We start from the raw sequence: 57,671 nt of genomic DNA on the forward strand, positions 1-57,671 counted from the left end.
CATGTATTAGGCACGCCGCCAGCGTTCGTCCTGAGCCAGGATCAAACTCTCCGAAGAAATGTTTGACTTGCTCATTTTGCTTTTTTGATAGTGTGTGCTCACTTAAAATTTAACGTTGGCGCTTTGTTTTGTTCAGTTTTCAAAGAGCAATTTGTTGTCGTTTCTCTCAGAAGCGACTTCTATAATGTAACACATTGTGTCACGTTTCGTCAACAACTTTTTTTGAATTTTTTTCATCAAGTTGTTGGCTGTTTGTGTTGCTGTCTTAGCGACAAGAAATAATATACCATGTACCAAAAATGTTTGCAATACGTTTTTTAAAACTTTTTCAAAAAAAACGTTTTTTTCTTTTTTCCTCTATATATTCTTTTCATCATCCCCACCACCCTGTCCCCTTCTTCCGGAACAAGCGCATGTTTCATGAATAAACGAAGCATATTTCCATAGAAACACAAATAGACATATATAGATATCTTTTTCCCTTGAGGTGAAGCGATGAATCTATCATTAATCGGATTACTCATTTCTTACAGTATGGCCCTTTATTTATTCAGTTCTGCTTATTATGAAGCCATTAGGTTCAGCAAAGAAAAAGGCAGGGTGAATGGCACAACATTTTTATTCAGCTTTACTTTCGCTTTGATTTTCACACGGATCACCTATTTGTTTCACCCCTATTAAATAAAGCAGTAAGTCGGGAGACTTACTGCTTTTATACGGAGACCTTCGCTTCTTTATATACCTTACTTTTCTTTTCATCCTTTAGGAACATCATCAAACCACCCAATATGATTGTACCTCCAAGGACCTGCGTCCAGAGTATCGGTTCATCCAATATGAAGTAAGCCAGAACCGTTGCTCCAACCGGTTCAAGTAAGATTCCCATCGAAAGCGTCGAAGTGCTTAACCACTTTAAAGACCAATTGAATAAAGAGTGTCCTAATAAAGTCGGGAAAATGGCAAGCAAAACAAAATAGATCCAATCGGCAGCCGGATACGGGGCCAATCCCTCTTCCTTGAAGATCACATAGAAAAACAAAGTAACAGCACTGATTGCATACACGACAAATGTATATGTTATAGAAGAGACGCGTTTTCGAACATTTTGGCCAAATAGTAAATAACCGGTTACCAACGCACATGCGATAAGCGAAAGAATATCTCCCCAAAGCGCCATACCGCTGATTCTCAAATCTCCCCAGCTAATGACAAGGCTGCCTGCTATTGCAATGATGCCGCTCAATATTGCCTTCATTGAAAATCTTTCTTTGAAAAACAAATAGGCTCCAGCAAAAGCGAATAATGGCTGAAGGGTGACAAGCACAGTTGAACTGGCGACAGACGTGTAATTAAGCGATTCAAACCATAAAATAAAATGAAAAGCCAAGAAAACTCCTGCCGCAATCGAATATAGCCAATCCTTTTTCCCAATGAATATAAGTTCATGGCGGTATTTCACCAAAAACACCGGCAGCATAAGCAGGACGGTAAATAATAAACGGTAAAAAGCTATAACACCCGATGGAGCAGTCGCCAATTTAACAAGGATGGCCGAAAATGAAACGGATGCAACACCGATCGCCAACGCAACATAGGGATTCACTTTTGGCATTTGCATTTAAATTCCTCCTTTCAATCGGAATGACGTTACGTATCATTGAACTCTATTCTACTATGTTAAAATTATAAGGGTAAGCTTTTTTGAAAAACGGGTATATGGCAACACACGATCTTATTCATCGATAATATTTGGAAGTGGTGAAACAAATGGAATGGACATTCGACCCGCAATCGGAACTGCAAATCCTTATAAAATTGGGCATTTCAGCTCTCCTCGGCCTAGTCATCGGACTAGAGCGAGAAATGAAACGAAAACCCGTCGGATTAAAAACAAGCCTGGTCATTTCAATCGTCAGCTGCTTATTAACGATCGTTTCCATGGAATCCGCTTATAAGTTCCCAGGGAGTGAACACGTAAACATCACAATGGACCCCTTGCGTCTAGCCGCTCAGATTGTTTCTGGCGTCGGCTTTATCGGGGCTGGCGTCATTCTCCGGAGGGACAATAACAGCATATCCGGTTTAACGACAGCTGCCATCATCTGGGGAGCTGCCGGTATCGGGATTGCCGTTGGAGCAGGATTTTTTCTTGAGGCCATAGCCGGCGTCATCCTATTGATTATAAGTGTCGAATTGGTGCCCTTAATCGTTACCTGGCTCGGACCGATGAAGTTGCGGCAAAAAGAAATCTTTCTGCAGCTGGTGGTGAAAAATAAAGATGACATTGCCGTCGTGCTGAAAAAAATCAAAGACGAAAAAATATTCATCAAAAACCTAAGAATCAAAGATGTGGAAGAAGACCACCACCTTTTGACGCTTAAAGTATTGGTCGATCATAAAGTTAGAACATCGGAAGTGTATTATACCGTTTCCAACCTTAAGGAAATTGCACGGGTAGAGATTGAAAATGCCTAATAGGAAAACCGTTTGACTTACCCTCAAACGGTTCACTAATAAAAGGGATTCGGAATTAAACATTCCGAACCCCTTTTGAAATTCCCTTTGAATTTTCCTCAATATTAAGAGATTGATTTTCTACGAGTCCACTACGTTTAGACCATTTTTGACCCCAGGCAAGTCCAATTGCCTGCATAAACTCAATCCTCAGGTTTTATCTTTAACACCAGAATCCAACACCTAATATGCATACATGGACATTCACTATCATCCATAGGTCAGTGAGAAAGTCTAGTGTTACGTCACTGGGGCCTATTCCTTTATTTAAGGGTCCACTCTATACATTTATTTTAAATTTACAAAATAATCAAACCGATATCCTTCTCCATACGTTTATATATAGTGAAAGGACGAACTCTGACTTGATTAAACATTTCAAAGAAAGGTGGTTAGGACAACCAGCAAGATATTGACAGGGATTTAAACAATGATCAAGAAAATAACTTATCGAGGTGAGTAATGTTTAAAAAGATGAAGTTAAAGAGTATATGGATTATTCCCTTACTATTTGTGGTTTTTATACCAAATGTAATTGGTGCTTCTTCTACTAAAGGTAAAAGCCCAGTGTTAGGGACAGGCTTTGACACCCACATCACCAACAATTCCCTTGCTGTTAGTCCGGATGAGCGAATAGCGATTGTCTCAGATAGCCGAGAACAATCCATCCTGGTCTATGATCTCGCCAAAGGCAAGTTGCGCAAAAAGATTGACGGCTTCGGTTCACCGAGAAACATCGTGTTTATTGATGACGGTTCAGAGTTTGTCGTCTCAGACAGCACGCTCGGTACACTCCGGTTTTACAGTATTAAAAATTTCACCTTGAAAGATGAAGTTGTCATCGGTCCAGGTGCATTCGGGACTGCTGTCAGTCCGGATGGAAAGACATTGTATGTGAACAATCAAGCACACAATTCCGTCACGGTCGTCGATCTGGAAAAACGAAAACCGATTGACGTCATTACCGGTTTCGCCCAACCAAGGCAAGGCATTAAAGTCTCTTCAGACGGAAAATATATCTTTGTCACGAACTTTCAAGGAGATAAAGTGTCCATCGTTGATGCCACCACTAAAAAAATCATTCGTGAAATATCAGGGTTCTCCAGTATTCGCGGAATCTCGATTACCGCTGATGGAGGAACATTATATGCCGCCAACAGCGGACGCAACAGCATTTCCGCAGTTGATACGCTAGACGGTAATATTAAGGGTGAAATCAAAGTGGGACGTGAGCCATATGGAGCGGCTCTATCGCCTGATGATAAACTTCTTTTTGCAAGCAACAAAGCTGATAATACGATTGACGTGATCAATGTCGCTGATAACCGCGCAGTTAAAACAATCGGGGGTTTCAATGAACCAAGGCAAGCAATTGTCTTTAGCCATGACGGGGATCAGGCTTATGTATTAAATCGGGATCTCTCTATTGCGCGTGTTGATGTTAAAACATACACCATCACGGATATAATTCAGGATAAGCCAAAAAAATATAAGCTTAAAATACTAGAATCTGACGAAGTGGGGAAATATGTAGCAGATCAAGACGGAATGACACTTTATTATTTCACTAAAGATGATTCTAATGTCAGTAATTGCAAAGGCCAATGTCTTGATATTTGGCCTTCATTCCATGCAGATAACATCAGCTCGAATAATGGATTCGACAAAAAAGACTTTAAAACAATCATAAGAGATGACGGACAAAAACAAACAACATATAAAGGGCACCCACTTTATTACTATGCGAAGGATAAACATGCAGGTGATATAAATGGACAAGGCGTCAATAATGTCTGGTATGTAATCAAAAAAAAGATTTTTGAGGAATAAGCGCAAGAACAAGGAATCAGGAACGCTGAAAAGTGGCACAAAAAATTGTTTAAGATAAAAACCGTTAATATTTTTGAACAGATGAAAAAAACAAACCGAGAGATGGATTAACATGATCAAATCAATTATTATTTAGTGGTAATGATTTTTTGCCTTTAATGACAGCTGGCTGCAGCTCTAATGTTGAAAAAGCGATTTCGTTGGTGTAATGGTTACATTATTATGCTTCAGGTCTTTTACCTCTAAATCGTATAAACAAAAAAACTGTAGGTTAACTCGATTCATCGCTTCTATAGTCTGATCCGTTTGACTACCCTCAAACGGTTTTTTATCATTTTTGCAAAAATCTCATATTTAATATTGACTTTTCACCAAAATCCGATAAAATAATTATTGTACCTCAATTCGGGGCATTAGCTCAGCTGGGAGAGCGCTACGCTGGCAGCGTAGAGGTCAGCGGTTCGATCCCGCTATGCTCCATACTTAGAAACCCTTGTGCAGCAAGGGTTTTTTTCTTTGGCTAAAAAAAATAATAATCGCGCGGATCATACTTTGGTCATAAAACGCTAATATGTATTAAGTGTAACTTTTAGTTGAATTAAAAACATTTACACTATCATAATCATTCTTGTTCTTTACCCAGATACTACTTCTTTACGTGCATATATCAGATAAGCTTAGGAAAAAAATAAAAAATTGGTCAGTTCCTTTCAAGAATTAACCTTCATTGTGATCATTTTAATCATCACAATCTACATATACACATTTTTTATGTGCTTTAGTAGTGGGCCTTATCTACGGTGTTTATCATTTCCCAAAGTTTGATAGAATTTGCGATAAAATCAGCGCAAAGGAGTTTAAGAATCCTTTTATTACAAAATACACCTACCTCCTTTTAGGAAGTAGGCGCATTCAATTTATTTCAAATTTATTATCAATAAAAGCTTCGAAATAGCTTAGTTAATAAACCATTGCAATGATTTACTAACTAACAATCCTTCAGGACAATCTATGAAAAAAAGATGCGATAAGCTTCCCTAGTCTTCGAATTCCCTCGATTATTTCTTTCTCATTGGCATAACTGAACGAGAGCCGGAGAAACTCGGTTCCATCGTTTTGATCCAAGAAAAAGTATTTCCCTGGAACATATGAAACACCCTCAGCTAGAGCCTGTGATAATAAATGCGACGTATCAACACCAGGAATTCTCACCCATACAAAGTAACCACCATCTGGTACATACCAGGAAACGGATTCTGGAAGAAATTGTTCCATCGAACGGATTAACGCAGTACATTTAGAGCGATACACATCTTTTAGAAGGTCTAGTCTTTGCTCAAAATCGGTGTTTTCTAAGTATGCAGCCATTGTGCTTTGAGCAAATGGATGGTCTAAATCTTTTTTTAACCACTCTAAAGCCTTAATGAATTCACTTTCTCCTGCTATCCATCCAATCCGCATTCCTGGCGCAACCACCTTGGATAATGACCCAACGTGGAGGACCCGCCCGCTTTCATCAATAGATTTTATTGGCAGCAGATTTTTGCCGAAGGATAATTCCCCGTATGCATCATCCTCTAGAATGAGGAAATCAAACTCGATGGAAAGCTCCAATAAATGCTTCCGCCGCTCAGTAGTCATAGTCGTCCCAGTTGGATTTTGAAAGGTTGGGATTGTATATAGAAAACGCGGCAGGGTTAGACCTGTACGTTTCCTTTCATCCAGCATTTCTTTTAATCGGTATGTTTCGAGTCCCTGTTCATCTATTGGTATACTAATAATTTGATTCGTATAGTTTTGAAAAATCTCTAAAGCCTCCATATAGGTGGGAGATTCTACAGCTACGACAGCAGTATCATCAAGGAGAATGCGGGCAATAAGATCTATCCCCTGACAAGCACCTGATGTAACCAAAAGCTTTTCTTCCAAAACGGAAATTCCACGCTCTGCCAACCTTTTCTGAATTTGCTGCTTTAGTCTTGCAATTCGTGGACTTCCGATATAATGGAGCGGCAAGTCCTGCTCCTCATCAAGAAGTCTGGTTACAGCTACCTTGAGCTCATCGGCAGGAACGAGAGCTGGATCCGGATAGCCTGAACTCAAGCGAATACAACCATCTGGCAGATCTGGCATCCATGCACCAGGCGGATCATTCTTAAGTGCCGCTTTAATGTTTTCAGAAAAAAAAGATTCTACATTCACTTCAACCATACACCTTTCCGTCAATCGAACCATGATTGATTTTCTCAATTTTTTTATAGATAGCTGCTTATGCAGATAATCATCAATCTTTTGCAGAAACACCCTTACATGTACTTTAGACTTTCTTCTCTGACGGAGACAACCTATTAATGATGCAAATTCAGTGCCTTTTGCACTGAACTCTCTTGGCCGCTCCAATACATTAGGAGCTTTTTTCTTTAAGCTATGTGTGTATAGATTAAGTCGTTATTTTTATCTTTCAGTATCTGTAATGCAGATAAAAGAAAGTAAAAAAGTGAAGAAGGCAGATCATCCGCCTTTCTTCACTTTTTATGAAACTCTTCGTATTTCTTAACCAAACGCTTCGGTGCCGCACGTAAATAGGCTTCTTGAATTAGAATGGTCAATTCACCCCAGCCTTCCCTATCCGGATTTTGAATGGAGACCCAGCCGTGACGTCCTATATACGGTGTTTTGAAAAAATTCTCTTTCTGCAGCAAAAATTCTTGGGTTTCCCGATCTGACTTGAACGACAATCTGAATCCATTCTCACTTTTGCCTGAAATCACGAAGGACTTTCCATTGATTTTAAAAGTATTGTGACCAAAACCATCAATATGTTCGACAGCTTCGGGCAGCGCAAGACAGATATTACGTACATTTTCAAGCATGCCTGCCGTGTCATGTAATTTCATGTTCCATTCACCTATTATAAAATCTATTTTGCATTCACATCGGGTTGATGAATTCCGAATATATTTCCTTCTGTATCAATATAGTATCCTTGCCACGCCATTCCAGGCAGGGCATATTTGGGCTTGGCGACCTTACCGCCAATCTCAATAATTTTAGCTTCCGTTACATCGTAATTTTCCACTCCCATTGTACAAGCAAATGCATTTAAAGCTTGGTTTGTTTCCGGCGGAGCACTTTGACGCTGCATCAAAGCTCCATTGACCCCAGGTTCATTCTCCTCGCCAGTTACTGCTCCAAAGTAAGGCATTCCTGCATAATCACTCCAATCTTGAAATGACCATCCGAATACCTCTCCATAAAACTTCTTTGCCCGTTCCATATCATCTACATGAATTTCGAAATGAACTAATCTTCCCATGAGATCCCCTCCTGATTTTTACAAGAATTAACCAATTCATTAAATTATCCAGTGTTTTCGCTTACAATATCCCACTTATTATTATAATAGATATGGAAATAAATACAATTATTCCAATTGAGATTAAATCAATTTTTAGAGCCTCATCATACATCCTGATATAAACTTTTTAGAATGATAACAAGAACCGTTCTTCAAAATATAGATAGTTCCGACCAACAGAATCGGCTTCATGCTCCTACTACATATCTTTTCAATTATTTTTTTAATAATTAGTTCTTCTAATTTCTTATTCTATAGTGAATAGTCACTGCGTTATCCGCAGAAACCTTCGACCCCACAATACATCCAATTGCTCACTTTGTCCGTGATACCAAATATTTGCGAAACTATGTGTATATTTTTGTGAAAGTTGGACGAGACTGCTAGTAAATTAAATCTAGGAGGTTATCAAAATGTTTAGATTCGGGAAAGGTAAGGCGCGAAGTAAGGTCGGTAAATTCATCGATAAGCACGGATATTCACAAGAGGAGTTTGTAAGTGCGTCTGGAATCTCACGCAATACGATAAGCAGAGTTTGCAGCGATCCAAAGTATGTGCCATCAGCTGGAGTATTAAAGAAAATCATGAAGGCGGTTCGAAGTATAGATGCTGGAGCAAAGGCAGATGACTACTTTGATTTGTAAACAAAAAGGCCCTAGCGTAATGGCCGGGGCTAAATGTATTTGTTCAATACTGTTCATACTCTCCTTATCCAGGCTCCCATGATCCATGCTTTCCTTTCACTGGAATAAAGTCATCCAGCAGCTGCATGTCCTTAACTTCCCAAGCGCACCCTCCCAGTTTATAGTCTCCTAAGAAATAATCATTGCCTGATAACGATTGTAGTATTGCCTGTATCCCGTTATTTTCATTTACCTTTAAACAATTTTCATGCTTACATATACCAATGATCATACCAGTTGGGAGATTGCCCTTTGAGTATCCATGCTTACCAAGCAACAACTGGATTGGCTTCTCGCTTCAGAAAGCCTTATCCATTTTTTCACTAGTATGAATCGTTAGCGGACCACGAATCGTTCTCAACGACCTTGTTTCATATTTGACCTCTCCCAGGACAAATAGACTCGCCCAAGGCTGGATCATTGATAATACCTTCATTCCAACGGCCCCCAACTGAATTTAAAAATTAAAATCCCCCACTTCCATTAAGAGCGGGGGATTTTCTTCATTTTCGGATGATATGTTAATATCTTGCAGTTCATTTGTCCTTTTTAGACAAACCCTGCAGGATTTCTTTAAACAAGGGCTTGTTATCGGTTAGGGACAAAGGGGGATGTATGTATTCCGCTACATCTATTTTCGACTGACCAGTTTCTTAATGAAGCGAACAAAAGGTGAAACAACGGCTCCACGGACATTCGTGAGGGCATAACCGATCAGCCCCATTATAACCAGAGCCAATATTAAGCCTATTATCAATCCTGATGTTTCTTTAAGTTCTTCAAATACAGCATCAAATACAGCACCCATTTCTTACCCTCCCCGGCTTGCCGATGCAACTTATTTTTACGGTTTTCACCCATTTAAATTCTGAACAGCTTCATAAATCGTGTTTCTTTGAACCCTTGCACCCATTCTGGTAAATAAGGTTCATTATAACGCATTGGATGATTATGGTCGAGTTAGCACCTCTAAACGTACTATCTAATTTCATTTCCGTTATCTCTTTCTACTTATTGTCTTACCTTCTAGCTTTTCTCTTTAAGTAAATATATAAACCTCCCCTTCTTTCCACTAAAAATGATTAAATGAAAACCTTTTCATTTGTCCATAACCGACAAAAGCGAGGCGTTATTATTGTTTTTTTAGAACATTGTGAAAATTGTCGAAAAATCGTAAGCTTAATTTATTGAAATACATCTTCTTAGGGGGTGCGCTTATATGGAAGCCATTACAAGAGACTTTTTCTTATTCTTATCTAAAAATAATCTGCTTAATAATATTGCTAAGAAAAGCGGCGGAAGTTTTGCTGCTGGAAAGATCATTGGGGGAACTGATTTCCAAAGTTCCATTAAATTCATCAAACAACTTAATAATAGTGGCTTGTCGGTTACTGTCGACCATCTTGGGGAATTCGTTGATTCCAAGGAAGTGACTCAGGAACGGACGGCAGAATGCATCGAAACCATCGAAATGATCAGCAGGGAACAACTTGATTCACAAGTTTCCCTAAAAATGACTTCATTGGGACTAGATATCGATCATAATCTCGTCATTGAGAATATGACGAAAATCCTTGATACAGCAGAAAAACATAAAGTCATGGTCACAATCGATATGGAAGATGAAGTTCGCTGTCAGGCTACAATCGATATCTTTAGACATTTCAAAGAAAAATACAGCTGCATAAGTACTGTTCTACAAGCATATTTATTCCGCACAGAGAAAGATTTGGAGGACCTTGCCCAATATAAGCCATTCCTGCGTCTCGTAAAAGGTGCCTACAAGGAATCTCCCGAGGTGGCTTTTCCCGAAAAGGATGATGTAGATGAAAACTATAAAAAGTTGATTAAGCAAAGTCTTCTTAACGGAAATTATACGGCCATTGCCTCACATGATGACAAAATCATCGAATATACAAAAGAGCTGGCCAAGAAATATGACATCCCAAATACACAATTCGAATTCCAAATGCTTTATGGCATGAGGAACAAGACTCAATACGAATTGGTCAAGCAAGGTTACAAAATGCGCGTCTATGTACCATATGGTCTGGATTGGTATGGATACTTCATGAGAAGGCTTGCGGAAAGGCCATCCAATATTGCTTTTGCCTTCAAAGGGATGGTCAGAAGCTAAATATATTCAATATTCAACATTCTTGATTGCTACAAAAAATCTATTAAAAGGTGTGATTATCAATGATTTCATATAAACATGAACCATTTGTCGATTTTACAAACGAGGAAAACAAGAAAGCTTATCAGGAGGCTCTTCAAACTGTTGAAGGCTATTTAGGGCAAGACTACCCTCTTTATATCGGTGCAGAGCAAGTGACGACTGATGAGAAAATCGTTTCATATAACCCTGCAGATAAGCAAGAGGTCATCGGCCGCGTATCGAAAGCGAACAGGGACCTTGCTGAAAAGGCCATGCAGGAAGCTTCTTCCGCTTTTGAAAGCTGGAAAAAAGTGAAGCCGGAAATCCGTGCTGACGTTTTATTCAAAGCTGCTGCCATCATTCGCAGACGCAAGCATGAGTTCTCTGCATTATTGACAAAAGAAGCAGGAAAACCTTGGAATGAGGCTGATGCCGATACAGCGGAAGCGATCGATTTCCTTGAATTCTATGCCCGTCAAATGTTGACGCTTAAAGATGGTGTGCCAGTTCAAAGCCGTCCAGGAGAATTTAACCGCTATGATTACATTCCATTAGGAGTCGGCATCATCATTTCTCCTTGGAACTTCCCATTTGCCATCATGGCAGGTACAGCTGTTGCGGCTATCGTAACTGGTAACACAATCCTATTGAAACCAGCTTCGACTACTCCTATTGTTGCTGCGAAATTCGTTGAAGTGATGCTTGAAGCCGGCCTTCCAACAGGTGTCTTGAATTTCGTTCCAGGAAACGGAGCCGAAGTGGGCGACTACCTGGTAGATCATCCAAAAACACGTTTCATTTCCTTCACTGGTTCACGTGATGTAGGTCTGCGCATTTACAAACGGGCTTCAGAAGTGAACGAAGGCCAAATTTGGCTGAAGCGTGTCATCGCTGAAATGGGCGGAAAAGATACGATCGTCGTCGACAAAGAGGCAGATCTTGAATTGGCTGCTCAATCGATCGTGAAATCTGCATTTGGCTTCTCGGGACAAAAATGTTCTGCTTGCTCCCGTGCTGTCATCGTAGAAGATGTGTATGATCAGGTTTTAGCTCGCGCTGTTGAATTAACAAAACAGCTTACAGTTGGTAATCCTGTAGAAAATCATTTCATGGGGCCTGTCATCGATCAAGCAGCTTTTGATAAAATCATGAGCTACGTTGAAATCGGAAACCAAGAAGGACGCATTCTGACTGGAGGAGAAGGAGATAGCTCTAAAGGCTACTTCGTTCAGCCGACAATCGTTGCTGATGTCGATCCGCAAGGCCGCTTGATGCAAGAAGAAATCTTCGGGCCAGTCGTTGCCTTCACAAAAGCGAAGGACTTTAACGAGGCTCTTGAGATTGCCAATAACACTGAATATGGTTTGACTGGGGCTGTCATTACGACAAATCGCCTTAACATGGAAAAGGCACGCGAAGAATTCCATGTCGGTAACTTGTATTTCAACCGCGGCTGTACTGGTGCAATCGTAGGTTATCAGCCATTCGGCGGGTTCAACATGTCAGGAACCGATTCCAAGGCAGGCGGACCGGACTACTTGCAGCTTCATATGCAAGCCAAAACAACATCCGAAACATACTGATAATGTTCCATTATGCAATTTAAAGAAGATTTGAATTCCCTCGTTTTTTGTATCTTCCATTCTGCGATACGAAAAACGAGGGGAAATGGAGGAAGTGACAAATAAGTTGCTTCCTCTTTTAAAACAAAAAAATTCCTGAAAGGAGTCTTTATATGATTGATTACTCATTAATAATTTCCATCAGCATTTATATGGCGGGCATGCTTTTCATTGGTTACTTCGCTTACAAAAGGACTTCCAATTTAAATGATTACATGCTGGGCGACCGGGGTCTTGGTCCGGCTGTCACTGCATTGAGCGCCGGTGCCGCTGATATGAGCGGTTGGCTTTTGATGGGGATGCCTGGTGCCATGTTCGCAACAGGACTAAGTTCCATCTGGATCGTAATCGGGCTGACATTAGGAGCCTACGCGAACTGGCTGTATGTTGCACCAAGATTGAGAACCTATACGGAAGTCGCCAATAACTCCATTACGATCCCCGCTTTCCTGGAAAATCGTTTTGGCGAGGGCTCACGGATCTTAAGACTCATTTCCGCTTTGGTTATCCTGATATTCTTTACCTTTTACGTTTCTTCCGGAATGGTATCAGGCGGAGTGTTATTCCAAAGTACATTTGGCCTTGATTACCATACAGGTTTATGGATCTTGACAGGCGTTGTTGTCGCCTATACTTTATTCGGCGGATTCCTGGCAGTAAGCTGGACAGACTTTGTTCAAGGAATCATCATGGTCGTTGCCCTGGTTCTTGTACCGATAGTCACCCTTATCCATGTGGGCGGTTTCGGTCCTTCGATCGACACGCCACGTTCCATTGATCCAGCTCTATTGAACATTTTCACAGGGACAAGCTTTTTAGGCATCATCTCATTGTTTGCCTGGGGACTTGGCTACTTCGGACAGCCTCATATCATTGTCCGCTTTATGGCGATCAGTTCTGTTAAGGAAATAAAGAAAGCCCGTAATATCGGGATGAGCTGGATGATTTTCTCCAGTGTCGGTGCGATGTTGACTGGATTCATCGGAATCACGTATTATTCCCAGAACAACCTGAAGTTAGCTGATCCTGAAACGATTTTCATAGAGTTAGGGGAAATACTATTTCACCCATTCATTACTGGTTTCTTGATTTCAGCAATACTGGCAGCCGTCATGAGCACGATTTCTTCGCAGCTTTTGGTTACAGCCAGCTCTTTAACCGAGGATATATACAAAACCTTCTTCCGTCGTTCCGCTTCAGATAAAGAACTTGTTTTCCTCGGCAGACTTTCCGTACTGATCATTTCAATCATCGCGCTTATTCTCTCTTGGGAGAAAAATGACACGATCCTTGGACTTGTCGGGTACGCGTGGGCTGGATTCGGTTCTTCATTCGGTCCATTGGTCTTACTAAGCCTCTGCTGGAAACGGATGACAAGATGGGGGGCATTAGCAGGGATGGTCGTTGGTGCCGCTACTGTAATCTTCTGGTCCATGGCCGGATTATCCAATACGCTTTATGAAATGATTCCTGGTTTTGGCGCAAGCTTGATTGCCATCGTCCTGGTCAGTCTTCTAACAGCAAAACCATCAAAAGAAGTAGAAGCGAAATTCGAAGAATTCGAAAAAACTTTAAAACAAAAATAAAACCCCTAAAAGGAACGGTATTTTTTCATATACCGTTCCTTCTTTGTTCTTGCCCCTATACACATCTTCCGTTTAAAAGTATTATTAAACTAAGTTATCTTCCAATTCAAAAAACAGGGGGCCATATATGTCATTAGAAAAAATCCTGACTCTCACAAACATCAACGATATAACGGATATGGTCAGCACTTATTTAAAAAAACCAGTCGTCATCGAAAATGACCAATTTTTATTGCTGGCATATAGTTCATATTATATCGAACACTTCGACCAAGCCAATCGGCAAACCATCTTCACAAAGCATTGGCCGATTCCAATTCTGGAGAAATTCATGGATGAGGGCATTGTCGAACAGCTTAAAACGGTGGAGCATCCATTTAGGGTGAAACAAATCGAGGAAATCGGCTTAAATCAAAGAGTCGTTGTAAGCGCTGTCCACAAAGGGCAGGTATTCGGATTCATTTGGGTCCAAGAAACGGAAATGATGACTGATTCCGAATTGGAATTTTTACATGAGGTTTCCCATCATATTGGCAAGCTCCTCTATCAGAAAAAACAGATAAACATGAAAAAAGATGAAGAGAAAAATGAGTTTTATCAAAAGGTCATTGACGAAGTCTATCAAACTGAAAACCAAATAAAATGGGAAGCAGCCAATATGAATCTTCTCATTCCGGAAACATTCCTTATTAATGTCTTTACCATCGCTCAATCCGATGCGGAACATTTCGATGAATTAGCGGATACAGTCAGTCTATTCGCCAATGCATTGAATCATTTTTCCCATGTATTCACAAACCAATTGAAAATCATCGTCTTAATTGGCAGCAATGGTAAAGGGAAAGACCTGCTTTCTGATAGCGCCAATGATTTAACGAACACGGTTCTTGCCCAATTCAATGATCAAAGGGTGTTCCCGGGAATCGGAAATGAGTATTCTTCGATTCTTCAATTAAGAAAATCCTATCTCGAAGCCCTTGAAGTGATCAATGCAGCCAAGTTCATCGGTAAGCCTGAACAGTTTCCTTTCCAATATAGCAAGCTGGGGATTTTCCGTTACCTCGAAATGATCTCCAATCATCATACTAAAACGAATTATATCAATACCGATTTACAGATTCTTCAAAAAAAGGACCAAGAAAGCCAAACCAAGCTCATTCAAACAATGGAAATATATCTGTTGAACAATTGCCGGATCAAACCGACAGCTGAACAGCTATACATTCATACCAACACATTGAAATATAGATTGAACCAAATAGCCGATCTCACTACAATCGATTTTGATGACTTTCATTCGAGAATACAACTATACATCGATTTACAGCTTATAAAGCAGAAATCTTAAGGCATTCCTATTTTGAGGCCGAGAGCTTCAAACATCTAAGGAGAGAGGAAAAGCAGCTATTCTGCCGTGTTCCTCTCTCCTTATACATTGTTTGTACGCTTTTATCATATCAAGTCCAATCGGCTGTTTTATTTACCTATACACTTGCACAGTCAGTGGGATGCATATGATTTTGGCACCGATTAATTTTTATAAATATTACCTTCCAAAAGATCTTCCAAAGTTGTATGATCCAGCAATTCTGCCACTTGATCTCTAATCAGTGCCCAAAGGGGTTTTAATAAACAGTTATTATCTTCAAGGGGACAATATTCATATGCTGTAATACTTACACAGCTCATAGGGGCAAGCGGTCCTTCTAAGTCCCGAATTACGTTTCCAATGATAATCTGATTGGGCAATTCCTTTAAGCTATACCCTCCGTAGACCCCCCTTTTACTTTTAACATAACCGTGACTTTTTAAATGTAAGAGAATTTGCTCCAGATATTGAGGCGACACTAGCGTCTCATTCGCAACATCTTTTATCTGCATGAGTCCTTTTTCGTTCTTTGCTAAAGCTATTAAAGCTCTTAATGCATATTCCCCCTTACTTGAAATCTTCATATGATCATCACTCCCAGCCAATACACTTTATATCATGCTATTTTATGAATGAAGATTATATACGTGGAACTTTGTGTCTATTTCATTCCTGGAAATGCACATCTATATACTTTATTCATACTATATTTCAGAAAGTTGACAAATTTAATCATGTTTCTATGGAATCAATTTAATATAGAAAGAAAATATTAAAACCCTTTAATAACGGGACAAGTTCAACTTCCTCATTGTAAAAAATGAACACTATCTTATTTGTAAGGAGACGCGAAGAATGGATTTTTTAGAGTCTGTCAAATGCACTTTCGATAATTTACCCTCGTATGATGAAGGTAATTTAGTACAAGCCGTTCAATCTTTAAATCTAACTTTTCATGAGGTTTCTAAGTATGTTACTGAACCGATGGATTTAGAATACGGAAGGAATGTTATTTACAAATCCGAAAATGTCGAAGTAATTGTCATTCATTTACCTAGTATGGCCAGGACTTTTATCCATGATCATGGATTGTCTATTGGATGCATTTTTGTGGTAGCTGGTGATTTTTTAAACGTATTATATAAGTCGGAAGACAAAGAATCTAATCCAATTTATGATCAAATAGAGGAGTTTTCCCAAAATGATATCCTCCTTGTTAAAGAAGATACCATTCACATGATGTATAATCCCACCACTTCTCCTATTATTACCTTTCATATTTACACTCCACCATTAAAAGGCGGAACAATCTATACTTCCCCATAAGATAATCATCATCCAAATATATGAGTATATCAAATAATCTAAAAGAGAAAGAGGTGTTATATTTCACAATCAAAAAAACCATGGTTCATTAGGAGGATGTTATGAATTCGCAAGGCGATCAATTTATCCAAAGCTTACAAGACGGAAGAAGTGTTTGGTTAAACGGAACAAAAATTGATGTCACAACAGATGAGAACTTTAAAGGTACATTAACTACGATCTCTGAGTTATTTAATATGATGGATGATCCACAAAAGAGAAACTCGGTAGGCTACCTTAGTCCCAAAACGAAAGGGTTTGTCCATTCAGCCTTTTTAGTTCCACACTCTTATGATGATTTACTGAAGAGGAGGATAGCTTTTGAAACTTGGAGTCAAACAACAGATGGCGTGATGAGCCGTTTGTCAGACTATGCTAGATCAAGGTTAACAGGATGGTATGCATCGCGGGAGGACTATAAAAAGTTTGATGCACACTTTCCCCATAAAATTAAAGCTTATTATGAAGAAGCAAGAGATAAGAATCTTTTTTTAAGTGTAGTGCAACGAGATCCTCAGATTAACCGTGCCAATCAATCCTTCAAAGATATAAAGGATCTAGGATTATTAAGAATTACAAAAAAGACGAGTGATGGTGTTTTCTTAAGTGGAGCCAAAATGATTGGTACCGCAGCCCCCTATTCGAATGATTTAATTGTATATCCCCTCGTAAATCTGAAAGAAGAACATGAATCCATAGCTCATATGCTTATTGTTGCGGCCAACTCTCCTGGATTGCATATGGTTTGCCGGGAATCCTTTGCTGCAAATCAGACAAAAATAGTGGATTCTCCTCTAAGTTCAAGGTACGACGAGATGGATGCTTTATTAATTTTTGACAATGTATTCGTCCCCTGGGAACGTGTTTTACTTTACGACAACGCTGATGCTTTGCTGCAAATTAAATTGAATCCCGCATCAAATGGCTTAGCGTATCATCAGGCTATCGTTCGGTTATTAACTAAGCTGGAATTCGTTACAGCAATAGCTTGTGAGATTGCTGAAGCAATAGGGGCCGATGCCCATCTGCATGTTCAAGAAAAAATAGGGGAACTATTAATCCAGGTTGAAACGATTAGAGCATTATTGATAGCTTCGGAAAGGGAAGGAAATCTAGATCAATATCAAACGTTCATCCCAAATTTCACGTACATTGAAACAGCCAGAAACCTCGGGACCAAATATTATCCCCGTGCCATAGAAATTTTACAGCTCATAGGAGCCGGAGGATTCATTCAATTACCCTCAAGTGTACAGGACTTCCAAAGTCCCTTATCGGATTTGCTGAAAAAATATTTTAAAGGAGCGAATCTGGAGGCAGAAAAGAGAACAAAACTATTTAAATTAGCCTGGGATCTTGTGGGGAGTCCTTTAGGATCTAGGCATGAATTATATGAACGTTTTTATGCAGGAGATCCAATACGCAATATAGCTAATCAGTATAATAATTATGATAAAAAAAGATTTAAACAAATGTTAGAAAAATATTTAGATTATTAATAGTTAGGGTCACACAGCAAAATATTCCAAGCAGGAAGTCCATCAGCTTTGATTTAAGCGGAAGACCATGATGAAACAGGTACTGTAATTTGAAAACCTTCTTTACTATGCACTTTATTGATCCAAGAGCCACATGAAAAATCTATTTAAAATCACGATAACTCCATAGATCCAAGCTAATTTAACGCTTTTAAGGGACAAAAGTAATCCTACTGGAACCAAGAAAATAAATGCCTCCAGCACGAAATGAAGTTTCGCTGATAGTTGTATACTGGCCTAGGGGAACCAAATACCCCCCAGAGGACCGCTATTCCAAGTGGGATGACAATGCAAAAATTTCTAATTTGCAAGACTGCCAGAAAACCCATTTTAACCTTCCACCAGATCATATTTATCTTTATTCATTACAATTGAATGGATTCCCTCTATATATGTATTTAGCAGAATAGAAAAACTTTTATCGATATCAATTGGCATTCCAAACCCACCCATTTTTTCAATTGAAGTAAATCCATGTAAAATACTCCTTAATCCTCTCACCAAGTGAATCGCCATTTCTTCCTTTAAATCATAGGCTTGTAGTACTTGGACAACAAGCTCCACAACTGCTTGCTGTGCTTGCTGTAATTCCATGTCTTCAGAATTTTGAAAACGGGTGGTGGCATCATAAAGGCCTGGATGAACTCTAGTAAATTCAACATACGCCTCACTAAGTGCCCTGATTGCATCATCACCGGAACGTCCCACTGCTGCTTGAATCATGTATTCATAAAGTTTTTTAACTCCATTTACTGCTAGTTTCTGTTTTAATCCATTTAGGCCGTCTAAATGGTTATATAACGAGGGGGGCCGTATTTGTAATTCTTCAGCCAACTGGCCTAAAGTAAGATGATCAAGGCCGTTTTCATCAACTAGTTCAGTCGCTTTCTGTAAAATGATAGACAAATCCAACCTTATACGTTTAGACATCCATTTTAACCTCCTTTTTCATTGTTGAAGTTTTAATTCGGCTTCAACTATTGCTCTGTCCATAGAATTCCCAGGGTGTTCCAGCATCTTTCCATGACCTACAGCAAGTAAAGCTGGTTTATGACTTCTTAATTTCTTTGCACTTTCAAGTGCGATGAGTTTATCCCATGTGTAAAAGGCTGGGAATGGAAATAAAGGTTTGATCATTCCAGAAACCGCAGTTCCACCTCTTGTTTGCAGGGCATCCCCGACAATTAAACTATGATTACGGGTATCAAGAAGCGATATCGAACCAGGGGTATGTCCAGGTGAATAAATAACTTCCAATGAACCGATACGGTCACCATCTTTAAGCAGTAAGTCTGGTCGAGTTTGAATATTCTTAGGGACTCCGCCACGGATTGGATTTTCATTTTGCAGGAGCGTGACATCGCCAGCAAGTAATGATGCTTCCCTAATAGAAATACTCACTTGTACATCAGGCATTGATACTTTTAGACCGTCAAGTGCACCAACATGATCATCATGAGCATGAGTAACTATTATTCTTGTTATCGGTTTTCCAATAATTTGCGCCGCTTTCATTATGCTTTTTCCGCTATAGGGTAATGCTGCATCTACTAGTGTAAGGCTATTCTCTTCCTCTACTAAATAACAGTTTACGGGAAATACACGTGGCATGAAAGATAGTTGAAATACTGTACCAACCTTTGTCATCTTCATCTTTAATCAAACTCCTCCCTCAAACTAATATAATTAATAATAAAACTAATATGATTAGTTTTACAATATTATTCCACAATTAACTAAAACTTTCAGTCTCACAATAATGCTAACAAAATATCCTAGTTATCGAAAAAACCATAAAAAACCAGCTCTCAATTACCTTGAGCTGGTTTTTCATGTATCACATCATATCAATTTATTTTCAGGAAACATTTTCCTTGTCGCCGACATATTCATTCTCCCAAAAATCGGCGTTCTTAATGCCTAACGGTTTGGGGTCGAAAACGGGATCCAAACCTTTCTTCTTTTGCCTCTCATAATCCTTTAAGGTAATAAGTGCTGGTTTAGCGAGAATTAAAATGGCAATGACATTGAGCCATACCATAATCCCTAATCCAGCATCACCTAATGCCCAAGCCAGCTCTGCCGTACGAATGGTTCCATAGAAACTGGCCGCAAGAATGATGAGTTTCAATGCAAACATGGCCCACTTACTATTCCGCTTGCGCATTAAATAAGCAATATTCGTTTCTGCAATATAATAGTATGCCATGATCGTCGTAAAAGCGAAGAAGAAAAGCGCAACAGCAACAAACCCAGCACCAAATCCCGGTACTGCGCTATCGATGGCTGCTTGTGTATACCCCGGACCCGGTGTTACTTTTCCTAAATTATTGACAATATATGAACCATTTTCTGCTTGTGTATTATACATGCCTGTGAATAAAATCATAAATGCTGTAGCAGAACAAACGAACAATGTATCGATATAGACAGAAAATGCTTGTACAAGACCTTGTTTGGCAGGGTGCGAAACTTCTGCCGCAGCAGCCGGGTGAGCACCTGTGCCTTGCCCCGCCTCATTCGAATAAACTCCCCGTTTCACTCCCCAGGCTATCGCCATTCCGATGAGCCCGCCAAATGCAGAATCCATCCCGAAGGCACTTCTGAATATTAATGAAATGACATCTGGTAATTCTGTAATATTCATTATGACGATGACAACAGAAAGTAATATATAGCCCAGGGCCATGAACGGTACGATTATTTGCGCAGCATTAGCTATCCGTTTTACACCACCGAATATAATGAAACCAAGTAAAAGGATGATAGCTATACCTGTGATTGCAGGTTTAATGCCAAATGCATTCTCCATTCCGGCAGCAATTGAATTGGACTGGACACCAGGCATCAGCACGGCCATGGCTATTAGTGCAGCGAGTGCAAAAAGAACAGCGAACCACTTCACTCCCATTCCTTTTTCAATATAATAGGCAGGGCCCCCTCGATATTGACCGTCTTGTTTGACTTTATATATTTGAGCTAAGGTCGATTCCACAAACGCACTTGATGCTCCTATGAAGGCTATGGCCCACATCCAAAAAACGGCACCAGGACCACCAAAAGCGATAGCCGTCGCCACGCCAGCAATGTTACCTGTACCGACCCGACCCGAAAGAGCTATGGATAAAGCCTGGAAAGAGGAAACGCCCGCTTCTGAACTTTTCCCTTGGAACATCAAAACGACCATTTCCTTAATATGCCTTACTTGCAGAAAACGGGTCAAAATCGAGAATACTAAACCTACTCCCAATAAAATGTAAATGACTGGCGTGCTCCATAAAACTCCATTTAAAGCCGTAATAAAATCAGACAATCAAGCTCCTCCTTTGATTATATTTTGAAAATTCAAACTTATCTATTTTTGATTATATTTCATCTTAATGCATTAAACAATAGTTTTTGCGTCAAAAGACCTAACATGCCACTTTTTTATTTTTCCAACTGAGATATCCATACTTTCCTCCCGAATTGAAAAAAACGCCAGCAATTCCGCCGACGTCATGTTTTTGCATATAGGTCAAGATACTTTAATCGCACTGAGTATTTCCTGCTCCAATTGATTGGTTCTCTCCATTTTTGTCGATTCTGACCATCCAAAATATCCAGCCATATAATCGATCACTGCATTTTTATGCGTTTGGACTAAATCAATATCGAATAACAAGGTCCCGGTCCTGCGAAAGAAAAAGTCCACTGGAGTTGCAGCCATTTCATGATCAAGTGCGTATTTCAGCTGTACGAACAATTTCTGCGGAATGCCAGTGCTTATTCCTCCGTTTCCTTCGCTTTTGGCGATATTGAATAACACAGGTGCGTTAGACCCGTACATGGCCAATATATCCTCGGAGTCTTTTACAGCAAGTCCTGAGTCTACCCCCATTTGAATATGTTGCTTGATATAATAGGAGAAGTTGCTTGATCCCCCGACATCCCCGCCCGAAATCGGCATTCCTTTAGTGCTGCTGGCTCGGTAAGTATTATTGGACTGCTGGGAAAGCTTCCCTGCAACAAGGTCAACCGTCGTTTTAGCCATTTTGCGATAGCCGGTCAATTTCCCTCCAGCAATCGTGATAAGGCCCGAATCGGACTCCCAAATTTCATCTTTCCTTGATATTTCAGAAGGATCTTTTCCTTCTTCAAGAATCAACGGTCTCACTCCAGCCCAGCTTGATTCGATATCTCCATCCGAAATTTTCACTTCCGGAAACATATAATCTATCGCTTTTAATAAATAGGCACGGTCTTCGGATGTAACGGTTGGCACTGTAGGATCACCATCATAAAAAGTGTCCGTAGTCCCTACATAAGCCTTACCGGCTCTCGGGATGGCAAAAATCATCCGTCCATCTGGTGTATCAAAATAAAGCGCCTGCTTCAATGGGAATTTCGATTGGTCGATGACCACATGAACACCTTTTGATAACTTCAGCGTTTTCCCTTTTTTCGATTGGTCTTTCTCACGGATGGAATCAACCCAGGGACCTGCTGCATTAATAACTTTGTCTGCGTATATTTCATAAACATCACCCGAAAGTAAATCAGCAACTTGGACGCCGTTCACCTTTCCATTTTCATATAACAATTTATCTACTTTTGTATAATTTATCGGTGTTGCACCTTTATCGACTGCTGCCTTCATGACTTCGATCGTTAGACGTGCATCATCTGTTCGGTATTCAACATAATGGCCTCCGCCTTTAAGCCCTTCTTTCTTTACAAGGGGTTCCATTTTCAGTGTTTCACTAACCGATAGCATTTTCCTTCGTTCGCTTTTTTTAACGCCTGCCAGGAAATCATAGACTCGGAGTCCAATGGATGTACTGAATTTTCCAAAGGTGCCGCCTTTATGCATCGGGAGCAGCATTCTTTCTGGTGTAGTCACATGTGGCCCATTTTCATAAACAATCTCTCTCTCTTTTCCAACCTCAGCAACCATTTTTATTTCAAATTGCTTAAGATATCGCAGACCACCATGGACAAGCTTTGTTGAACGGCTTGATGTGCCTGCCGCAAAGTCCTGCATTTCAACCAATGCCACTTTCATTCCACGAGTCGTTGCATCCAGGGCAATCCCTGCACCGGTAATTCCCCCACCAATGACTACCACATCATATTTTTCTTTTTTCAGAAGTTCGATCGTTTCTTTCCGATATAAATTTGAAAACCTCATGCCTGACTCCTCCTTTAAGTAATGCCTTCCAATGTCAATTAGCCTGTATTACTCATGAATTCGCACTGTTTACTCGTGAATTCGTGCTGTTTACTCGTGATCTGCACGTTTACTCGTGAGTTCGCACTGTTTACTCGTGAATTCGTGCTGTTTACTCGTGAATTCGTGCTGTTTACTCGTGATCTGCACGTTTACTCGTGAGTTCGCGCTGTTTACTCGTGAGTTCGCACTGTTTACTCGTGATCTGCACGTTTACTCGTGAATTCGCGCTGTTTACTCGTGAATTCGCACGTTTACTCGTGAATTCGCACTGTTTACTCGTGAGTTCGCACTGTTTACTCGTGAATTCGTGCTGTTTACTCGTGAGTTCGTGCTGTTTACTCGTGAGTTCGTGCTGTTTACTCGTGAGTTCGTGCTGTTTACCCTTATATTCAATTGGTTCATTTGTTCTCATAGTGTCCATATAGATATTAATATCCCTAATCTGCCTTTAAAAACAAAAAAGAGAGACCATAAATGCACATTATCGAATTCACGATAACGCATTCATGGTCTCTCCTGTTCTCCGGCCGAGTTATTAACTTGATTTTAGTATATCATACTCTAGCTTATATTAGAAAGAATTCGCTTTGTTTTTTATTTAAAAGCCATTGCTGCATGTACAGCTTTTTTCCAGCCTTCATATAATTTATCTCTATCTTGCACTTCCATGGATGGTTTAAAGGTTTTGTCCACCGCCCATTGCTGAGATATTTCTTCTTGATCCTTCCAATACCCGACAGCAAGGCCCGCCAAATACGCCGCCCCGAGTGCCGTAGTTTCGTTTATTGTCGGCCTTTCGACTGGCACCTGTAATAAATCGCTTTGGAACTGCATTAAAAAGTCATTTTTGACTGCCCCGCCATCCACTCTCAATGTCTGCAGCTCGATTCCCGAATCCGCCTCCATTGCATCAAGGACATCCTTCGTTTGATACGCCAGTGATTCAAGTGTGGCACGAATGAAATGTTCTTTTGATGTCCCGCGCGTCAAACCAAAAATGGCTCCCCGTACTTCACTGTCCCAATATGGAGTCCCAAGGCCTACAAAAGCCGGTACTACATATACTCCATCTGTACTTTCCACCCGCTTTGCATAAGCTTCGCTGTCCTTGGCATCATTAAGCATCCGCAGACCATCACGCAGCCATTGGATTGCGGAGCCAGCTACGAATATACTGCCTTCCAATGCATATTCAACCTTCCCATTCAATCCCCAAGCAAGTGTCGTCAATAGTCCGTGTTCGGAACTGACAGCCTTGGCTCCCGTATTCATAAGCATGAAACAACCTGTTCCATACGTATTTTTTGCCATTCCTTCATTAAAACAAGCTTGGCCAAATAATGCCGCCTGTTGGTCACCGGCTGCTCCTGCGATTGGAATCGACTGGCCGAAGAAATGATATTCAATCGTATGGGCATACACTTCGGAAGAAGGTCTAACCTCTGGCAGCATCGACTTCGGCACAGTCAATATCTCCAGCAGTTCTTCGTCCCATTTCAGTTCATGGATATTATACATCAATGTCCGGGATGCATTGGAATAGTCCGTTACGTGAGCTTTGCCTCCTGAAAGCTTCCAGATCAGCCAAGTATCGATGGTACCGAATAACAGCTTGCCTTCATCTGCCCTTTGTCGTGCCCCTTCCACATTATCGAGGATCCATTTCACTTTCGTTCCGGAAAAATAAGCATCTATCAACAATCCCGTTTTATCCCGGAATAGATCATTAAGTCCCTTCTCCTTCAAATCATCACAGATTTCACTTGTTTGCCTTGACTGCCATACAATCGCATTATAAACAGGGGTACCTGTTTCCTTATCCCAAACGACTGCCGTTTCACGCTGATTGGTTATTCCGATACCGGCAATTTGCTCTGGCTTTACACCTGATTCCGATAGTACACCAGCAATTACCGCTAAAATTGATCCCCAAATCTCATTGGCGTTATGCTCGACCCAGCCTGGTTTAGGGAAATGCTGCGTGAATTCCTTTTGAGAGGAATGGACGATTTCCCCCTTTTCGTTAAATAAAATCGCCCGCGAACTCGTTGTTCCTTGATCCAATGATAAGATATATTTTTCCATACTGTGTTTCCCCCCTTTTTTAATTTAACTAGCCATGTTGCTAATTTCTAACTCACTTGATTGCTTTTTGCCAAAAGTATATGCTAACACCAATATTATCAGACTTGCTCCTAAAACAGCCCAAAAGGCTGTCGTCAATTCACCTAAAAAGACCGCTTTATAGAAGACAGCTCCAAGTGCTCCACCGACAATCGGACCAACAACCGGAATCCAAGCATATCCCCAATTTGATTTTCCCTTACCCGGTATTGGCAGCAGGAAGTGAGCAATACGAGGTCCAAGGTCACGGGCAGGGTTTATGGCATAGCCTGTCGTTCCTCCTAGCGACATCCCGATGACAACAATCAATAAACCGACAGCAAATGGGTTCAGACCTTCTGTAAACTCGCCGGCTCCAATAAACAATAAGCCAAGAACAAGGATGAACGTACCAATCATTTCACTTAATAGATTTGAAAAAGTATGTGGGATAGCCGGTGAGGTTGAAAACACACCAAGCTTTGTACCTGGATCCTCCGTAGCTTTCCAGTGTGGTAAATAATGCAGGAATACAAGAGTCGCACCTATAATTGCCCCTATCATTTGGGCCATGATGTACCCTGGCACATCAGCCCAAGGAAAATCTCCATTGATAGCTAATGCTACTGTAACAGCCGGGTTTAAATGTGCCCCGCTTATGGACCCCACTGCAAAAACACCCATTGTAACAGCCAATCCCCACGCAATCGTGATAACGATCCAGCCGGCATCTTTTGCATAAGAACCCTTTAAGGATGAACCAGCCCCAATACCTGCTCCGAATAAAACTAAAATCATCGTGCCTACCACTTCTCCCCAAAATGGAGTCATGAATAAAACCCCTCCCCTGATAAATTTTTAAACCATGCCAACAAATAAAAGGAGATCCACAGCAGAACTATCTTCATAAAATAAATTATGAATAGATCTGTTGTGAATCTCCTAGTCTCCGTCACATATATTAACTTATAATTTACAATATACTAGTTTGTGAAAACGCTGTCAATTATTTCACGAGGAATTATTCTATTTTTCTGTATTTTTTTTCAACTTCCTCGTTCGACCCCATTAAACGATATCCCATAATTCAGTTTTGGAAGTGGTGATTGACGACGCTCCAGCATCAAGGGCGTTCAGGACTTCATCCGAAGTACGTATGAGGCCGCCTGCAAAAATCGGTGTCTGCAATCGTTCCTTCACCTCTTTTATCATCCATGGCATGGCGCCTGGCAATACTTCGATATAGTCCGGCTTGGTTTTCTGCACCAGCTTATAACTTTTCTCCAGAGCATGTGAATCTATTAAAAAGATTCGCTGGATGGCAATGACCCCCTTTTGCTTCGCCTTCAATATAACGTTTGATTTTGTTGAAATCAGCCCATATGGATGATATTCCTGACAAATGAATTCTGTCGCGTACTCATCACTTCTTATGCCATGGATCAAATCGACATGATAAATCATTTTCTTATTATGCTGCTTTGCCATCATACTTACGTTTTTCAATTGTGATATATGCAAATCAAGAAACACACCTATTTCATAGGAACTTTCTAAAAATCTTTCGAAATCCTTCATGCTTGCTGAAGCAGGCAAAATCTTCTGGTCCATTATTCCCCCCCTTATCTCCTGGAAAACTATAAGTAATTTAGTATATTTTATAGAGCTTGATTTATCAAACACATTGTGAGGTATGGCATTTCAACCTACCCTTACACTATCATACCTGGCATCCCCTTTAAATATTGTGGCTAAAAACGATCCATCATATTGAAAGTTTCATTTTCAATGCACCTTCGACCAGCTCATACGATTTAATTGTGCCAACGGGGATTTTTCTCACGATGTTCCAAGCATTAACATTCATTTTGATCGTTCTATTTTCGAATTCAAAAAATGGCGGTTTGTTAAATATCCTTTGGTTAATGAAATTCCTGTCAATAGGCTCCATTTCCACTAATTCAAATGAAATCGTTCTTTTTTCCACGTGAACCGGTTTTAATGTAATCCGGAAAGCCACATTTTTCTTAAACATCATTTTTTTCACTTCCGTCGTTCCGGAAAGCACTATATGCTTTGGTGTAATCTCGACTTTAATAACCTGATCATATGATTTCATTCTTAAGATTTTCTCTATCATGGCTTCAGTTACCGTTATCGGTATGCCATTTTTGAATGGACTGAATGTACTCATCCTTGCATTCCCCTCCTGCCGCTCATATGAAACGTCGGTTATAGCATATGCCGGGTTCCCTGATGTAGTTAACATTTCAACCCATATTAATAATCGGTATATTCGAAATCTTCCACCTTCATTACTTGACCTTTATAAAAACTACCTGTATAGTCTTAATTAATTTAATAGACAACTCTTATCCAGAGAGGTGGAGGGACTGGCCCTTTGATGCCTCAGCAACAGACTGATCATGTACTGTGCTAATTCCAGAAGTGTAGAAACTTGAAGATAAGAAGAGTATATAGCTTTGCTGCCAACACCTCTTCTTATTTTTAAGAAGAGGTGTTTTATTTTTAGGCTCTTTTCGTAAAGATTGTTGTTTTTAAAACGAAACTATTTAAGGTTGATTGGAGCGGAAGTGCGAGACTCCTGCGGGAGCAGCGGGACAGGTGAGACCCCACAGGCGTTTACGCCGAGGAGGCTCACCGCCCGCCCCGCGGAAAGCGAGCATCTGGAGGGGAAATCAACCACAACTCACTACCTGATAAATAGCAACAGAGTATGTGAAAACAGCCTATTTTTAAAAGGAAAGAAGGAATGCAACATGTCAATCACATTAACGAAGGCACCATTCAGGGCCGATCACGTCGGAAGTTTATTAAGACCAGAACGTTTACATATTGCCAGGAAGCAATTTAAGGAAGGTACCATTTCAGCAGAGCGGCTTCGTGAAGTTGAAACCGAAGAAATCAATCGGATTGTCGAAAAACAAATTGAAGTTGGATTGGAGGCCGTGACGGATGGTGAGTTCAGACGAACATGGTGGCACTTTGACTTCCTCGAACATTTAAATGGCATCGAGGGATATGTGACTGAAAAAGGTCTCACATTCGATGGTGTCGAAACAGAGAGATATAACGTCCGCAATACCGGGAAGGTTTCATTCAATCCCGAACATCCCTTCATTCGTGATTTCATTGAATTGAACAAAATCGTGAACGGACGCGCCGTTGCCAAGCAAACCATTCCCAGTCCGAATCAATTATTTGCTGTAGGCATTCATAATGAAGACATCTACCCTGATATTGAAGACTATGCTAATGATATCATCAAAGCGTATCAGCATGCTTTGAAGGCTTTTTATGAAGCAGGTGTACGTTATCTTCAATTGGATGATGTATATATAGCCAGACTTTCAGCTCCAGATTTCCAGTTCAAAGATGGAAAATATACGAGGGAACAGTTAATCGATCTTGCACTTCGCGTAATTAATGGCGCATTGGAAGGCAAACCAGAAGACCTTGTCGTCACTACACACCTATGTCGTGGGAACTACCAGTCGACTTGGGCGTTTGAAGGAAGCTATGCCCGTATCGCCCCAACTTTATTGGCAAAAGAAACAGTGGATGGATTTTTCTTGGAATATGATGATCAACGCTCAGGAGATTTCAAGCCATTGGAATACATTCCAAATGGCGGTGCACGGGTCGTACTGGGTGTCGTCACTTCAAAAAATGGAGAAATCGAAGACAAGGAAGCTGTTAAGGCACGCATTGAAGAAGCCTCGCACTTCGTTCCTCTCGAACAATTATGCTTAAGTCCGCAATGCGGATTCGCCTCCACCCATCACGGCAACAAGCTGACCGAAGAACAGCAATGGGAAAAGCTGAAATTCGTCGTTGATGTAGCAAAAGAAGTATGGAAATGATTTTTTAGCGGAGACTTTAATTCTGATTTACAGGATTTGAACAACCTAATCGGCCCGCACTGATAAGGGAGCCGATTAGGTTCTTGCAATAATACATTTCCATTCCTTTAATGACTCTTTAGATAACGGTATCAAGTTTTGCTATTTATGAAACTAACGATGAATGATAAAACCATTTGACATATCGATAATTCTCGATATAATGAAATGTATGAAAACAATCGAGATATTTAAAGCATTATCCAATGAATCCAGGTTGCAAATCTTACAATGGCTCAAGGCGCCTGAACTCCACTTCACCCCTCATGAGGGAATAGACATGAAGGAAACCGGCGTTTGCGTAAGTCAGATTACGGAAAAATTAAACATGACCCAGTCCACGGCCTCTCAATACCTCTCGATGCTTCTTAGAGCAGGATTGATTAAAACGGAGCGGATAGGAAAGTTTACGTATTACAAACGAGATGAAGAGGCAATCTCAAAAATTACTGATTTCTTGAAAGAAGAAGTATGAAAATGAACCTGATCCGTACATTAGAGGGTTGGGTTCATTTTTCTCTCTAACATTTCGATATTTCGCGATATGTTTATTTTTTATTCATACATATTAACATATAACGATATGTCTTTATATAAAATTAATAATCATTAATGAGGAGTGAATCTATTTTGCTTAATACATGGAAAATTTACATGTTAGCGATTATCAGTTTTTTAGTAGGAACATCCGAATTCATCATATCCGGAATTTTGGATAAGATTGCGGATTCTCTTGGAGTGACCCTTGCTGCCGCAGGACAGCTCATTACAATTTTCTCCCTTGTCTACGCAATCGGTACACCCATTCTCATGGCTTTGACAGCAAGTTTAGACAGACGAAGATTAATGTTGTATTCCCTTGGACTATTCGTAGTGGCCAATCTGCTTGCCTTTCTATTACCAGGCTTTGGACCTTTTCTATTTGCACGCATAATCATGGCACTTGGTGCAGGATTGGTTGTAGTCACCGCTCTGAATATTGCCGCTCAGCTTGCTCCGCCAAATAAACAAGCAAGTTCTATTGCGACAGTTGTCATGGGGTTTACAGCTTCCCTTATCATTGGCGTACCTCTCGGAAGAATCATGACAGATGCATTCGGGTGGAAATCCGTCTTTGGCGGAATCGCCCTATTCGGCCTGATTGCCATGATCGTTTTATTCTTTACCATTCCTCCTACCAAAGGGGATAAACCAGTACCACTTCTCCAGCAGCTGGCCCTTCTTAAAAAAAGGAAAGTTGCCCTTGGATTATCGATAACCTTCTTCTGGCTTGGCGGATACTCGATAGCTTATACCTATCTATCCCCTTACTTGCTATCCGTATCAGGGATAAGTGACTCTCTACTTAGCACGGCCTTGCTTATATTCGGTATCGCAAGCTTGATCGGATCAAAGTTTGGCGGTTATAGTACGGATCGATGGGGTGTATCATTTACACTAATTGGCGGTATGGCGCTGCATATTATGATGATCATCATGTTATCCATCGTTACGAATTCATTGATGGGCGTTTTGATAATCCTTACATTATGGTCGTTCGCAGCATGGTCATCAGGGCCGACACAGCAATATCATTTAGCGACCCTTGAACCTGAATCATCAGGAGTCATGCTCGGTCTGAATCAGTCGATGATGCAATTGGCCATGGCGGCAGGTGCTGGAATTGGCGGTGTTGCTGTAGAACAAGTATCCCTTGCTTCCATAACCTGGATCGGTGCAACAGGGGTTGCCATTGCCATGGTCATAGTTCTGGTCCTTTCAAGTTCATCGTCAAGCAGTAAAATAGCACAATCCATAAAATCCTAGACCGTTATATAAACATTCATCATAAGGCTAGATTTTAGCCTTATGATAAATCCTAAAGCTGAAAGCAAACAAAAAAGGAACGGTCAACTAGCACGTCCCCTTTTTACTTGCAGCTATCATCATCATCCATTTTCTTCACAAATATATCATCCGTCACCCTATCTTCCAGCTTGTTCCTCAAGGCCAATTCCGCAGCCTTTCCATCACTAGGCGACCCGTCCGCGAAATACATCGGAAACAAGGAGAAAAACATAATATAGAAGGAAAAATAGATGAATTGATACCAGATCACCGAGCTGTCCAGGATATTCTGATACACTAAGCTATATATGATCAGCATGCTGACTAAATTAAAGATAGCCCCCCCTAAATATATCAGCGTATTCGTCAATCGATTATCATGTTTTAATCCCTTGAACTCGCAGGTCCCATTCCAAAAATAATATTTCCTCACCTCTATGTTCCGAAAGGCGAAAAGTTTATTACCACAACCGATCAAGATCTTCTTTTCTGATCCCCCAAAGATCGTAACAAAGAAAATATGCCCGCTCAAATGTATCAGCGTAACGATTGGCATGATCAAAAAAAAGGAAAATAGAAATTTAATGATATCAGAGAGACCAAACATGTTTAAGCAACCCTCCTTACCAGGATGCTACTCTGATACCCTGCCCACATTAGTTATAACTAGTAAATTTTCACAGCAGGTATGTGTGGATTTCCATAATGATAAGAGAACAATTTCTTCATCCACCAACTTAAATTTGACTGTTTCCAATCCGACCGGACTCCTACTTAATTCGTCCTATCTCCGTTTAATTCGTCCTATCTCCTATTTTTCGGCCTTTAATATGAGCCTATTGATAAACAAATAAAAGCCGGACAATTTAATTGTCCGGCTGATTTTACTTTACGCTTGTTCATTCATATTTTTTGTCAAAGTCAAATTCAACTTCATCAAGTTTAACGAATTTAGTTTTTCTTACCAGTTTATAGCCAAGCCAAAGGCCAAGGAAAAGCGGGATTCCCAGGTATGCAGCTATCACACTGCCCCAATCGATCTGGTCTGAGAAAAAGGCTTGGATATTTTGGGACAGGATGACGATCATGCCAATTAAAATGGCGAAGATCGGTCCAATCGGGAACCATAATGCCTTATATGGAAGCTTCTCCAAAGAATTGCCTTGAGCGATGAATGCTTTGCGGAAACGGTAATGGCTGATGGAAATGCCGAGCCAAAAGATAAATCCTGTTATTCCAATCGCATTCATTAACCAAATATACACTTTACCATCACCGAATACGGAAGCTAAAAAGGCTAGCATTCCGATGGAGCACGTCAAAATCATTCCTGCAACCGGTACGCCGCGTTTATTAAGTTTTGCAAAAATGCGCGGTGCTTGTCCATCTTTTGCCATTGAATATAACATACGCGTAGATGCATATAGACTAGAGTTACCTGCTGATAATACAGCTGTTAAAATGACGGCATTCATAAGCGAAGCTGCAAAGGCCACACCAGCCTTTTCAAATATGAGCGTGAACGGGCTTACCATGACGTTATCCCCTTGTAAACTTGAATTCGTATAAGGGATAAGCAGTCCTATCACAAAGATTGCCAATACGTAAAAGAGCAGGATTCTCCAGAAGACACTTTTAATGGCCTTTGGTATATTCCGTGCAGGATCTTCACTTTCACCGGCAGCCACGCCGACAATTTCGGTACCCTGAAAAGAAAAGCCAGCCGCTATGAATACGATGAAGACACCCATGAATCCACCCGGGAAAGGAGCGTCGTCGACTGTGAAGTTTTTAAAACCTACTGCTTCTCCACCCATGATGCCGACAATCATTAGTATTCCAACGATTATAAAAATAACGATGGCCGTTACTTTTATGAAGGAAAACCAGTATTCCCCTTCACCGTATCCTTTAACGGATAAGTAGTTTAATAGGAAAATGAGCACCAAGAATGATGAACTCCACAACAACGATGGACTATTCGGAAACCAAAATTTCATGATCATTGTTGAGGCTGACAACTCAGCCGCTATGGTCATCGACCAATTGAACCAGTACGTCCATCCCAAGGCAAACCCAAATGCCGGATCGACGAATTTCGTTCCATAGGTACTGAATGAACCGCTTGTCGGCATAAAGGCGGCCAGTTCCCCTAAGCTGGTCATCACGAAGTACACCATTGCCCCAACTAAGGCATAAGCAAGTAATGCGCCGCCTGGTCCAGCTGTATGGATAGCTGCCCCGCTGCTAAGAAACAGTCCGGTGCCAATAGCCCCTCCAATGGAAATCATCGTTAAATGACGAGATTTTAAACCGCGCTTTAATTCCTGTTCTTCCTGCTTTGGAGGATGCTGTAAGATGTCGTTTTCTTGTTTTGGTATCATAAATTTTCATCCCTTTCTATATAAGCGCTTTCATTTATGGGGAAATCCATTTAATAAATTTTCCTATTTCATCGACCTTCAAATAGAGCTAATTTACAATCGAATATTCCTTTTCTGATATATATGCAAGTTCTATGCCAGAATTAAAAAACCGCAATATTCAACAAATTATCAAAAAAAACGACTTAAATAGACAAAATATTTTGCACTTTACGCCACGGTTTTTTGCACTTTATGCCACGGTTTTTTGCACTTATAAAAAAGCAGGATTTTTAACGGGGAAAATATTAAGATCCTTTTACATAATTGAAATATTACTGTAAGAATATTCAGAAATAACAAATCTACCAAAAACCATTTTTCTCCATTTTATACCTTTAAATGTCATATTTTTCGCGAGTTTTCTCCATTTGATAATAATATGAAATGATGCAAAAATGAGGTATTCTCATGAGGGAGTTGAGTGTTTATGAAAGGTAAGGTATTTTTAGGAACTGCACTATCCATCGGTCTATTATTTTCTGCTATTCCCCATCAAGAAGCTTTAGCGGCAAAAAATGTGTTAAGTGTTGAAAAGTACAATAAGCATAGGGATTCGCTAGAATACAAGTCTGGGAAGCTTACGGAACCCTCAAAGCAAACGGCAGAAGATATCATTCTTACCTTTTTTGATGAGAACAAAAAGTCTTACAAGCTAGAAAAGCAAAAGGCGAAGGACTCCTTCACGATCGAGAAAGAAAGCAAGGACGAACTGGGCAATACCGTCCTTAAATTGCAACAAACCTATAAAGGCGTACCAGTATGGAATTCCACACAAGCCGTATTGATTGACGCTAAAGGTGTATTGACCGTCGTGTCCGGTACGGTTGAAGCCAATCTAAACACGAAATTAGGGAAAAAGGCTAAAAAAGGCATCAGTAAATCAGAAGCTATCAAAATAGCGGAAGCAGATCTTGGGTTCACTCCTGCCTACGAACAATCACCTGAATCTGAGCTATATGTATACGCAAATGAAGGCAAGGCCGATTATGTATATAAAGTCAATTTGAAATTCTTAAGTCCGGAACCAGGAAATCATAATTATTTCATTTCAGTCAAAACGGGTAAAATCCTGAATAAATATAATACATTGGATGAAGTGACGGGGACCAACTCCGTCGGAACGGGCACTGGCGTCTTAAACAACACCGTATCGTTGAACACTACCTTATCCAACGGTCAATACTATTTACAAGACAATACACGCGGCAAAGGCATCTACACGTATAACGCCAATAACCGTTCAAGATTGCCTGGTACACTCTTTTCGAACACGACAAATGCTTTTACTACTTCTACCGATAAAGCTGCGGTGGATGCCCATTTTTATGCAGGTAACACCTATGATTATTACAAATCCACATTTGGACGGAATTCTTATGATGGAAATGGAACCATCCTGAAATCAACCGTCCATTATGGCTCAAGATACAATAATGCTTTTTGGGATGGCACCCAAATGGTTTACGGTGATGGAGATGGCACGACGTTCATCCCATTGTCCGGCGGGCTCGATGTCGTTGCGCATGAATTGACGCATGCCGTCACTTCCTCGGAATCGAACCTTACCTATCAATATGAATCCGGTGCTTTGAATGAAGCGATATCTGATATTTTTGGCACTGTCGTAGAATTTAAGAATCAAAGTGCCAAAGCGGATTATTTGATCGGAGAAGATATTTACACACCTAACATTTCCGGTGATGCACTTCGCTCGATGGCTAATCCAACATTGAATGGGGATCCTGACCATTATTCGAACCGTTATACAGGAACGGGTGATAATGGCGGAGTCCACACGAACAGCGGAATCATTAATAAGGCAGCTTATTTAATCTCTGCAGGCGGAACTCACCATGGCGTGAGTGTATCCGGAATCGGCATCGATAAACTAGGAACCATCTTTTATCGGGCAAACACAACATATTTAACTTCGTCGTCTACTTTTTCACAAGCCAGAGCGGCCGTCATACAAGCGGCCTCTGATTTATACGGTTCTAGCAGTGCAGAAGTCACAGCTGTCAAAAATGCCTTTACAGCTGTCGGTGTGATTTAAGGGATTTACCTATATGACCGACACCTCCCTAGCTTCACTTCTAGCGGAGGTGTTTTTTGTATGTATATATATTTTCCGGCCGAATGATCACTTTTTTCGGCCTTCATGTGAATTATTCCGTCACACGGAACCTATGATAAAAGGTAGGGCCTCAATAGATTCCCAAAATGAGTGTGAAAATGATTATTTCCGTAAAATAGTTGCTTTTCTCCTTATTAACTGTCAAGCTTAGATGATCTGGACTATATTGAATAGAACAAGTAGGTGACGAACATGATTGAAGTTAAAACTTCCACACTCAGTGATGGTGAGTTCAATAGAGGCGTATTCGCAACACAAGACATTAAAAAAGGTGAGCTTTTGCATGAAGCACCTGTCATTGCTTACCCAAACGAGGAGCATGTTTTCATAGAGAAAACATTGCTTGCTGATTATGCATTTGAATATGGAATTAACCATACTGCCATGCTTTTAGGTTATGGCATGCTGTTTAATCACTCTTATACACCAAATGCTACGTACGACATCAACTTTAAGAATCATACGTTTGATTTCTTTGCTTACACTGACATAAAGGCAGGAGAAGAAATCCTGATTAATTATAATGGTGAAGTCGATAATGAGGATCCGCTTTGGTTCAATAAAGAAGATAATGGTGAAGATGAAGCTGAATGATCATTGATCATTCATGAAAGCACTTGTACTTTTGACAGGCCTGTCCAAGGTCTTCGGAAGAAACGAGTGCTTTTCATTTTCCTTTCACCGGGTTCTAATTAATGGAGGTCTTCTTTGAAGTCAGGTAACACGCCATTAACCCGTTATTTTTTTTAACCAGTCGGATCGGGGGAAGAATGGAAAAGTGAAGATGTTTGATCAAAAAGGGAGCAATGAAAAAAAGCCCCATCAAATTGTATGATTGAGCAACCTGATGGGGTTTTTCATCTTAATGAGCGGATGGGTCACTTGATTTTGATTTAGTTAATGATTGGAGTTGGCTCTTAACCTTATCAATGGTTTCTGGTGTGGCTAGCGATTTTATTTGATTCATGGTTTTTTCACGAGTTTTCTTATTGCGCATTAAAAATGCTGCAGCTCCTATCAGGACGGTTCCAATCATTTTGTTTGATGGCATGTGAATTTCCTCCTTCAAGTTAGTTATAGTTAGTATTCCCTCTATCAACTGATTTAAACTAAAGCATCCTGTTGTGTGCGGTTTCCCTTTTACTTATCCAAATTCAGACTTTCAATATACTTTATGCTTTCAGGGCTTTTCACCACTTTTTCAGCTTGATCCGGGTCTGCCTTCGTTTGCTTCATAGTGTAGAATTTATATGTCAACACTCTTTTCACTGACTCGTTAATTCTATCTATTGGAACTTCTCCTGCTTTTACAGCTTCGAGTAATCCGTTATATACCTCAAGTTCATGGGAGTATTCATGACAGACAAGTAATAAATCAGCTCCTGCAAGGATTGCTTGCTTCCCCATCTCTTCATAAGAGAAATACTTGTTCACAGCTCCCATTTCCAAATCGTCCGTGACCACAAGCCCTTCATACTTAAGTTTCCCCCGAAGCAGGTCTTCTATGATGACTTTAGAAAGGCTTGCAGGTTTTTCTTTATCATAGGCTGGATATTTAATATGGGTCACCATCACGAAAAACTTTTGGTTATCCATTTCACTTATGATTTGCTTGAAAGGATAAATATCCGAGTTTTCTAGATCAAGTTGGTTTGTTTCCACTGACGATGTTTCGACATGCGGATCGATTTCGCTGCGTCCGTTTCCTGGAAAGTGCTTCAATGCACCAGTTATGGATACATCATTCAAGCCTTGAATGGCTTTCTTTCCGTATTGATAGACCTTTTCCGGATCTTTTCCAAATGAACGCTCATCCGTTTTCGATAGATCAAGAACAGGGGCGAAATTTATGTTAATCCCCATTGAACCAAGTTCTTTCCCATTCAATTTTGCCACCTTGTACATGTCTTCGACAGATGCATTTTTCCCAAGGTCCTTTTGCGCCGGGAGTGGCGATACCCGTTCCCTCATCCGGATTGTGTCCCCGCCTTCCTGATCGACGGCCACCATGAGAGGAAGCGGATGTAAGCTTTGATCGGCTGTTTGCTGTAGCGAATTGGATAACTTAGCCACTTGTTCAGGCGATTTCATATTGCGGTCAAAATAAATGACGCCCCCTATATGTTTTTGTTCGATAAGCTCCGTAATTTCACTGTTTTTTTCAGTTCCGTTGAAACCGACCATCATAAGCTGTCCGATTTTCTCTTCAAGCGTCATTTTTTCAAGCATTTTTTCTATTTTCTCATGGTTATCCGTGTTGGCATCGAAGTCTTTCCCTTTACCCTCTTTAGAATTCGCATCCATATTCAACTGAATGAACAACACTGTAAAAAAAGAGAGGATTGCGATAAAGGCCAGACCCAAATATATATTTTTTTTCTTCATGCTTTGCCTTTCTTTTGGGGACCTGGCATTTCAAAAGCGTTTCTTTTCTTCATTGATTCTTCCTCTTCAAATAGTACTTCATCATTCATACTGCCCGTCCTTCCTTAACTGCGTATTTATTTATCCCACACCTGACAACATGATTTCGTAGAACACTCTCTTAATCATGTTCATAAACGGACAATTCTATAGCATCATTGAGTATTTTTTGCATAAAGCATTTGCCACGTACCATACTACATACATACCCTATTTCAAAGGAGATGCCCCCATGGATGGAATCTTGAAGAATCTTGCCGAAACCTTCAGTCATGCAGTCGATTATGCAAAAGCAAAAATAACAACAATTACAGGAACAACTTCTGTTACAATAGTGGAATTGAGTGAGCACATCATCAATCAGCCTGAAACAAAACTAATAAGGAAAGACCTTTTAGGTATCCCCTTTTCTTTTTATCATTTACAAAAAGAAGATGTTACGTACTATGTGGAAATGAAAAGCTCACAAATTCTCCAGTTGGATGTTCTAGCGCATGACCATATCATTGTGTCGTACAGGTCTTATCGAGATAAATCCAACTTACCGACGGCGATTAGATTTCCTAAAACCCTTTTATCCAGATGACTCTGATTTATACTGCGATAATAAATAATAAAAAGCTGATATCCCCTTACATAAGGGGTTATCAGCTTTTTTCATATGGTTCCAACTGCTATAGCGAGAAAAAACGGTCCCTTTCCCTCGAAATCCATTTCTCAGCATCTTCTTCGTCCTTTTTAACTAAGCGGTTAACGAGGATATCATGCCAAATGTAATTTTCGAGAAAATTAATATGAATGGGATCATCTGTGTAAAACGCCGTTTCTCTCGTTTCCGAAGAAGGGCCGTAAATCGTCTCCTTGCCATCAATGGATAGGATGAACCATTTGTTCTCTCCTATATTGTCCACATAGCTGGTTTTACGATGTATATCTAAACCTGATAATGGGTGTTCAACCTGAAATACAATCCCCTTGAGAGTGCAATGTGCAGCTACCCCCTTAAGCTCTTGTTCAAGTTTCCCATACATCTTGTCCCATAAGGAAACTACCACCCTTCTCTCCGCTTTTTGAATCAAAGTACGGCAAAAGGATAGGATATGCGCTTCACCCTTAAGCGTCATTACACGATTGTCGGCCATGGGCTCGATTTTCTCGAATTGCTTTAGTGTATGGCTGATGGATTGATAGGTATTGTTCCATTTCGATTGGACGGATTCCAAAAACACATCGACTGGTAATGGTGAATATTGTATCGATTCATTGATTTCCTCTTTTAATACGACTCCTTCTTCTAGAAGTCCATTTAATATTTCATAGATACGTGCCCTGGGAATTCCAGATTCCTTGCTTACTTGATAGGCACTGGTTGGACCTTGGCGAACTAAAGAAACATAAGCCTTTGCTTCATATTGACTAAACCCGAGAGACTGTAGTTTTTGAATGATATCTTGCATAGTACCTCCTAGTGCATTAAGTAAGTTATATGCCTATCATACCAAATCTCCTACCGAAATCTATTCGATTTCAAAAGGTATGGGAACATAACTCATCATATTCTTATTTACAGAAAGATTTTAATTAGTTACTATCTAAATAGTGACTAATTAAAATACTTTGGGTTATGGCTGCCGCAAAAGCAAGCATTTCGGCCATAATGCCCTTGATACGGAGGCTTCTTGGATGGAAGATATACAAATTTCAACACTCTTGCTGCTGATGTTTTTTGGCTTTTTGGCAGCATTCATTGATTCTGTGGTCGGCGGCGGTGGCCTGATTTCCATACCCGCTTTATTATTTTCTGGACTTTCCCCAACGGCTGCGATTGCAACGAATAAGTTAGCAAGTTCCATGGGGGCTTTAACAAGTACAATTGCCTTCATTCGTTCAGGTAAGGTTGATTTTCGGTTCGTGGCCAAACTTTTCCCATTTATTTTTATAGGATCGTTACTGGGTGCCTGGGTCGTCAATTTCGTCTCACCCGAATTATTAAAACCACTGATCTTAGTTCTTTTACTAGCTATAGCCATTTATACCTTTTTAAAAAAGGACTGGGGACAAGAATCGACTTACAAGAGGCTCACATGGCAAAAGGCAGCACTATTTGCGTTCGCTATATTTGCCATTGGTTTTTATGATGGATTTTTAGGGGCTGGAACGGGATCTTTCATTTTGTTTGCCTTTTTAATGATTGGCTTTGATTTCTTGCATTCTGCAGGAAACGCAAAATTTCTAAACTTCGGAAGTAATCTGGCAGCACTGATCATGTTCATATTTCTTGATACCGTCAACTTTTCCTATGGAATACCGATGGGCATCTCCATGATAGCAGGAGCATTGGCAGGTTCTAAATTCGCCATTAAGAAGGGAGTGGCATATGTAAGAGTATTATTCATCATCGTTACCGTCATCCTGATCATGAAAAATATAATTGATTACTTAATGGGGAGCTAAATAAAAATTCCGGTTACATCAGAAAAATAGAATACAGCACCTGATTCCCTCCACAGAATGTGACATATAGGAATTATTTGGGTATATGATAGGTATAGAATGTGTGGAAAGGTGTGATTTGGATGATTGAAAAGTGGAATGGGGAAGATATGGCCGATGTATCAGGGCAAACCATTGTGATTACTGGTGCAAATAGTGGACTTGGCTTCGAAACGGCTTATGCCCTGGCCGGTAAGGGGGCAGAGATCATTCTTGCCGTCCGGAATGCTTCAAAGGGTGAAAAGGCGGTCGATAGAATCATCTCGGTGCATCCTAAAGCAAATGTACGCGTGATGCAGCTGGATTTAGGTGATTTAAGCAGCATTCGGCATTTTGCTGATTCCTTTAACGAAAACTATGATTCACTCTCCGTCCTTATCAATAACGCAGGTGTGATGATTCCGCCATACAGCAAAACGAAGGATGGTTTCGAGCTGCAATTCGGCAGCAACCATCTCGGTCATTTTGCTTTGACAGGCCTCCTTCTTCCGCGTATCCTTTCTACACCAAAATCGCGGGTCGTCACATTGAGCAGCTTGGCCGCCATCAATGGATTCATAGACTTCGGAAATCTAAATGGTGAAAACGGTTATAAACCGATGAAATACTATGGGCAAAGCAAGCTGGCCAATCTTCTCTTTGCCCGCGAATTACAGAACAAATTCAACCAGCATGAAGCAAACCCGATTAGCGTTGCCTGTCATCCGGGCCTTGCCCATACTAATCTCATGTCACGCGGATCTGGCAAACCCATGAATAGGTTCGTCCACTTTCTTTCCAAAACCTTCACCCAGCCGGCAAATATGGGAGCACTCCCCACTCTTTATGCCGCAACGGAACCAACCTTAACAGGCGGGGAGTATATCGGACCCGATGGAAAGAAAAGCAGAAAAGGCTTTCCTAGAAAAGATACTATCATCGATACCTTGTATAATGAAGAAACTTCGAAAAGATTATGGGATATTTCGGAAACCATGTCAGGGGTCAAATATTGTTTCAGTGAAAGCATTACGCCAAAATGACTCAATATTTTAAAGGGTTCCCTCTTTTCGTATATGTGTATCTCTAACAAAAATGCTGCCCTCTAATTTACATTTAAAAAGGGCCATGAATTAGGACAGACAAGAAACAGACGGTATGGGGAAATTATAAAGGATCCACAGGTGGTTCTATTGTAAAGATGTAAAAAGGAGTGGGGAGCATGAACAAAAGTGGTAGCTGGGATCTTTGTGTTGGAACAATGGGTATGTGTCATTCTTAACCATGCTCCTGCAAAAGAAGTAAAATCGACAATCAAAGCCGGAGTTCTAGACAGCGAGAAAGGGCCCCCGAAAAGGGTTCTTTCTATATTTGCTTTGCTCTAATGAAACGATTTCTTCAAATAGGTTTACTTTCATTAGTTACTATACAAAATGGGCTTATAGTTTAAGTCTGCTGCCCTTTAAATAGCAAAAAGAAAGAGGGAGCATATGCCCCCTCTTTTCACTTCCATTATTCAGCGTCAAAAACTTCGACTTTTTCCATTTTGTCGCCATTTTTCATAGCTTTAGCCGTTTCAAGTCCAGATGTCACTTTACCGAATACTGTGTGAACACCGTTAAGATGCGGTTGTGGCGCGTGCACGATAAAGAATTGGCTTGAGCCAGTATCTTTTCCAGCGTGTGCCATCGATAGGCTGCCTGCCTCATGTTTGTGAGGGTTTCCTACTGTTTCACATTTGATTTGCTTGCCGCTTCCGCCTGCACCTGTACCTGTAGGATCTCCGCCTTGGCTTACGAAACCAGGGATTACACGGTGAAAGACTACACCATTATAAAATCCTGTGTTTGCTAAGTTTTCGAAGTTAGCCACTGTGTTCGGTGCTTCGTTCGGGAAAAGGTCGAATTCGATCTTTTCTCCATTTGTCATAAGTATGTATCCTTTTTTAGCCATGTAAAACATCTCCTTTAATATGAACTGAATCAAATCTAATAGTAACATTTTTAGAAGTAGAAAGAAAAGGAAGCGCTACTTATTTCGAATTTCATCATTATACTTTTTGACGTTTTTTCTTCTATAATGGAGTAGATTCAGTATAAAAGGGGGAACAAACCATGTTACAGCAATTTGATGCATTGGTTGTAAACAAGCAAGATGATCGATTTTCCGTTAACATTCAGCAACTATCACTTGATGATTTGCCGCAAGGGGAAGTGCTCATCCGTGTCCATTATTCCGGTGTGAACTATAAAGATAGCCTTGCCAGCATTCCGAATGGAAACATTGTCAGCAGCTATCCGATCGTTCCAGGAATTGATATGGCTGGTATAGTCGTTTCATCTGAGGATTCCCGGTTTCAGGAAGGCGACGAAGTGATTGCGACCTCCTACGGGATTGGCGTTTCACAATCCGGCGGCTACGGTCAATTTGCCCGTGTTCCAGCAGATTGGATCGTTCCACTTCCTGATGGCCTTACACTGAAAGAGGCGATGATCATCGGAACTGCAGGTTTCACTGCTGCCTTATCAGTTCTGCGCCTTGAAGAAAATAACCTCACTCCTGATCAAGGGAGCGTTCTCGTCACTGGTGCAACTGGCGGGGTCGGCAGTTTCGCTGTCTCGATCCTTGCCAAACTTGGCTATTCAGTGGAAGCAAGTACAGGAAAGGAATCGGAACATGGATACCTAAAGGAAATCGGAGCGACGACCATTGTATCCCGTGAAGAAGTATATGATGGCAAGCTTCGGGCACTTGGCAAACAGAAGTGGAGCGGGGCGGTAGATCCCGTCGGCGGTGAACCGTTAGCCTCGGTCCTTAGCCAAATCAAGTATGGCGGATCTGTGGCGGTAAGCGGATTAACAGCTGGCACAAGCCTTCCTGCCACCGTCTTTCCATTCATCTTAAGAGGTGTTAATTTACTTGGGGTCGATTCGGTCAATTGCCCGATGGATACAAGATTGCAAGTTTGGCATCGCCTTGCCACCGACTTTAAACTTGCACATTTAGAACAGCTCGTTCAACAGGAAATTACTATTAAAGAATTGCCTGACATCCTTCCTACCCTATTAAAAGGGGAAGCAAGAGGCAGAACGATCGTTAAGCTATAATCCAAAAAGTGACGAAAGCATGGCTTCTCGTCACTTTTCATTGTGAGCTCTCATTGAGGGGGAGAATGATTTCTACAATCGTCCCTTTTCCCACTTCGCTACTGAAATGAATTTCCCCATTATGCCCATGAATGATTTTAGTACTGACCATGAGCCCCAACCCTGTTCCTTTTTCCATGGTGCTATAAAAAGGCTGCCCCAAATGCTTCATGCGCTCTTTTGAAATTCCACAGCCTTGATCAATGAATCGGATCATCGCGTAGACTCCCTCATAGTTTAACTGTATATGAAGTTTGCCGCCTTTCGGCATGGCTTCAATCGCATTATTGACGACATTCGTGAAAACCTGTTTTAACTGATTCGGTTCGCCAATGACCGATCCCAAACCCGTATTATATTCCTTGATTATTTCAACATCATACAATATCGCTTGAAACTCGGCTAATGTAATCACACTATCCAAAATATCGTTAAGCTGAATCGATTCACAAACCTTCGCTTCAGGCTCTGCTAAACTTAAAAATTCATTGGCCAGCATTTCAATTTTCTCAACTTCGCTGACCGTCATTTCAAGATAGTCCTTTTGCTCAGGGTATTCGCTTAATAATTGTAAAAATCCTTTGACCGTAGTTAATGGATTTCTTATTTCATGTGCGATACCCGCAGCCATTTGTCCAACGGCCGATAACATATTGGATTTACAAAGCAGCTCTTCGGTTTTTTTACGCTCCGTAATATCCCTGCAGAATACCTGTATCGCTGGATGACCTTTATAAATAATCGGAAGACCGAGTGTTTCTCCATAAAATACTTGTCCGTCAAGTCGAATGAACTTTTGTTCCAGTAAACCAACCGCCTGATAATCGTCCCTCATTATCTCGATTCTTTTTTGTACACTTTCCCGGGAATCCAGGTGAACGAACTGAAAGACCGACTTACCGATAATATCTTCCACACTATCCATCCCCAGCATTTTTGCCCCCATGGGATTCATATACTCTATTATCCCATCACGATGTACAAAAATCGCTTCAGGTGACACCTCCACTAAACTGCGATATCTTTGCTCACTTTCCTTCAAGGCAGCTTCAGCAAGCTTTTGGTTCGTGATATCCCGATAAACGAAGACCAGTGCGGACGGCTCATATTCATTATCCCGGATATTAAACAGGGAGATGCTCACATTGATTAACCGGCCATCCTTCCTTTGCCTGACCGTCTCAAAGCCTTTCTTTTTTACCCCTGCCCTAATTTGGTCATGCAATTCCTTGGCTGATTCCTTCAAGAATTCAGGAATAATTGGATATGGCATGCCAATGAGCTCATCATTCTTCCAACCGAAAAACTTTTCAAAAGCGGCATTTACTTGAAGGGTCTTTCCTTCCAGATCAACAATGGATATGGCGTCCGGGTTGTTCTCCATGAATGACTTAAGTGTATCATCCACCGACTGTTCTCCCATTTGCCCTTGTCCATAATTAATAAGCCTTTTACTCATCAAATTTTTTTATTCCTTTCTTATCCGGAAATTTACAGTCTCAATTTTACAGTATCAGTAAATCATTTGCCAGTTTTATCATATGATATTATCCTATTTAAAGATTGATGCACAAAGAGGCCAAACCCCCATAAGGTTCAGCCTCTTCCTTAAAATGTACTATAAATATTTTCACATTCTGCACCTGTTGGTTCATAAAAGCAATGAAGCTTGAAACGCCCAACGAGGGGCTGATTATACCAGGTTGCCGGACAATCTCCCTGTGGCCTGAAGTACCATAGACTAAATTTCGAGGGCCATAGCCTTTCACCATTTATACTGCGACGTGCAAGCCTTATTTCCCTTTCTCTTGCTCGTTGATAAAAATACCCCTTCTGCACAGCTTCAAAGGCATGTTCCTGATAAATCATGTCTGGAATCGTCCTCAACCCTTTGAAATCGGAACAATTAGACCTAATCCGATTGATCCCTACATTCCCGATCATCAACATGCCTTGATCACCTTCACCCTCGCCTTCAGCTCTAAGCAATCTTGCCAATAAGGCACGATCGGCTGCAGTGTTCTTTACAACAGCCATCCTATCACCTCCACTTTTTCATCCTATGCCCCAGAGATGGAAAAATACTCCGTTTTTTCACAAAACCTTCATATAAAGTACACGTCCCATCAATATTAAAACATTATACTTAAGTAAGGCTGGGTAGCACGCGTGGCTATCATGGTATTTGGCGAAGGCGGGGCCAATACTTTCTTTTTACATATAAAAAGGCGACACATATTGTGCCGCCTTCAAGCTGTAGACAAACTCGATAAATAATTGAGTTTGTCTACAGCTTTTTTGAGGGTTTGTAACTTTTGAATGTTGATTGGAACGTAGGGCACTCGCTTTTTGCAGGAGTCCCGCACACCCGTTCCTTAGTTCTAAACAGTTGTTCGTTCGGTAAATATAAGGTAAAACTTGGTCTCAAGGAACCAGTGACTGTAAATGTCGCTGGGGCCGTACAGGACATGCAAAAATCCATAGACGAACAGACAAAAGTCATTGGTTGAACAAATCCAGAAACAGCAAGAATATATAAATAACAAACTAGAAGAAAAAGACAGAAGATTAATGGCAGGTATAAAAGAAAATGAGGAAAGTATAAAACAGGTTGCCGTTACTAATCATGAAGAAGAGAAGAAGGGGTGCTCGCCCGCCTTTTTGGTAAATAGATAGTATTTGTTACTGTAAAAATAAGTTGAGAAGTAAGGCGTAGGCAATAGCTTACGCTTTTTTCGTTGTTGTGAACAATACATCTGTAAGCTTGGTGAGCTATTCGAGTTGAGAGGGTCATTTATAAGTAAATATAAATGCTTGGCAGCATACTTTAGAACAAGGTTATAGGCGTGGGAAGAGAGAAAAAAATAAGAATTACAAATAAAAGACATCTACAATTTCAGAACTTACTTCGGTATTTGATTGAACTGGTTCTTTTATTTCAGAAGCAAAAGCTTTTGAAATAGGTGTAAAGGCTGAAAATAACATTACACTAGCAACAGCCGGAACTATAATTCTCTTAACATTAATTGCTTTAACTTCAATCTTTTTCATTGTTTCATAACCCCTTTTAATCAAATTAGGCCATATTAACAAGTAAACCATATTGTATCAAATTAAATTAGTAGGTTATTGCAGAACTGCTGTAGAAAGTTAATATAGCATTCCATTCCCTTAGATCGGGAGGTTTCCAAATTGGAAAAACAATTATTTTATAACTTGCGATGCGAAGCAGATGGAATAATGAAGCTTTATAAAGAGTTTCGATAAGGAAGAAGAGAAAGAAATTAAAGAAAGTACTTCAAATTCAATAAAAAATCAAAAAGGTTTCGGAATGAGAACATTCCGAAACCTTTTGTTCAACAGCCTGAGGCGGCACATATTGTGCCGCCTTTTACTCTTGCCCCATCATTATTTCTCTTCAAATGCCGCTTCAAACGCCAATGATACCTTTTCGAACTCTTCATCCGATTCGATATCGAGCAGCTCACCTTCGCCTTCGACCCTGAAAAAGAAAATATCGATATCTTCCTCTGTATCTTCTTCAATATCTTCAAGCAAACCTACTGCTACATATTCCGTTCCTTCTACATCCAATGATCCTAAAACCTCAACTTCATGGCCTTCATCATTGTCATCAGTAAGGGTGAAAACCTCACCTTCACGAATATTACCCATATTACCTCTCCTCCCATATCCATTAAATAATGGAGTTGTTTCCATAGTATATCGACTATTCCATATAGAAACAAATTTTTGCCCTGGAAAAAAATAAATTCTTTTCTTTTCAAGAAAATAATCCATTAAAATGGGAAAATACCCCTAAAAAGCGAACGAAATATTAATACCTTACCAATATATAGTATAGACGGAAGGAGATTATAGGATGAGTGACCAAAATGATTTAATTTCCAGCATCAAACTTTTCTTAAAGGGAGAGAAACAGGCATACGACGAGCTATATGAAAAAACTATTCAAAGTGTCTATAGAAACGTTCACTTTCTTATAGACGAAAAAGCGGATATTGACGATGTGATTCAGGACATCTACATAGAGGTCTATAAGTCTCTTCGTAAATATGATTGTGAAAGACCTTTCAAACCATGGTTAATGGGGATTGTCATACGGCAGCTTCAAACCTATCGACGGAAAAGATGGATGCGCCTAAGGATTTCTAAAAAGGCAGAAGCAGAAGTAGCAGTACGAATCAATGTTCCAGATTTTTCTCATGACATTGTTGATAAAATTTCTAATCAACAACTCGTAGATTTAGTAAACCAGTTACCTTACAAGCTAAAACAAGTCGTAATTCTTCGCTACTTAAATGATTATTCACTAGAAGAGGTAGCCAGAATTTTAGAAATCCCGATTGGAACCGTTAAATCCAGGATTCACGCTTCTTTAAGAAAGTTGAATGCGAAAGGAAAAGAAAGTAAATTATTTTTAGAGAAAGTGAGGAATGTATAATGAACAATCTTCATAATCAATTAAGGGAAGCGTTATATGAAGAAAGTAAGAGCCTAAATCCTTCACCAGAACTAAAAGTGAAAGTAATGAGTACAATAACAACTAATCGAGGAAAAAGAAAAAAATATTTAATAACAAGCGTGCTAATTGCTTCACTGTTACTCCCAACCAGTGCTTTCGCCTATCAATCCTTCCTGGCTGATGATCTATACGGATCATTCGAGCAGGTAAAAAAGCATTTGGCTAATGCTACCATGGAGGGATACCTCCTTTTCGATGCAAAACTGTCCCAAGCTAAAGGTGAATTGGGAAAAGAAGAGTATGCTGATTTCAAAGAATTATTACATGTAGTAACTGAGTCTAAGCTAGACTATGGAGATGCAAACGGCAATATTGATTACGACCAACTTCCTTCAAGAAAAATCGCTGAATTAAAAACAGCTTTTATGGAAATACAGCCATATTTTGATAAATTAAACGGACTAGTATCCAGTGAAGAGTTGTTAACGGCTGAGGAATACGAAACGTATATTGAGGCTCTTATGACATATGAAAAAATTGCCGTGCAAAGTGGGAGTGAAAACGGCTCAGTTAATGTCGATGACTTACCTGCCAATCTTCAAGCTGAATTTCAAGAAGCAAGGGATTTCATGGATTATGTAAATGAGATGCAAATTCAATGAAGTAGAAAGAGTTCTCCACTATACATGTATAGACAATACTTTTCTTCATTAAGTATTGTCTATTTCTTTATCAATCATTTTCCACGATTCACCAGCCAATTCTTCCTTCATCCATCATTTTTTAATAATCAGAAAAACACTACCCCGAAATTGTAATTTTATTACGAATAATGTTATATATACTAATACTTTCATATTGTACTAAACAAAATTAGGAGGAAGTTCCTTGGCTATAAAAAGAGTCGATCATATCGGAGTTGTTGTAAGAGATCTTGAAGAATCCATAACCTTTTATCAGGATGTATTAGATTTAAAAGTGAAATCGCGGGTGCTACATACTAATGGTGTAATCCAACTAGCATTCCTTGGATACAATGATTCAGACGAAACAGAAATTGAATTAATTCAAGGTTATAGCGACACACTGCCATCCGAAGCAACGATCCACCATTTTGCAATTACTGTGGATGATATCGAAGAGGAATATGACCGGATTAAAAGTTTAGATAACATCGAGCTGATTGATGAAGAAATCGTCACCCTTCCAAATGGTTATCGCTATTTCTACATATATGGACCAGAAAAAGAGTGGATTGAATTTTTCCAAAGGTAAAATTTGATTAATAAAAAAGCAGAGTTGATAAAACTTCTGCTTTCTTTACGTTATCTTACCTTACCTAAACCGAACTGGTTCTCTCACGCCCCCTTTTCGTGCCTTAATTTCTGAACAAGCATTAAAGTTAGTAAAATAAGATTACGCCATACACTTCCTTTAAGCTAGGTTAGACATGAAGCGGCCCTTGGTTTATTAAGGGCTCTTATTCTCATGAACGATTCCTCTTTGTAACTAACAAAAAATCATACATCCTACTTCTCAAATTGTCTTATTAACCGATTTAATATTATATACTCTGACTGCTTAAAGCTTTCCTTTTCAAAATAAAAAGTTGATTCAAGGAACCTTCCCCCTGAATCAACCTTGCTTTTCTCCCCGCTTCACCAGCTTGCCTTTTTGACACCTGGCAGTTGCCCTTTATGAGCAAGTTCCCTAAAAACGATACGTGACATGTTGAATTTGCGCATATATCCACGGGGCCTTCCTGTTACTCCGCAACGATTGTGAACCCTTGTCGGCGAAGAATCACGCGGGAGTTTGGCCAATGCAGCATGATCCCCCTTCCCCTTCAATTGCGTTCTAAGTTCTGCATACTTTTCGACCATTGCCAACTGTTTTTGTGCTTTTACCACCTTGGATTTTTTAGCCATTTTAATCTCTCCTTTTTAAACATAATGATTTTATAAATTGGCTCTTTTCGTAAAGATTGTTGTTTTTAAAACGAAACTATTTAAGGGTGATTGGAGCGGAAGTGCGAGACTCCTGCGGGAGCAGCGGGACAGGTGAGACCCCACAGGCGTTTACGCCGAGGAGGCTCACCGCCCGCCCCGCGGAAAGCGAGCATCTGGAGGGGAAATCAACCACAACTCACTACCTGGTAAATAGCAACAAAGTATGTGAAAACAGCCTATAAATTCTATAAACTGTTCACAATTCGTTCCGCTGCCTGTCTTGCTCCAGATATATTCCTGGATATCGGTCCCATTTCAAGTTCAGCCAATGCACCCGTGACATATAAACCAGGTCCCCACTGCAACGACTGCGATACAATCGGATAACCACATTCAGCAAGGCGTAAATCATGCGACTGGATGACTGGCGTTAGCCAATCCTTCCCTGGCATTGAAGACTTAAAGCCGGTTGCTAAAAGGATCGTCCCTGTTTGTTGGATAACCTTTTCGTTTTTATCCCTGAGGCTAATATGCCCGTCCCTCCACACAGCGCTTATCACTTCAACATCCATGACACGCAATAATCCCTGTTTAACCTGATTCATCAGCACTTTATGTAAGTCAGGTGGAATGGATCCCTTATAACGGGCATGGATAATGGCTTCGCGTCTTTATTGATAGCTTGTTATAGCACGGAAAGGACGCTGTCTTTTCGGCCCCAACCAACCAGGATCACTGTCGAAATCATGAATTCTAAACGGATGCCGCTTTAGTACCGTTACTTCATTGGGATGGATCTTACTCAGCTTTAAAGCCAGATGGACAGAAGATATGCCTCCCCCAATGATCGTGATGGGTCCATGTAATTGTGTCAGCTCCGGAATATTTTCATCGAATATGTGAAAAATGAAGCCCTCATGCTTTGTTTTAATTGCAGTGCCCAATCCGGCCAATAATGCTGTTCACCAATACCAATTGAAATCACGAGTTTTTTCCCTGCAAGTCGTCGCTTGTTTTGCAATTGTACTTCCCAGCCCTGTCCCGTTTTACAGACAGACGTGACTTTCCCTTGCACCCATGCCTGCTTAATAGATAAATCATCTGCAACGTGAGCACAGTGTTCATTGAAGGATTGTAGGGATGGACGCTTATATTGGCCATAAAAATTATTGTTCCAGTCTGCTTTTTCCACATATTTCTGCAGGCTGAATGGATTCACATCCAGATGGTGTACGGATGGTGAACGTAAATATGGCATTGAAATCACTTCCGTACAATGCTTCCATCTCGCCAATGGTTCTTCATTTCTATCTACAATCGCCAGCTGGTCCACTGTCGTTTTTCCTGACTTTAGTAAAAATGTGGCCATCGTCGTACCTTGAATGCCTCCGCCAATAATGATCCATTCCAACATGAACTTCCCCCCTTTTACATCCATTCTCTTCAATAAAACATAATCATTACGATTTAAACCTCGGAATTACTTCGTTTCTCGGTGAAGCGTGTGTTTCTTTAAACGCGGGCAGTACTTTTTCAATTCGATTCGATCCGGGTTATTCCGCTTGTTCTTCGTTGAGATATAATTTCGGTCCCCTGATTCTGTGCATGCTAAAGTAATGTTTACTCTCATGTTTGTTCCTCCTAAGTTTATTAATGAACTATTTCCGTAAATGCAGGTAATGGATCTTCATACAGAGACCAATCATGCTGCAGCTCTATTTCCGTCAATAAGCATTGATCTAATTCATTTTCGATTTTCTGTTGATTCATTTGAATGCCAATCAACACTAGTTCCGTCATCCGGTCTCCGTAAATATCATCCCAGCGTTCCAATAATTCAGGTTCATCCTGCAGTATCTGCTGTTGTTCATCTTTAGGATAAGCAGCAATCCATTTACCTGCTCCCTCGATCATTAATGACGGTCCTGCCTGTGATAGCAGGCCAGCTGTATCATTTCTTGATGCCAACCAAAGGAAGCCTTTTGCCCGCACAACTTCCACCGGCCAACTTTCCAACCACGTCATCAGCCGCGATGGATGAAATGGTTTTTTCCTTCTGTAAACGAAGGAGGCAATCCCATATTCTTCGGTTTCTGGAATATGCTCTTCATTTAATTCCTTTATCCAACCCGCCCCTTGGCTTGCCTTTTCAAAATCAAACAGATGGGTGTTCATGACTTCTTTTAACGGCACCTGGGAATGATCCGTTTCTATAATCCGCGCATCCGGGTTTATTTTTTGAAGGACCCCATTTAACTCCCCTATATCTTCGGGCTTCATTAAATCCATTTTATTTAGAAGTATTACATTGGCGAACTCAATTTGATCAATCAATAGATCAACCACTTCCCTCTGATCGGCCTCATCATTTGCCTGCATTCGATCAATAAGAGTTTCCCCTGAAGCGTAATCCTGCCAAAAGTTCTTCGCATCAACAACGGTGACCATCGTATCGAGCCGACAAAATTGTGATAAATCAATTCCCACGTTTTCATCAACATACGTGAAGGTTTGGGCGACCGGAACAGGCTCACTGATACCGGTCGATTCAATCACGATATAGTCGATATTACCTTGTGTGGACAGCTTTTCCACTTCAATCATTAAATCCTCACGAAGCGTACAGCATATGCAACCGTTCTGCATTTCCACCAACTTCTCATCTGTCCGGGTAAACCCTCCCTGTTTAACAAGGGAAGCATCAATATTGACCTCACTCATATCATTGACGATGACGGCAACCTTCAGATTCTCCCGATTTTCAAGGATATGATTCAGCAGTGTCGTTTTTCCTGCGCCAAGGTATCCACTCAAAACTGTAACAGGGATTTTCTTATTTCTCATTCACAAACACTCCTTAGCTTTTTACCCACCCGCAAATCAAAATCATTACGATTTATTCGATAGAATTATTCTCTTGTTTAGTACTACTCCTTTATAATAAAACGTAATCATTACTATTTGCAAGTTTTTTTCAAAATTACCTCTCGAATATTTCCTGAACGAGTTTATCGCCATTGCTCCAAATACAGCAGCATGGGCACTCACGTAAAAAATTCATCTGTGCAGAAATTCCAAAAATACACTCCATCGTTTTCGCCGGCCTTGACTGTATAAGTTATTTTATTATTAACGAATTGAATTAAAGTAAGTTTATAAAAATAAATAGAAGCCCAATCACACCTAACAACATGTGTAATGAACCTCCAGTGCGGCTTTATAATTTATTGTACTTCCATATAACAGCTGATCATCAGCAACGTTTCATTATCCAATTCATTTTTCCTTTTTTAAGAAGAACCTTTAACGTATTACTTTGTTGCAAATCGAGCAACAAACTTTTTGGTTCATATGCTTATTCCGCCATTTCCCACTCTGAAGATTTTACTGTCTCTTGTTCAAAAGTTTCACTCTCTCTCTGTTTAGCCAGTTTAGAAGCTTGTGACACGGACCATGTTAAATTCCCAAAGGCAATCACTGTCCCGATCGAGATAACTAACACCTTTTTACAAAGTATTTTCTTCAATAGCAACCTCCTGAAAATGTATTGGATTACTTTAAATATAAACCAACACTGTTAACCTAACATTAAGCGACTGTAAATGTACGGAACTTATATTTGTACATAAGTTGTAAACTTTGTTTGCCCACAAAAAAAAGCTGATTGCATGCGCAGCCAGCTTTTTTTCCTTATTTATAGAACACTTTGTCGACGTTGTATTTAGCATGAAGTTTATTGATCATGTACGTTTCATAGATATCACGTTCCATAGCGTCTTCGACTATAAGAATGTCAATTTTCTTGACTTCATTACGATGCTCTTTAATCGGAGAAACATTATCCTCGAAATGCTTCTTGACCCTTTGTCTTAATTTACGAGCTTTTCCGACAAAAATCAGTTCATCATTTTCATTGTAAAACAAGATGATGCCGCCTTTATCACGGGGAATCAAATGAAAATCGATAAACCCGTAAATTTCAGGAATGACAGCTTCGTCTCCTTCTATAACTTGTTTTCTTTGTTTGATGCTTATATCCGCTGCAGGGATTTCAATTTTTATCATTACAATTCACGTCCTCTATTTGTATAAGGTGAAACTTTCAATCGGAATCAAAACTCCGGAAAATGGATAAATTTCACGCCAGGCACACTTAAAGGTAAATGGTATCATAATTATGAATGAAAAGCCATGTATCCCTTTAATGGTTTAGATTCGATGTCGATTCAGCATTAAATATAAAGAAGAAGACTCGCTGAGAGCCTCCTTCTTTGTCGGAAATATCCTTACCACCTGTGAGCCTTTGCATTGCTTCTTAGTATAATGTTTGTTTGCGATTCTTGCGTATGGCCATTAACTTGAGATTTTGAACGCTTAGGTCTTGTCCAATTATGGTGAAACTTTTGAGAATGTGGATCTAATTGATCTTTATAGCTCATTCTGTGTCACCTCATCATTAGGATTTGGATATTCCGTTCAGTGATAGTAATCGCCATCACTTGTTCTAGTATTTTATTTTTCCAAGGCATTTATACATATTCTTTAAAAAGCGAATTCAGCTGACTTGCCTTTTGCAAGGACTTCCCCTTCTTCATCTACCGCATCACTTGTCATGAAGGATATGCCTTCTATGTTTCCATCACTTAGAATGAAACCAATGTTTCCATTTTTCGAACCATTTCCTTCTATTTCACCAGTAAGTTCTTCTAAGTAGATGTCATCTTCCCACGTCAGATGTTCCCCGCTGTCCGTTTCAAGAAATGCGACTGGGGAAAACTTGATTTTTTTATCCGAATTGTTTTTGATTTCCACGTTCACTTTTACGATATCGAAATCTTCATCATGAGTATAGCCATGAAAGAAATCAATCATGCTGTAATCCGGAGTGGCATGCATCACTTTCATGTCTTTGACTTCAACCTCAATCGGACCAACATTCAACGCTTCATTCACTTTTTTATAGGCTTTCAAAGTTAAGTCGCCCTTAGCATCGGAAACATTTTGGCCGATTTGGTTCAATTTTAAATCATCAGGAAGCTGTGGATTCGGAACATAGACATCCTTTTTCACCAGTGGCCGTGCAACTTCCTCTGTTTTTTCTTTAGCTGTCGTTTCTTCTTTGTAAGCTGGTTGTGTATTAAGAGCACCAAATGTCGTTAATATCAGGGCACCAATCATCAGTCTGTTCATTGAATCCCTCCCTGAAGTATTTTTACTTCTTTAATAGATCAAAGATGATTTTGGCTTGATCCGTGTTATCGACCTGTCCTGCAAAACGTTCTTTATATGGTCCATATGCGTAGACCGGAACATCTTCACCTGTATGTCCCCCTGTAGTCCATGCAGTGTTGGTCCGATTATCGAATATGGCTTCGATGGCATTATCGACGTTCGTCACATTTTTTGATTTGGCGGCTTCTGTTACCGTTGTGATTTCATCGTTAGTTAGTTTCAGTTCATTTTGATTAATATATTGCTTTAAAGTCTTTTCAACATCGGCCCCTTTGACGATGGCATCCGCCATGAAGTCAGGGGTGCGTTTGGCTGCCTTGATCGGTTCACCATACCAATTATATATTCCTTTAGCCCCGATCGAGAATCCTCCTGTAGAGTGATCGGCAGTGGCCACCACTAATGTATGTTTGTCTTTCTTCGCAAATTCGATGGCCGCTTTGTATGCTTTTTCAAAGTCTTCCATTTCACTCATTGCACCTACGATATCATTATCATGTCCGGCCCAATCGACCTGACTTCCCTCGACCATAAGGAAGAATCCATCTTTGTCTTTATTCAAGCGCTGGATTGCCGAACTTGTCATGTCTGACAAAGAAGGCGTTTCACTTGGGCGGTCAATCATTTTCGGGAGTCCTTCAGAAGCGAATAAACCAAGGACCTGTTCATTTTTGTCCTTAAGCATTTGATTTTTATCAGTCACATAACTGTACCCGTCTTTTTCGAAGGCTTTCGCCAAATTGACATCAGGCCGGACAAAATTGGACTTCCCACCGCCCAATAGGACGTCAATTTTATGTTTGCCCTTGATTAAGTCATTATAATAATCGTCTGCGATTGAATTCATGTTTTTCCGATTTTCATCATGGGCTCCAAAAGATGCTGGTGTAGCATGAGTGATTTCAGAAGTGGCAACCAATCCCGTCGCTTTTCCTTTTTCCTTTGCTGCTTCCAATACGGTTTTGACTTCAGATTTATCATTATCCACTGCAATTGCTGCGTTATAGGTCTTCACTCCGGAAGACATTGCCGTTGCTGCTGAGGCTGAATCCGTTATATTTTGTGCAGCGTCTTCAGGGTAGGTCATCTGCTGGCCAACCAAGTATTTATCAAACTCTGTCTTTTCTGCCACCTTCGTACCAGGATTATCTTTTAAATACCGGTAAGCGGAAGTATAAGAAACACCCATGCCGTCACCGATAAGGAAAATCACGTTCTTGATTTCCGGTTCTTTTTTTTGCTTATCCTTTGCCGAAACACGATCCGCTGCGGACCATGATAAACTTCCAAATGCTAATGCAGAAGCGAGTGTGATGGGCAAAACCTTTTTACTCCAATTATGTATCAAATGAATGACCTCCCTATAATTAATATCTAATTAAACTATAGGTGAAGAAGATGAATACAATGTCAAGGCTATGTAAAAATGCAGTAGGATTATTGTTAAGACAAGGTAAAGGCAGACATGTCACGGGATTGTATGCACTTTTATGAGGTTGTTTGTTATTCAGGAAAATCATCAGTAGTGGGACCATTTTTTATGGTTTAGAGGAGTGAAAAAAAATTGATTAACACCAACGTGGTTAAGTGATCTTGAACAAAGTTCTTTTCATTCAACTTCTTCAATTCGGGGTGATTTGTTAGGGATTTGAAAGTGCTAAAAAAATTAATGGAGAAAAAAGAAAATAAAGCATCCATTCAGGATGCTTCAGACTGAAGACAAACTCGCAGAAAGCGAGTTTGCCTTCAGTTTTTTTCATTGAAACGTTCCATTCATTTTCAGAAAACCGCTCCCTTACCGCCGACTGACTGAAGCGCTCCATTCAAAGAGCGCGCTTTTTTCACTATTATTTTTCTACAACTAAACATTCCAAAGCACGGGCCGCATTTACTCTCGCTACCTCGATTGAATCGGCAGATGACAGGGCTACAGCGACCCTTCTCCCGGCCTTTGTAACCGGTTTTCCGAAAAGACGGATTTGTGTATTTGGGATAGCCAAGGCTTGTTCAACACCGACTATAGAATATTCCGATAACTCATCTTGCGCTTTTAATGGGCGGCTGGCACCTGGGTTGACCAGCGTGATTTCCGGGATGGGAAATCCTAGGATCGCTCGAACATGCAGGGCAAACTCCGACAAATTCTGAGTCACTAGTGTCACTAGCCCCGTATCATGCGGACGTGGGGAAACTTCACTGAAATAGACTTTATCCCCTGAGAGGAAAAGCTCAACACCGAATAATCCGTACCCTCCAAGTTCATCTGTAATGGCATGGGCAATTCTTTTCGCTTCCACTATTTGCGCTTCTGTCA

The 57,671-nt window shown here is 40.3% G+C and carries 61 protein-coding genes, 1 tRNA gene and 1 riboswitch (1 of these 63 running past the window's edge); of the genes, 24 read left to right on the plus strand and 38 right to left on the minus strand.

The genetic code is table 11. The features are described from left to right. The first annotated feature begins 495 nt into the window (after window positions 1-495). Window positions 496-681, plus strand: a complete 186-nt coding sequence (locus tag ACFX4L_RS12785) for a hypothetical protein (protein WP_141133607.1) — start codon at window positions 496-498, stop codon at window positions 679-681. A 31-nt stretch (window positions 682-712) separates the two neighbouring features. Here ACFX4L_RS12785 and ACFX4L_RS12790 read toward each other — a convergent pair whose 3' ends face one another. After that, window positions 713-1,618 carry a DMT family transporter gene (locus ACFX4L_RS12790; RefSeq protein WP_284469423.1) on the minus strand — a complete coding sequence of 302 codons (906 nt, stop codon included), beginning with the start codon at window positions 1,616-1,618 and terminating at the stop codon, window positions 713-715. 149 nt (window positions 1,619-1,767) lie between these two features. Between ACFX4L_RS12790 and ACFX4L_RS12795 the strand changes: the two genes are divergently transcribed. The 3 genes from ACFX4L_RS12795 to ACFX4L_RS12805 all read left to right on the plus strand — a co-directional run bounded on the left by ACFX4L_RS12795 (window position 1,768) and on the right by ACFX4L_RS12805 (window position 4,824). Further along, a complete protein-coding gene (locus tag ACFX4L_RS12795; protein WP_284469422.1) occupies window positions 1,768-2,475 on the plus strand; it encodes an MgtC/SapB family protein in 708 nt (235 codons plus the stop codon). 501 nt (window positions 2,476-2,976) lie between these two features. After that, a complete protein-coding gene (locus tag ACFX4L_RS12800) occupies window positions 2,977-4,344 on the plus strand; it encodes a beta-propeller fold lactonase family protein (RefSeq protein WP_377386459.1) in 1,368 nt (455 codons plus the stop codon). Window positions 4,345-4,751: 407 nt separating this feature from the next. Beyond that, a tRNA-Ala gene (locus ACFX4L_RS12805) sits at window positions 4,752-4,824 on the plus strand. Between the two features lie 519 nt (window positions 4,825-5,343). Here the strand turns inward: ACFX4L_RS12805 and ACFX4L_RS12810 are convergent. From ACFX4L_RS12810 to ACFX4L_RS12820, 3 genes are all read right to left on the minus strand, one after another. After that, on the minus strand, window positions 5,344-6,546 hold the full coding sequence (locus tag ACFX4L_RS12810) for an aminotransferase-like domain-containing protein (RefSeq protein WP_377405326.1): 1,203 nt from the start codon (window positions 6,544-6,546) through the stop codon (window positions 5,344-5,346). Window positions 6,547-6,869: 323 nt separating this feature from the next. Beyond that, a complete protein-coding gene (locus ACFX4L_RS12815) occupies window positions 6,870-7,241 on the minus strand; it encodes an MmcQ/YjbR family DNA-binding protein (protein WP_377386453.1) in 372 nt (123 codons plus the stop codon). A 23-nt stretch (window positions 7,242-7,264) separates the two neighbouring features. Beyond that, a complete protein-coding gene (locus tag ACFX4L_RS12820) occupies window positions 7,265-7,660 on the minus strand; it encodes a VOC family protein (protein ID WP_061465347.1) in 396 nt (131 codons plus the stop codon). Window positions 7,661-8,115: 455 nt separating this feature from the next. Here ACFX4L_RS12820 and ACFX4L_RS12825 point away from each other — a divergent pair, with 455 nt between their 5' ends. Beyond that, the gene (locus tag ACFX4L_RS12825) at window positions 8,116-8,346 is read left to right on the plus strand and encodes a helix-turn-helix domain-containing protein (protein ID WP_061465348.1); all 231 of its coding nucleotides are present in this window, start codon (window positions 8,116-8,118) and stop codon (window positions 8,344-8,346) included. A 64-nt stretch (window positions 8,347-8,410) separates the two neighbouring features. On the opposite strand, the gene ACFX4L_RS12830 is transcribed toward ACFX4L_RS12825, so the two are convergent. The 3 genes from ACFX4L_RS12830 to ACFX4L_RS12840 all read right to left on the minus strand — a co-directional run bounded on the left by ACFX4L_RS12830 (window position 8,411) and on the right by ACFX4L_RS12840 (window position 9,193). Beyond that, window positions 8,411-8,665, minus strand: coding sequence for a hypothetical protein (locus ACFX4L_RS12830; RefSeq protein WP_377386449.1), 255 nt, complete (start codon window positions 8,663-8,665; stop codon window positions 8,411-8,413). Window positions 8,666-8,683: 18 nt separating this feature from the next. Continuing rightward, a complete protein-coding gene (locus ACFX4L_RS12835; RefSeq protein WP_317778304.1) occupies window positions 8,684-8,821 on the minus strand; it encodes an ASCH domain-containing protein in 138 nt (45 codons plus the stop codon). 195 nt (window positions 8,822-9,016) lie between these two features. Then, on the minus strand, window positions 9,017-9,193 hold the full coding sequence (locus ACFX4L_RS12840; RefSeq protein ID WP_176431794.1) for a hypothetical protein: 177 nt from the start codon (window positions 9,191-9,193) through the stop codon (window positions 9,017-9,019). Between the two features lie 411 nt (window positions 9,194-9,604). On the opposite strand from ACFX4L_RS12840, the gene ACFX4L_RS12845 reads away from it, so the two are divergent. From ACFX4L_RS12845 to ACFX4L_RS12860, 4 genes are all read left to right on the plus strand, one after another. Next, complete coding sequence (locus ACFX4L_RS12845) at window positions 9,605-10,522, plus strand: proline dehydrogenase family protein (RefSeq protein ID WP_377386446.1); 918 nt, start codon at window positions 9,605-9,607, stop codon at window positions 10,520-10,522. A gap of 62 nt (window positions 10,523-10,584) precedes the next feature. After that, a complete protein-coding gene (pruA, locus tag ACFX4L_RS12850) occupies window positions 10,585-12,126 on the plus strand; it encodes an L-glutamate gamma-semialdehyde dehydrogenase (protein ID WP_377405328.1) in 1,542 nt (513 codons plus the stop codon). Between the two features lie 152 nt (window positions 12,127-12,278). Then, the gene (putP, locus tag ACFX4L_RS12855; protein ID WP_284469415.1) at window positions 12,279-13,751 is read left to right on the plus strand and encodes a sodium/proline symporter PutP; all 1,473 of its coding nucleotides are present in this window, start codon (window positions 12,279-12,281) and stop codon (window positions 13,749-13,751) included. Between the two features lie 127 nt (window positions 13,752-13,878). Beyond that, the gene (locus ACFX4L_RS12860; protein ID WP_377386442.1) at window positions 13,879-15,099 is read left to right on the plus strand and encodes a PucR family transcriptional regulator; all 1,221 of its coding nucleotides are present in this window, start codon (window positions 13,879-13,881) and stop codon (window positions 15,097-15,099) included. A 182-nt stretch (window positions 15,100-15,281) separates the two neighbouring features. Here the strand turns inward: ACFX4L_RS12860 and ACFX4L_RS12865 are convergent, their stop codons facing one another. Next, window positions 15,282-15,704, minus strand: coding sequence for an RrF2 family transcriptional regulator (locus ACFX4L_RS12865; RefSeq protein WP_061465352.1), 423 nt, complete (start codon window positions 15,702-15,704; stop codon window positions 15,282-15,284). 271 nt (window positions 15,705-15,975) lie between these two features. On the opposite strand from ACFX4L_RS12865, the gene ACFX4L_RS12870 reads away from it, so the two are divergent. Next, window positions 15,976-16,446, plus strand: coding sequence for a cysteine dioxygenase (locus tag ACFX4L_RS12870; RefSeq protein ID WP_377405330.1), 471 nt, complete (start codon window positions 15,976-15,978; stop codon window positions 16,444-16,446). A 101-nt stretch (window positions 16,447-16,547) separates the two neighbouring features. After that, window positions 16,548-17,984: a 4-hydroxyphenylacetate 3-hydroxylase family protein gene (locus ACFX4L_RS12875; protein ID WP_377405332.1), complete on the plus strand. Its 1,437-nt coding sequence runs from the start codon at window positions 16,548-16,550 to the stop codon at window positions 17,982-17,984. 369 nt (window positions 17,985-18,353) lie between these two features. Here ACFX4L_RS12875 and ACFX4L_RS12880 read toward each other — a convergent pair whose 3' ends face one another. From ACFX4L_RS12880 to ACFX4L_RS12920, 9 genes are all read right to left on the minus strand, one after another. Then, complete coding sequence (locus ACFX4L_RS12880; RefSeq protein WP_377405334.1) at window positions 18,354-18,953, minus strand: TetR/AcrR family transcriptional regulator; 600 nt, start codon at window positions 18,951-18,953, stop codon at window positions 18,354-18,356. An 18-nt stretch (window positions 18,954-18,971) separates the two neighbouring features. Beyond that, entirely contained in the window at window positions 18,972-19,676 is a 705-nt protein-coding gene (locus ACFX4L_RS12885) for an MBL fold metallo-hydrolase (RefSeq protein ID WP_377405336.1), read from the minus strand. 205 nt (window positions 19,677-19,881) lie between these two features. Beyond that, window positions 19,882-21,336: an alanine/glycine:cation symporter family protein gene (locus tag ACFX4L_RS12890; RefSeq protein ID WP_284469395.1), complete on the minus strand. Its 1,455-nt coding sequence runs from the start codon at window positions 21,334-21,336 to the stop codon at window positions 19,882-19,884. 204 nt (window positions 21,337-21,540) lie between these two features. Then, complete coding sequence (locus tag ACFX4L_RS12895) at window positions 21,541-23,193, minus strand: glycerol-3-phosphate dehydrogenase/oxidase (protein WP_377385838.1); 1,653 nt, start codon at window positions 23,191-23,193, stop codon at window positions 21,541-21,543. A 172-nt stretch (window positions 23,194-23,365) separates the two neighbouring features. Then, the gene (locus ACFX4L_RS12900; protein WP_377405338.1) at window positions 23,366-23,656 is read right to left on the minus strand and encodes a hypothetical protein; all 291 of its coding nucleotides are present in this window, start codon (window positions 23,654-23,656) and stop codon (window positions 23,366-23,368) included. 173 nt (window positions 23,657-23,829) lie between these two features. Continuing rightward, entirely contained in the window at window positions 23,830-25,320 is a 1,491-nt protein-coding gene (gene glpK / locus ACFX4L_RS12905) for a glycerol kinase GlpK (RefSeq protein WP_089361793.1), read from the minus strand. 24 nt (window positions 25,321-25,344) lie between these two features. Continuing rightward, entirely contained in the window at window positions 25,345-26,169 is an 825-nt protein-coding gene (locus ACFX4L_RS12910) for an MIP/aquaporin family protein (protein ID WP_377385844.1), read from the minus strand. Between the two features lie 237 nt (window positions 26,170-26,406). Next, entirely contained in the window at window positions 26,407-26,949 is a 543-nt protein-coding gene (locus ACFX4L_RS12915; RefSeq protein ID WP_377385846.1) for a glycerol-3-phosphate responsive antiterminator, read from the minus strand. 154 nt (window positions 26,950-27,103) lie between these two features. After that, entirely contained in the window at window positions 27,104-27,532 is a 429-nt protein-coding gene (locus ACFX4L_RS12920) for a hypothetical protein (RefSeq protein WP_284469389.1), read from the minus strand. 175 nt (window positions 27,533-27,707) lie between these two features. Next, window positions 27,708-27,809: riboswitch (SAM riboswitch) on the plus strand. Window positions 27,810-28,118: 309 nt separating this feature from the next. Between ACFX4L_RS12920 and ACFX4L_RS12925 the strand changes: the two genes are divergently transcribed. From ACFX4L_RS12925 to ACFX4L_RS12935, 3 genes are all read left to right on the plus strand, one after another. Next, complete coding sequence (locus ACFX4L_RS12925) at window positions 28,119-29,222, plus strand: 5-methyltetrahydropteroyltriglutamate--homocysteine S-methyltransferase (RefSeq protein WP_098372307.1); 1,104 nt, start codon at window positions 28,119-28,121, stop codon at window positions 29,220-29,222. A gap of 211 nt (window positions 29,223-29,433) precedes the next feature. Then, complete coding sequence (locus ACFX4L_RS12930; protein ID WP_061466270.1) at window positions 29,434-29,736, plus strand: ArsR/SmtB family transcription factor; 303 nt, start codon at window positions 29,434-29,436, stop codon at window positions 29,734-29,736. Window positions 29,737-29,891: 155 nt separating this feature from the next. Further along, window positions 29,892-31,067, plus strand: coding sequence for an MFS transporter (locus ACFX4L_RS12935; RefSeq protein WP_377405340.1), 1,176 nt, complete (start codon window positions 29,892-29,894; stop codon window positions 31,065-31,067). A gap of 103 nt (window positions 31,068-31,170) precedes the next feature. Here the strand turns inward: ACFX4L_RS12935 and ACFX4L_RS12940 are convergent, their stop codons facing one another. Together ACFX4L_RS12940 and ACFX4L_RS12945 are read right to left on the minus strand one after the other, a co-directional pair. Then, window positions 31,171-31,695 (minus strand): hypothetical protein, encoded by a 525-nt coding sequence (locus ACFX4L_RS12940; protein WP_061465365.1) that lies wholly within the window; start codon window positions 31,693-31,695, stop codon window positions 31,171-31,173. A gap of 292 nt (window positions 31,696-31,987) precedes the next feature. Further along, on the minus strand, window positions 31,988-33,472 hold the full coding sequence (locus ACFX4L_RS12945; RefSeq protein ID WP_089361799.1) for an amino acid permease: 1,485 nt from the start codon (window positions 33,470-33,472) through the stop codon (window positions 31,988-31,990). A gap of 469 nt (window positions 33,473-33,941) precedes the next feature. Between ACFX4L_RS12945 and ACFX4L_RS12950 the strand changes: the two genes are divergently transcribed. Together ACFX4L_RS12950 and ACFX4L_RS12955 are read left to right on the plus strand one after the other, a co-directional pair. Next, on the plus strand, window positions 33,942-35,567 hold the full coding sequence (locus ACFX4L_RS12950) for a M4 family metallopeptidase (protein WP_377385856.1): 1,626 nt from the start codon (window positions 33,942-33,944) through the stop codon (window positions 35,565-35,567). A gap of 273 nt (window positions 35,568-35,840) precedes the next feature. Continuing rightward, complete coding sequence (locus ACFX4L_RS12955; protein WP_056523115.1) at window positions 35,841-36,242, plus strand: SET domain-containing protein; 402 nt, start codon at window positions 35,841-35,843, stop codon at window positions 36,240-36,242. Between the two features lie 268 nt (window positions 36,243-36,510). On the opposite strand, the gene ACFX4L_RS12960 is transcribed toward ACFX4L_RS12955, so the two are convergent. Together ACFX4L_RS12960 and nagZ are read right to left on the minus strand one after the other, a co-directional pair. After that, window positions 36,511-36,699, minus strand: coding sequence for a hypothetical protein (locus tag ACFX4L_RS12960; protein WP_284469387.1), 189 nt, complete (start codon window positions 36,697-36,699; stop codon window positions 36,511-36,513). Window positions 36,700-36,788: 89 nt separating this feature from the next. Continuing rightward, complete coding sequence (nagZ, locus tag ACFX4L_RS12965; protein WP_284469386.1) at window positions 36,789-38,033, minus strand: beta-N-acetylhexosaminidase; 1,245 nt, start codon at window positions 38,031-38,033, stop codon at window positions 36,789-36,791. Window positions 38,034-38,304: 271 nt separating this feature from the next. Between nagZ and ACFX4L_RS12970 the strand changes: the two genes are divergently transcribed. Beyond that, a complete protein-coding gene (locus tag ACFX4L_RS12970; RefSeq protein ID WP_284469385.1) occupies window positions 38,305-38,658 on the plus strand; it encodes a hypothetical protein in 354 nt (117 codons plus the stop codon). Between the two features lie 88 nt (window positions 38,659-38,746). Here ACFX4L_RS12970 and ACFX4L_RS12975 read toward each other — a convergent pair whose 3' ends face one another. Next, complete coding sequence (locus ACFX4L_RS12975; protein ID WP_284469384.1) at window positions 38,747-39,529, minus strand: TrmB family transcriptional regulator; 783 nt, start codon at window positions 39,527-39,529, stop codon at window positions 38,747-38,749. Between the two features lie 226 nt (window positions 39,530-39,755). Here ACFX4L_RS12975 and ACFX4L_RS12980 point away from each other — a divergent pair, with 226 nt between their 5' ends. Both ACFX4L_RS12980 and ACFX4L_RS12985 read left to right on the plus strand, forming a co-directional pair. Next, a complete protein-coding gene (locus ACFX4L_RS12980; protein ID WP_284469383.1) occupies window positions 39,756-40,526 on the plus strand; it encodes a sulfite exporter TauE/SafE family protein in 771 nt (256 codons plus the stop codon). A gap of 122 nt (window positions 40,527-40,648) precedes the next feature. After that, window positions 40,649-41,587 carry an oxidoreductase gene (locus tag ACFX4L_RS12985; RefSeq protein WP_377405342.1) on the plus strand — a complete coding sequence of 313 codons (939 nt, stop codon included), beginning with the start codon at window positions 40,649-40,651 and terminating at the stop codon, window positions 41,585-41,587. Between the two features lie 469 nt (window positions 41,588-42,056). Here ACFX4L_RS12985 and ACFX4L_RS12990 read toward each other — a convergent pair whose 3' ends face one another. Further along, window positions 42,057-42,497, minus strand: a complete 441-nt coding sequence (locus ACFX4L_RS12990; protein WP_089361807.1) for a peptidylprolyl isomerase — start codon at window positions 42,495-42,497, stop codon at window positions 42,057-42,059. Between the two features lie 161 nt (window positions 42,498-42,658). On the opposite strand from ACFX4L_RS12990, the gene ACFX4L_RS12995 reads away from it, so the two are divergent. Then, the gene (locus ACFX4L_RS12995) at window positions 42,659-43,651 is read left to right on the plus strand and encodes an NADPH:quinone oxidoreductase family protein (protein ID WP_377385868.1); all 993 of its coding nucleotides are present in this window, start codon (window positions 42,659-42,661) and stop codon (window positions 43,649-43,651) included. 37 nt (window positions 43,652-43,688) lie between these two features. Here the strand turns inward: ACFX4L_RS12995 and ACFX4L_RS13000 are convergent, their stop codons facing one another. Continuing rightward, a complete protein-coding gene (locus ACFX4L_RS13000; protein ID WP_377405344.1) occupies window positions 43,689-45,149 on the minus strand; it encodes a PAS domain-containing sensor histidine kinase in 1,461 nt (486 codons plus the stop codon). 149 nt (window positions 45,150-45,298) lie between these two features. Further along, the gene (locus tag ACFX4L_RS13005; protein WP_061465376.1) at window positions 45,299-45,727 is read right to left on the minus strand and encodes a cell wall hydrolase; all 429 of its coding nucleotides are present in this window, start codon (window positions 45,725-45,727) and stop codon (window positions 45,299-45,301) included. A gap of 278 nt (window positions 45,728-46,005) precedes the next feature. Here ACFX4L_RS13005 and ACFX4L_RS13010 point away from each other — a divergent pair, with 278 nt between their 5' ends. Beyond that, window positions 46,006-46,200 (plus strand): hypothetical protein, encoded by a 195-nt coding sequence (locus ACFX4L_RS13010; RefSeq protein ID WP_284469380.1) that lies wholly within the window; start codon window positions 46,006-46,008, stop codon window positions 46,198-46,200. A gap of 361 nt (window positions 46,201-46,561) precedes the next feature. Here ACFX4L_RS13010 and ACFX4L_RS13015 read toward each other — a convergent pair whose 3' ends face one another. Then, window positions 46,562-46,741 carry a hypothetical protein gene (locus tag ACFX4L_RS13015; RefSeq protein ID WP_377405346.1) on the minus strand — a complete coding sequence of 60 codons (180 nt, stop codon included), beginning with the start codon at window positions 46,739-46,741 and terminating at the stop codon, window positions 46,562-46,564. Window positions 46,742-47,098: 357 nt separating this feature from the next. Continuing rightward, the gene (locus ACFX4L_RS13020) at window positions 47,099-47,365 is read right to left on the minus strand and encodes a DUF1292 domain-containing protein (RefSeq protein WP_377385877.1); all 267 of its coding nucleotides are present in this window, start codon (window positions 47,363-47,365) and stop codon (window positions 47,099-47,101) included. A gap of 208 nt (window positions 47,366-47,573) precedes the next feature. Here ACFX4L_RS13020 and ACFX4L_RS13025 point away from each other — a divergent pair, with 208 nt between their 5' ends. The 3 genes from ACFX4L_RS13025 to ACFX4L_RS13035 all read left to right on the plus strand — a co-directional run bounded on the left by ACFX4L_RS13025 (window position 47,574) and on the right by ACFX4L_RS13035 (window position 49,451). Further along, window positions 47,574-48,155 carry a sigma-70 family RNA polymerase sigma factor gene (locus ACFX4L_RS13025; RefSeq protein ID WP_377405348.1) on the plus strand — a complete coding sequence of 194 codons (582 nt, stop codon included), beginning with the start codon at window positions 47,574-47,576 and terminating at the stop codon, window positions 48,153-48,155. Further along, window positions 48,155-48,838 (plus strand): DUF3600 domain-containing protein, encoded by a 684-nt coding sequence (locus tag ACFX4L_RS13030; RefSeq protein WP_089361815.1) that lies wholly within the window; start codon window positions 48,155-48,157, stop codon window positions 48,836-48,838. The genes ACFX4L_RS13025 and ACFX4L_RS13030 overlap by 1 nt, the downstream gene beginning before the upstream one ends. Window positions 48,839-49,064: 226 nt before the next feature. Continuing rightward, on the plus strand, window positions 49,065-49,451 hold the full coding sequence (locus ACFX4L_RS13035; RefSeq protein WP_061465380.1) for a VOC family protein: 387 nt from the start codon (window positions 49,065-49,067) through the stop codon (window positions 49,449-49,451). Between the two features lie 383 nt (window positions 49,452-49,834). Here ACFX4L_RS13035 and rpsN read toward each other — a convergent pair whose 3' ends face one another. From rpsN to purT, 11 genes are all read right to left on the minus strand, one after another. Next, complete coding sequence (rpsN, locus tag ACFX4L_RS13040) at window positions 49,835-50,104, minus strand: 30S ribosomal protein S14 (RefSeq protein ID WP_377405350.1); 270 nt, start codon at window positions 50,102-50,104, stop codon at window positions 49,835-49,837. A gap of 266 nt (window positions 50,105-50,370) precedes the next feature. Next, entirely contained in the window at window positions 50,371-50,730 is a 360-nt protein-coding gene (locus ACFX4L_RS13045; protein WP_377405352.1) for a hypothetical protein, read from the minus strand. Window positions 50,731-50,996: 266 nt separating this feature from the next. Continuing rightward, a complete protein-coding gene (locus ACFX4L_RS13050; protein ID WP_377405354.1) occupies window positions 50,997-51,539 on the minus strand; it encodes an FAD/NAD(P)-binding protein in 543 nt (180 codons plus the stop codon). Between the two features lie 66 nt (window positions 51,540-51,605). Continuing rightward, window positions 51,606-51,755, minus strand: a complete 150-nt coding sequence (gene rpmG, locus ACFX4L_RS13055) for a 50S ribosomal protein L33 (protein WP_061465383.1) — start codon at window positions 51,753-51,755, stop codon at window positions 51,606-51,608. Between the two features lie 20 nt (window positions 51,756-51,775). Then, window positions 51,776-52,969, minus strand: coding sequence for a GTP-binding protein (locus ACFX4L_RS13060; RefSeq protein WP_377405356.1), 1,194 nt, complete (start codon window positions 52,967-52,969; stop codon window positions 51,776-51,778). A gap of 511 nt (window positions 52,970-53,480) precedes the next feature. Further along, window positions 53,481-53,651, minus strand: a complete 171-nt coding sequence (locus tag ACFX4L_RS13065; RefSeq protein WP_377405358.1) for a hypothetical protein — start codon at window positions 53,649-53,651, stop codon at window positions 53,481-53,483. Between the two features lie 164 nt (window positions 53,652-53,815). After that, on the minus strand, window positions 53,816-54,196 hold the full coding sequence (locus ACFX4L_RS13070; protein ID WP_176431821.1) for a nucleotide excision repair endonuclease: 381 nt from the start codon (window positions 54,194-54,196) through the stop codon (window positions 53,816-53,818). 215 nt (window positions 54,197-54,411) lie between these two features. Next, a complete protein-coding gene (locus ACFX4L_RS13075) occupies window positions 54,412-54,564 on the minus strand; it encodes a YpzG family protein (RefSeq protein ID WP_072272311.1) in 153 nt (50 codons plus the stop codon). A 103-nt stretch (window positions 54,565-54,667) separates the two neighbouring features. Beyond that, window positions 54,668-55,315: a DUF4352 domain-containing protein gene (locus tag ACFX4L_RS13080; RefSeq protein ID WP_284469374.1), complete on the minus strand. Its 648-nt coding sequence runs from the start codon at window positions 55,313-55,315 to the stop codon at window positions 54,668-54,670. Between the two features lie 22 nt (window positions 55,316-55,337). After that, window positions 55,338-56,702, minus strand: coding sequence for an alkaline phosphatase (locus ACFX4L_RS13085; protein WP_377385276.1), 1,365 nt, complete (start codon window positions 56,700-56,702; stop codon window positions 55,338-55,340). A 502-nt stretch (window positions 56,703-57,204) separates the two neighbouring features. Next, window positions 57,205-57,671, minus strand: partial view of a phosphoribosylglycinamide formyltransferase 2 gene (gene purT / locus ACFX4L_RS13090; RefSeq protein WP_377385268.1) — the 3' end only. 691 nt of this gene lie beyond the right edge of the window; 467 of the gene's 1,158 nt are visible here — the last part of the coding sequence; its start codon lies beyond the right edge, outside the window — the gene reads right to left on this strand; its stop codon occupies window positions 57,205-57,207.

The organism is Peribacillus sp. YIM B13482 (assembly GCF_042787975.1).
Taxonomy (GTDB): Bacteria; Bacillota; Bacilli; order Bacillales; family DSM-1321; genus Peribacillus; species Peribacillus simplex_A.

Coding starts and splice junctions, on each gene's coding strand:
- ACFX4L_RS13045 (WP_377405352.1), bottom strand. CDS start 50,730: ATGAATCAGGTTAAACAGGGATTATTGCGTGTCATGGATGTTGAAGTG.
- ACFX4L_RS13030 (WP_089361815.1), top strand. CDS start 48,155: ATGAACAATCTTCATAATCAATTAAGGGAAGCGTTATATGAAGAAAGT.
- ACFX4L_RS12845 (WP_377386446.1), top strand. CDS start 9,605: ATGGAAGCCATTACAAGAGACTTTTTCTTATTCTTATCTAAAAATAAT.
- ACFX4L_RS12980 (WP_284469383.1), top strand. CDS start 39,756: ATGGAAGATATACAAATTTCAACACTCTTGCTGCTGATGTTTTTTGGC.
- putP (WP_284469415.1), top strand. CDS start 12,279: ATGATTGATTACTCATTAATAATTTCCATCAGCATTTATATGGCGGGC.
- ACFX4L_RS12975 (WP_284469384.1), bottom strand. CDS start 39,529: ATGCAAGATATCATTCAAAAACTACAGTCTCTCGGGTTTAGTCAATAT.
- ACFX4L_RS12885 (WP_377405336.1), bottom strand. CDS start 19,676: ATGAAGATGACAAAGGTTGGTACAGTATTTCAACTATCTTTCATGCCA.
- ACFX4L_RS12995 (WP_377385868.1), top strand. CDS start 42,659: ATGTTACAGCAATTTGATGCATTGGTTGTAAACAAGCAAGATGATCGA.
- nagZ (WP_284469386.1), bottom strand. CDS start 38,033: ATGAAGAAAAAAAATATATATTTGGGTCTGGCCTTTATCGCAATCCTC.
- ACFX4L_RS12840 (WP_176431794.1), bottom strand. CDS start 9,193: ATGGGTGCTGTATTTGATGCTGTATTTGAAGAACTTAAAGAAACATCA.
- ACFX4L_RS13075 (WP_072272311.1), bottom strand. CDS start 54,564: ATGAGCTATAAAGATCAATTAGATCCACATTCTCAAAAGTTTCACCAT.
- ACFX4L_RS12875 (WP_377405332.1), top strand. CDS start 16,548: ATGAATTCGCAAGGCGATCAATTTATCCAAAGCTTACAAGACGGAAGA.
- ACFX4L_RS13000 (WP_377405344.1), bottom strand. CDS start 45,149: ATGAGTAAAAGGCTTATTAATTATGGACAAGGGCAAATGGGAGAACAG.
- ACFX4L_RS12800 (WP_377386459.1), top strand. CDS start 2,977: ATGTTTAAAAAGATGAAGTTAAAGAGTATATGGATTATTCCCTTACTA.
- ACFX4L_RS12900 (WP_377405338.1), bottom strand. CDS start 23,656: ATGGACACTATGAGAACAAATGAACCAATTGAATATAAGGGTAAACAG.
- ACFX4L_RS12910 (WP_377385844.1), bottom strand. CDS start 26,169: ATGACTCCATTTTGGGGAGAAGTGGTAGGCACGATGATTTTAGTTTTA.
- ACFX4L_RS13080 (WP_284469374.1), bottom strand. CDS start 55,315: ATGAACAGACTGATGATTGGTGCCCTGATATTAACGACATTTGGTGCT.
- ACFX4L_RS12835 (WP_317778304.1), bottom strand. CDS start 8,821: ATGAAGGTATTATCAATGATCCAGCCTTGGGCGAGTCTATTTGTCCTG.
- pruA (WP_377405328.1), top strand. CDS start 10,585: ATGATTTCATATAAACATGAACCATTTGTCGATTTTACAAACGAGGAA.
- ACFX4L_RS12960 (WP_284469387.1), bottom strand. CDS start 36,699: ATGCCATCAAACAAAATGATTGGAACCGTCCTGATAGGAGCTGCAGCA.
- ACFX4L_RS13005 (WP_061465376.1), bottom strand. CDS start 45,727: ATGGCTGTTGTAAAGAACACTGCAGCCGATCGTGCCTTATTGGCAAGA.
- rpsN (WP_377405350.1), bottom strand. CDS start 50,104: ATGGCTAAAAAATCCAAGGTGGTAAAAGCACAAAAACAGTTGGCAATG.
- rpmG (WP_061465383.1), bottom strand. CDS start 51,755: ATGAGAGTAAACATTACTTTAGCATGCACAGAATCAGGGGACCGAAAT.
- ACFX4L_RS12970 (WP_284469385.1), top strand. CDS start 38,305: ATGGATGGAATCTTGAAGAATCTTGCCGAAACCTTCAGTCATGCAGTC.
- ACFX4L_RS13050 (WP_377405354.1), bottom strand. CDS start 51,539: ATGTTGGAATGGATCATTATTGGCGGAGGCATTCAAGGTACGACGATG.
- ACFX4L_RS12990 (WP_089361807.1), bottom strand. CDS start 42,497: ATGGCTAAAAAAGGATACATACTTATGACAAATGGAGAAAAGATCGAA.
- ACFX4L_RS12915 (WP_377385846.1), bottom strand. CDS start 26,949: ATGGACCAGAAGATTTTGCCTGCTTCAGCAAGCATGAAGGATTTCGAA.
- ACFX4L_RS12870 (WP_377405330.1), top strand. CDS start 15,976: ATGGATTTTTTAGAGTCTGTCAAATGCACTTTCGATAATTTACCCTCG.
- ACFX4L_RS12955 (WP_056523115.1), top strand. CDS start 35,841: ATGATTGAAGTTAAAACTTCCACACTCAGTGATGGTGAGTTCAATAGA.
- ACFX4L_RS12925 (WP_098372307.1), top strand. CDS start 28,119: ATGTCAATCACATTAACGAAGGCACCATTCAGGGCCGATCACGTCGGA.
- ACFX4L_RS12920 (WP_284469389.1), bottom strand. CDS start 27,532: ATGAGTACATTCAGTCCATTCAAAAATGGCATACCGATAACGGTAACT.
- ACFX4L_RS12950 (WP_377385856.1), top strand. CDS start 33,942: ATGAAAGGTAAGGTATTTTTAGGAACTGCACTATCCATCGGTCTATTA.
- ACFX4L_RS12795 (WP_284469422.1), top strand. CDS start 1,768: ATGGAATGGACATTCGACCCGCAATCGGAACTGCAAATCCTTATAAAA.
- ACFX4L_RS12860 (WP_377386442.1), top strand. CDS start 13,879: ATGTCATTAGAAAAAATCCTGACTCTCACAAACATCAACGATATAACG.
- ACFX4L_RS12895 (WP_377385838.1), bottom strand. CDS start 23,193: ATGAGGTTTTCAAATTTATATCGGAAAGAAACGATCGAACTTCTGAAA.
- ACFX4L_RS12880 (WP_377405334.1), bottom strand. CDS start 18,953: ATGTCTAAACGTATAAGGTTGGATTTGTCTATCATTTTACAGAAAGCG.
- ACFX4L_RS12930 (WP_061466270.1), top strand. CDS start 29,434: ATGAAAACAATCGAGATATTTAAAGCATTATCCAATGAATCCAGGTTG.
- ACFX4L_RS12815 (WP_377386453.1), bottom strand. CDS start 7,241: ATGAAATTACATGACACGGCAGGCATGCTTGAAAATGTACGTAATATC.
- ACFX4L_RS12820 (WP_061465347.1), bottom strand. CDS start 7,660: ATGGGAAGATTAGTTCATTTCGAAATTCATGTAGATGATATGGAACGG.
- ACFX4L_RS12825 (WP_061465348.1), top strand. CDS start 8,116: ATGTTTAGATTCGGGAAAGGTAAGGCGCGAAGTAAGGTCGGTAAATTC.
- ACFX4L_RS12790 (WP_284469423.1), bottom strand. CDS start 1,618: ATGCAAATGCCAAAAGTGAATCCCTATGTTGCGTTGGCGATCGGTGTT.
- ACFX4L_RS13020 (WP_377385877.1), bottom strand. CDS start 47,365: ATGGGTAATATTCGTGAAGGTGAGGTTTTCACCCTTACTGATGACAAT.
- glpK (WP_089361793.1), bottom strand. CDS start 25,320: ATGGAAAAATATATCTTATCATTGGATCAAGGAACAACGAGTTCGCGG.
- ACFX4L_RS12985 (WP_377405342.1), top strand. CDS start 40,649: ATGATTGAAAAGTGGAATGGGGAAGATATGGCCGATGTATCAGGGCAA.
- ACFX4L_RS12940 (WP_061465365.1), bottom strand. CDS start 31,695: ATGTTTGGTCTCTCTGATATCATTAAATTTCTATTTTCCTTTTTTTTG.
- ACFX4L_RS12865 (WP_061465352.1), bottom strand. CDS start 15,704: ATGAAGATTTCAAGTAAGGGGGAATATGCATTAAGAGCTTTAATAGCT.
- ACFX4L_RS13060 (WP_377405356.1), bottom strand. CDS start 52,969: ATGAGAAATAAGAAAATCCCTGTTACAGTTTTGAGTGGATACCTTGGC.
- ACFX4L_RS12945 (WP_089361799.1), bottom strand. CDS start 33,472: ATGATACCAAAACAAGAAAACGACATCTTACAGCATCCTCCAAAGCAG.
- ACFX4L_RS13015 (WP_377405346.1), bottom strand. CDS start 46,741: ATGAAAAAGATTGAAGTTAAAGCAATTAATGTTAAGAGAATTATAGTT.
- ACFX4L_RS12785 (WP_141133607.1), top strand. CDS start 496: ATGAATCTATCATTAATCGGATTACTCATTTCTTACAGTATGGCCCTT.
- ACFX4L_RS13025 (WP_377405348.1), top strand. CDS start 47,574: ATGAGTGACCAAAATGATTTAATTTCCAGCATCAAACTTTTCTTAAAG.